This window comes from uncultured Ferrimonas sp. (assembly GCF_947489035.1).
GTDB lineage: Bacteria > Pseudomonadota > Gammaproteobacteria > Enterobacterales > Shewanellaceae > Ferrimonas.
The window spans coordinates 57672-114732 of record NZ_CANLCI010000001.1 but is presented as its reverse complement, the minus strand read 5'-3'; the positions used below and the strand labels follow the sequence as shown (position 1 = coordinate 114732).

54 protein-coding genes (1 of these 54 running past the window's edge) are annotated in these 57061 nt (G+C 53.9%); 34 read left to right on the top strand and 20 right to left on the bottom strand.

What is annotated here, in order from left to right; translation table 11 throughout:
• The 3 genes in view from Q0796_RS00500 to bioD are tightly spaced (each overlapping or abutting the next) and all read left to right on the top strand, a layout consistent with a single transcriptional unit that may run on beyond the window.
• On the top strand, positions 1-174 hold the final stretch of the coding sequence (locus Q0796_RS00500) for an 8-amino-7-oxononanoate synthase (protein ID WP_298439139.1). 975 nt of this gene lie to the left of the window's left edge; the window shows 174 of its 1149 coding nt (coding positions 976-1149); the start codon falls outside the window, past its left edge; its stop codon occupies positions 172-174.
• The gene (locus Q0796_RS00495; RefSeq protein WP_298439137.1) at positions 171-881 is read left to right on the top strand and encodes a methyltransferase domain-containing protein; all 711 of its coding nucleotides are present in this window, start codon (positions 171-173) and stop codon (positions 879-881) included. The genes Q0796_RS00500 and Q0796_RS00495 overlap by 4 nt, the downstream gene beginning before the upstream one ends.
• Complete coding sequence (gene bioD / locus Q0796_RS00490) at positions 878-1558, top strand: dethiobiotin synthase (protein WP_298439135.1); 681 nt, start codon at positions 878-880, stop codon at positions 1556-1558. Before Q0796_RS00495 ends, bioD begins: the two co-directional genes overlap by 4 nt.
• A 95-nt stretch (positions 1559-1653) precedes the next feature.
• On the opposite strand, the gene pepE is transcribed toward bioD, so the two are convergent.
• A complete protein-coding gene (pepE, locus tag Q0796_RS00485; protein ID WP_298439133.1) occupies positions 1654-2367 on the bottom strand; it encodes a dipeptidase PepE in 714 nt (237 codons plus the stop codon).
• Between the two features lie 150 nt (positions 2368-2517).
• Between pepE and htpX the strand changes: the two genes are divergently transcribed.
• The 4 genes from htpX (at position 2518) to queE (ending at position 5147) form a co-directional block, all read left to right on the top strand.
• Positions 2518-3390 (top strand): protease HtpX, encoded by an 873-nt coding sequence (htpX, locus tag Q0796_RS00480; RefSeq protein WP_298439131.1) that lies wholly within the window; start codon positions 2518-2520, stop codon positions 3388-3390.
• A gap of 171 nt (positions 3391-3561) precedes the next feature.
• A complete protein-coding gene (locus Q0796_RS00475; RefSeq protein WP_298439129.1) occupies positions 3562-3897 on the top strand; it encodes a cytochrome c3 family protein in 336 nt (111 codons plus the stop codon).
• 163 nt (positions 3898-4060) lie between these two features.
• On the top strand, positions 4061-4375 hold the full coding sequence (locus tag Q0796_RS00470; protein WP_298439127.1) for a cytochrome c3 family protein: 315 nt from the start codon (positions 4061-4063) through the stop codon (positions 4373-4375).
• A gap of 106 nt (positions 4376-4481) precedes the next feature.
• Positions 4482-5147: a 7-carboxy-7-deazaguanine synthase QueE gene (queE, locus tag Q0796_RS00465; RefSeq protein WP_298439125.1), complete on the top strand. Its 666-nt coding sequence runs from the start codon at positions 4482-4484 to the stop codon at positions 5145-5147.
• Between the two features lie 74 nt (positions 5148-5221).
• Here queE and queD read toward each other — a convergent pair whose 3' ends face one another.
• A complete protein-coding gene (gene queD / locus Q0796_RS00460; RefSeq protein WP_298439123.1) occupies positions 5222-5587 on the bottom strand; it encodes a 6-carboxytetrahydropterin synthase QueD in 366 nt (121 codons plus the stop codon).
• Between the two features lie 181 nt (positions 5588-5768).
• Between queD and Q0796_RS00455 the strand changes: the two genes are divergently transcribed.
• The 5 genes from Q0796_RS00455 (at position 5769) to Q0796_RS00435 (ending at position 9854) form a co-directional block, all read left to right on the top strand.
• Positions 5769-5981 (top strand): hypothetical protein, encoded by a 213-nt coding sequence (locus Q0796_RS00455; RefSeq protein ID WP_298439121.1) that lies wholly within the window; start codon positions 5769-5771, stop codon positions 5979-5981.
• Positions 5982-5990: 9 nt separating this feature from the next.
• A complete protein-coding gene (locus Q0796_RS00450; RefSeq protein WP_298439120.1) occupies positions 5991-6893 on the top strand; it encodes a bifunctional methionine sulfoxide reductase B/A protein in 903 nt (300 codons plus the stop codon).
• A gap of 34 nt (positions 6894-6927) precedes the next feature.
• Positions 6928-7467, top strand: a complete 540-nt coding sequence (locus Q0796_RS00445) for a heme NO-binding domain-containing protein (RefSeq protein WP_298439118.1) — start codon at positions 6928-6930, stop codon at positions 7465-7467.
• Between the two features lies 1 nt (position 7468).
• Positions 7469-9181 (top strand): response regulator, encoded by a 1713-nt coding sequence (locus Q0796_RS00440; RefSeq protein ID WP_298439116.1) that lies wholly within the window; start codon positions 7469-7471, stop codon positions 9179-9181.
• 175 nt (positions 9182-9356) lie between these two features.
• Complete coding sequence (locus Q0796_RS00435; protein WP_298439114.1) at positions 9357-9854, top strand: low molecular weight protein-tyrosine-phosphatase; 498 nt, start codon at positions 9357-9359, stop codon at positions 9852-9854.
• A 69-nt stretch (positions 9855-9923) separates the two neighbouring features.
• On the opposite strand, the gene rne is transcribed toward Q0796_RS00435, so the two are convergent.
• Positions 9924-13238: a ribonuclease E gene (gene rne, locus Q0796_RS00430; protein WP_298439112.1), complete on the bottom strand. Its 3315-nt coding sequence runs from the start codon at positions 13236-13238 to the stop codon at positions 9924-9926.
• 694 nt (positions 13239-13932) lie between these two features.
• On the opposite strand from rne, the gene rluC reads away from it, so the two are divergent.
• Together rluC and Q0796_RS00420 are read left to right on the top strand one after the other, a co-directional pair.
• Complete coding sequence (gene rluC, locus Q0796_RS00425) at positions 13933-14892, top strand: 23S rRNA pseudouridine(955/2504/2580) synthase RluC (protein ID WP_298439110.1); 960 nt, start codon at positions 13933-13935, stop codon at positions 14890-14892.
• A gap of 104 nt (positions 14893-14996) precedes the next feature.
• Positions 14997-15638, top strand: a complete 642-nt coding sequence (locus Q0796_RS00420) for an HAD-IA family hydrolase (RefSeq protein WP_298439108.1) — start codon at positions 14997-14999, stop codon at positions 15636-15638.
• On the opposite strand, the gene Q0796_RS00415 is transcribed toward Q0796_RS00420, so the two are convergent.
• The gene (locus tag Q0796_RS00415) at positions 15601-15984 is read right to left on the bottom strand and encodes a DUF962 domain-containing protein (protein ID WP_298439106.1); all 384 of its coding nucleotides are present in this window, start codon (positions 15982-15984) and stop codon (positions 15601-15603) included. The two genes, Q0796_RS00420 and Q0796_RS00415, sit on opposite strands and share 38 nt — an antisense overlap.
• 63 nt (positions 15985-16047) lie before the next feature.
• Positions 16048-16650, bottom strand: coding sequence for a nucleoside triphosphate pyrophosphatase (locus Q0796_RS00410; RefSeq protein ID WP_298439103.1), 603 nt, complete (start codon positions 16648-16650; stop codon positions 16048-16050).
• Positions 16651-16875: 225 nt separating this feature from the next.
• Here Q0796_RS00410 and yceD point away from each other — a divergent pair, with 225 nt between their 5' ends.
• The 11 genes from yceD to Q0796_RS00355 all read left to right on the top strand — a co-directional run bounded on the left by yceD (position 16876) and on the right by Q0796_RS00355 (position 26828).
• Positions 16876-17409, top strand: a complete 534-nt coding sequence (yceD, locus tag Q0796_RS00405; RefSeq protein ID WP_298439101.1) for a 23S rRNA accumulation protein YceD — start codon at positions 16876-16878, stop codon at positions 17407-17409.
• A gap of 17 nt (positions 17410-17426) precedes the next feature.
• Positions 17427-17597 (top strand): 50S ribosomal protein L32, encoded by a 171-nt coding sequence (gene rpmF / locus Q0796_RS00400; RefSeq protein WP_298439099.1) that lies wholly within the window; start codon positions 17427-17429, stop codon positions 17595-17597.
• 13 nt (positions 17598-17610) lie between these two features.
• Positions 17611-18636 carry a phosphate acyltransferase PlsX gene (gene plsX, locus Q0796_RS00395; RefSeq protein ID WP_298439097.1) on the top strand — a complete coding sequence of 342 codons (1026 nt, stop codon included), beginning with the start codon at positions 17611-17613 and terminating at the stop codon, positions 18634-18636.
• Positions 18637-18643: 7 nt separating this feature from the next.
• Positions 18644-19609 (top strand): beta-ketoacyl-ACP synthase III, encoded by a 966-nt coding sequence (locus Q0796_RS00390; RefSeq protein ID WP_298439095.1) that lies wholly within the window; start codon positions 18644-18646, stop codon positions 19607-19609.
• Positions 19610-19619: 10 nt separating this feature from the next.
• The gene (gene fabD / locus Q0796_RS00385; RefSeq protein ID WP_298439093.1) at positions 19620-20543 is read left to right on the top strand and encodes an ACP S-malonyltransferase; all 924 of its coding nucleotides are present in this window, start codon (positions 19620-19622) and stop codon (positions 20541-20543) included.
• Positions 20544-20559: 16 nt separating this feature from the next.
• Entirely contained in the window at positions 20560-21306 is a 747-nt protein-coding gene (gene fabG / locus Q0796_RS00380) for a 3-oxoacyl-ACP reductase FabG (protein ID WP_298439091.1), read from the top strand.
• Positions 21307-21502: 196 nt separating this feature from the next.
• The gene (gene acpP / locus Q0796_RS00375) at positions 21503-21736 is read left to right on the top strand and encodes an acyl carrier protein (RefSeq protein WP_298439089.1); all 234 of its coding nucleotides are present in this window, start codon (positions 21503-21505) and stop codon (positions 21734-21736) included.
• 68 nt (positions 21737-21804) lie between these two features.
• Positions 21805-23043, top strand: coding sequence for a beta-ketoacyl-ACP synthase II (fabF, locus tag Q0796_RS00370; RefSeq protein WP_298439087.1), 1239 nt, complete (start codon positions 21805-21807; stop codon positions 23041-23043).
• A 174-nt stretch (positions 23044-23217) separates the two neighbouring features.
• Positions 23218-25293: an LruC domain-containing protein gene (locus Q0796_RS00365; protein WP_298439085.1), complete on the top strand. Its 2076-nt coding sequence runs from the start codon at positions 23218-23220 to the stop codon at positions 25291-25293.
• A 26-nt stretch (positions 25294-25319) separates the two neighbouring features.
• On the top strand, positions 25320-25817 hold the full coding sequence (locus Q0796_RS00360) for a hypothetical protein (protein ID WP_298439083.1): 498 nt from the start codon (positions 25320-25322) through the stop codon (positions 25815-25817).
• Positions 25818-25964: 147 nt separating this feature from the next.
• Positions 25965-26828, top strand: coding sequence for an NAD(P)-dependent oxidoreductase (locus Q0796_RS00355; protein ID WP_298439081.1), 864 nt, complete (start codon positions 25965-25967; stop codon positions 26826-26828).
• A gap of 62 nt (positions 26829-26890) precedes the next feature.
• Here Q0796_RS00355 and Q0796_RS00350 read toward each other — a convergent pair whose 3' ends face one another.
• The 3 genes from Q0796_RS00350 to sbcB all read right to left on the bottom strand — a co-directional run bounded on the left by Q0796_RS00350 (position 26891) and on the right by sbcB (position 29748).
• Positions 26891-27163 (bottom strand): DksA/TraR family C4-type zinc finger protein, encoded by a 273-nt coding sequence (locus Q0796_RS00350; protein ID WP_298439079.1) that lies wholly within the window; start codon positions 27161-27163, stop codon positions 26891-26893.
• 202 nt (positions 27164-27365) lie between these two features.
• A complete protein-coding gene (gene cdd, locus Q0796_RS00345) occupies positions 27366-28256 on the bottom strand; it encodes a cytidine deaminase (protein WP_298439077.1) in 891 nt (296 codons plus the stop codon).
• A gap of 82 nt (positions 28257-28338) precedes the next feature.
• Complete coding sequence (gene sbcB / locus Q0796_RS00340) at positions 28339-29748, bottom strand: exodeoxyribonuclease I (RefSeq protein WP_298439075.1); 1410 nt, start codon at positions 29746-29748, stop codon at positions 28339-28341.
• A gap of 249 nt (positions 29749-29997) precedes the next feature.
• Between sbcB and Q0796_RS00335 the strand changes: the two genes are divergently transcribed.
• Together Q0796_RS00335 and Q0796_RS00330 are read left to right on the top strand one after the other, a co-directional pair.
• Positions 29998-31350 carry a lysine 2,3-aminomutase gene (locus Q0796_RS00335; protein ID WP_298439073.1) on the top strand — a complete coding sequence of 451 codons (1353 nt, stop codon included), beginning with the start codon at positions 29998-30000 and terminating at the stop codon, positions 31348-31350.
• Between the two features lie 209 nt (positions 31351-31559).
• Positions 31560-33071 carry a transglycosylase SLT domain-containing protein gene (locus Q0796_RS00330; protein WP_298439071.1) on the top strand — a complete coding sequence of 504 codons (1512 nt, stop codon included), beginning with the start codon at positions 31560-31562 and terminating at the stop codon, positions 33069-33071.
• Here the strand turns inward: Q0796_RS00330 and Q0796_RS00325 are convergent.
• From Q0796_RS00325 to Q0796_RS00310, 4 genes are read right to left on the bottom strand one after another with little or no spacing between them, the layout of a single operon-like run.
• Positions 32995-34992: a DUF3488 and transglutaminase-like domain-containing protein gene (locus Q0796_RS00325; protein WP_298439069.1), complete on the bottom strand. Its 1998-nt coding sequence runs from the start codon at positions 34990-34992 to the stop codon at positions 32995-32997. The two genes, Q0796_RS00330 and Q0796_RS00325, sit on opposite strands and share 77 nt — an antisense overlap.
• Positions 34989-35933 (bottom strand): DUF58 domain-containing protein, encoded by a 945-nt coding sequence (locus Q0796_RS00320; protein ID WP_298439067.1) that lies wholly within the window; start codon positions 35931-35933, stop codon positions 34989-34991. Before Q0796_RS00320 ends, Q0796_RS00325 begins: the two co-directional genes overlap by 4 nt.
• Positions 35930-36841 (bottom strand): AAA family ATPase, encoded by a 912-nt coding sequence (locus Q0796_RS00315; RefSeq protein WP_298439065.1) that lies wholly within the window; start codon positions 36839-36841, stop codon positions 35930-35932. Before Q0796_RS00315 ends, Q0796_RS00320 begins: the two co-directional genes overlap by 4 nt.
• A gap of 48 nt (positions 36842-36889) precedes the next feature.
• On the bottom strand, positions 36890-38809 hold the full coding sequence (locus tag Q0796_RS00310; RefSeq protein WP_298439063.1) for a transglycosylase SLT domain-containing protein: 1920 nt from the start codon (positions 38807-38809) through the stop codon (positions 36890-36892).
• 316 nt (positions 38810-39125) lie between these two features.
• Here Q0796_RS00310 and msrP point away from each other — a divergent pair, with 316 nt between their 5' ends.
• The 4 genes from msrP to Q0796_RS00290 all read left to right on the top strand — a co-directional run bounded on the left by msrP (position 39126) and on the right by Q0796_RS00290 (position 43107).
• Complete coding sequence (msrP, locus tag Q0796_RS00305; RefSeq protein WP_298439061.1) at positions 39126-40130, top strand: protein-methionine-sulfoxide reductase catalytic subunit MsrP; 1005 nt, start codon at positions 39126-39128, stop codon at positions 40128-40130.
• On the top strand, positions 40121-40744 hold the full coding sequence (gene msrQ, locus Q0796_RS00300) for a protein-methionine-sulfoxide reductase heme-binding subunit MsrQ (RefSeq protein WP_298439059.1): 624 nt from the start codon (positions 40121-40123) through the stop codon (positions 40742-40744). Before msrP ends, msrQ begins: the two co-directional genes overlap by 10 nt.
• Before the next feature lie 67 nt (positions 40745-40811).
• Positions 40812-42587 (top strand): DUF885 domain-containing protein, encoded by a 1776-nt coding sequence (locus tag Q0796_RS00295; RefSeq protein ID WP_298439056.1) that lies wholly within the window; start codon positions 40812-40814, stop codon positions 42585-42587.
• Positions 42588-42750: 163 nt separating this feature from the next.
• Complete coding sequence (locus Q0796_RS00290) at positions 42751-43107, top strand: YibL family ribosome-associated protein (RefSeq protein WP_298439054.1); 357 nt, start codon at positions 42751-42753, stop codon at positions 43105-43107.
• A gap of 66 nt (positions 43108-43173) precedes the next feature.
• Here the strand turns inward: Q0796_RS00290 and rpoS are convergent, their stop codons facing one another.
• The 5 genes from rpoS to Q0796_RS00265 all read right to left on the bottom strand — a co-directional run bounded on the left by rpoS (position 43174) and on the right by Q0796_RS00265 (position 52069).
• Positions 43174-44127 carry an RNA polymerase sigma factor RpoS gene (rpoS, locus tag Q0796_RS00285; RefSeq protein ID WP_298439052.1) on the bottom strand — a complete coding sequence of 318 codons (954 nt, stop codon included), beginning with the start codon at positions 44125-44127 and terminating at the stop codon, positions 43174-43176.
• A 645-nt stretch (positions 44128-44772) separates the two neighbouring features.
• On the bottom strand, positions 44773-45072 hold the full coding sequence (locus Q0796_RS00280) for a hypothetical protein (RefSeq protein ID WP_298439050.1): 300 nt from the start codon (positions 45070-45072) through the stop codon (positions 44773-44775).
• On the bottom strand, positions 45050-45793 hold the full coding sequence (locus Q0796_RS00275) for a division plane positioning ATPase MipZ (protein ID WP_298439048.1): 744 nt from the start codon (positions 45791-45793) through the stop codon (positions 45050-45052). Before Q0796_RS00275 ends, Q0796_RS00280 begins: the two co-directional genes overlap by 23 nt.
• A 277-nt stretch (positions 45794-46070) precedes the next feature.
• Positions 46071-47594, bottom strand: a complete 1524-nt coding sequence (locus Q0796_RS00270) for a response regulator (protein ID WP_298439046.1) — start codon at positions 47592-47594, stop codon at positions 46071-46073.
• Positions 47595-47611: 17 nt separating this feature from the next.
• A complete protein-coding gene (locus Q0796_RS00265; RefSeq protein ID WP_298439044.1) occupies positions 47612-52069 on the bottom strand; it encodes a transporter substrate-binding domain-containing protein in 4458 nt (1485 codons plus the stop codon).
• 351 nt (positions 52070-52420) lie between these two features.
• Between Q0796_RS00265 and Q0796_RS00260 the strand changes: the two genes are divergently transcribed.
• Positions 52421-53014: an HD domain-containing protein gene (locus Q0796_RS00260; RefSeq protein ID WP_298439042.1), complete on the top strand. Its 594-nt coding sequence runs from the start codon at positions 52421-52423 to the stop codon at positions 53012-53014.
• Here Q0796_RS00260 and Q0796_RS00255 read toward each other — a convergent pair.
• Positions 53011-53640 carry a DUF3365 domain-containing protein gene (locus tag Q0796_RS00255; RefSeq protein ID WP_298439040.1) on the bottom strand — a complete coding sequence of 210 codons (630 nt, stop codon included), beginning with the start codon at positions 53638-53640 and terminating at the stop codon, positions 53011-53013. The two genes, Q0796_RS00260 and Q0796_RS00255, sit on opposite strands and share 4 nt — an antisense overlap.
• Positions 53641-53788: 148 nt before the next feature.
• Between Q0796_RS00255 and Q0796_RS00250 the strand changes: the two genes are divergently transcribed.
• Entirely contained in the window at positions 53789-54103 is a 315-nt protein-coding gene (locus tag Q0796_RS00250) for a DUF134 domain-containing protein (RefSeq protein ID WP_298439038.1), read from the top strand.
• Positions 54078-54677, top strand: coding sequence for a NifB/NifX family molybdenum-iron cluster-binding protein (locus tag Q0796_RS00245; RefSeq protein WP_298439036.1), 600 nt, complete (start codon positions 54078-54080; stop codon positions 54675-54677). The genes Q0796_RS00250 and Q0796_RS00245 overlap by 26 nt, the downstream gene beginning before the upstream one ends.
• Positions 54678-54694: 17 nt before the next feature.
• Here Q0796_RS00245 and Q0796_RS00240 read toward each other — a convergent pair whose 3' ends face one another.
• Positions 54695-56335, bottom strand: coding sequence for an acyl-CoA dehydrogenase family protein (locus Q0796_RS00240; protein WP_298439034.1), 1641 nt, complete (start codon positions 56333-56335; stop codon positions 54695-54697).
• A 66-nt stretch (positions 56336-56401) separates the two neighbouring features.
• On the bottom strand, positions 56402-56908 hold the full coding sequence (locus tag Q0796_RS00235) for a GNAT family N-acetyltransferase (protein ID WP_298439032.1): 507 nt from the start codon (positions 56906-56908) through the stop codon (positions 56402-56404).
• Positions 56909-57061 lie beyond the last annotated feature (153 nt).

Sequence of the window (57061 nt, the reverse complement as noted above, 5' to 3'; positions counted from 1 at the left end):
CAGCTCTCGGCGCAGTTGCAGCAGCAAGGGATCTGGGTGCCGGCCATTCGCCCGCCGACGGTGCCCCAAGCGCGGTTGCGCTTGGTGCTGAATTGTTGCCATCAGTTTGCCGACATCGATCGGCTGCTGGCGGCGCTGGGGCAAGCCACGCCTGCCCAAGGAGACTCAGCATGACTGCGGCTTCCTGTTTTGCCGATGCCGCGGCCAGTTACGACAACCACGCGCAGGTACAGCGCTGGGCGGCGATGCATCTGCTGCAACGTGCTCAGCCGCAATCCAGCTGGTTAGACATTGGCTGTGGTACCGGTTTTGTTAGCGCTCGCTTACCGGCTCAGCAGGTGATCGGGGTGGATATCGCGATGGCGATGCTGCAACAAGGCCAAGGCGCGCGGCTGCAAGGGGACATGCAGGCGCTGCCGCTGCAAAGCCACAGCGTGGCGGCGGTGGCGGCGAACTTATCGCTGCAGTGGAGCAGCGATCTAAGCCAATCCCTGCGGGAAGCCGCCAGAGTGTGCCAACCCAATGGCCAGTTGCTGTTTAGCGTTCCGGCGGCGGGCACCTTTACCGAGTTGCTGCCGCTGGTAGCCCGTGGTCAGCTGGCCTGCAATCAGTTTTTGAGTGCGGCTGAACTGGCGGCGCAGGTGAGTGCGGCGGGGTGGCAACAGGTGCAAGTGCAGACGCTGAAAACCTGTTTGTATTTTGATGGCCCCAAATCCTTGCTGCAGCACTTTAAACACACCGGCGCCCAACACGCCCAGCGCAGTGCTGGGTTACGGGGGCGGCAGTGGTGGCAGCAGATCTGCACTGAGTTAGAACAGTACCGTAGCCCCCAAGGGCTGCCGCTGAGCTGGCACATTCATTTAGTGGAAGCGAAACGATGATCTATTTTGTTACTGGCACCGACACCGACGCCGGTAAAACCGTGGTAACCGCGGGGTTGCTGGCGGCCGCGGGCAGCGGCTCGCTGGGACTGAAACCGATTGCGGCTGGTTGCGAGGCAACGGCTGCGGGTTTACGCAACAGCGATGCCCTAAGCCTGCAAGCGGCCAGTGGCATTAAGCTGCCTTACGAGCAGGTTAACCCCATCGCTTATCAACCGGCCATTGCTCCGCACATTGCTGCCCAAGCGGAACCGGAGCCGTTGACGGTGGCACGTTTAACGCCATTGTTGCCAACGGCGGCCATGGCACAGGCGTCGTTGTGTTTGGTGGAAGGGGCGGGGGGCTGGCGCTTACCGCTGAATCATCAACAAACCATGCCACAGTGGGTGGCGCAGCAGCGTTGGCCGGTGATCTTGGTGGTGGGCATGAAACTCGGCTGTTTAAACCACGCGCTGCTGACCGCCGAAGCGATCCGGCATGATGGCTTGCAACTGGTGGGTTGGATTGCCAATCGAGTGGATGCGGACATGAGCTGCTACCAGCAAAACTTGGAGACTCTGCAAGCGATGTTAGCGGCCCCGATGTTGGCGGAAGTGCCGTTCTTAGCCGACGTTAATGAGGCGGCGCAGCACTTGACTGCGGCGGCTCAGAGGCTGCAGACGAAGTCGCTTAACTGAGCCTGTAGGGTACGCTAAGCCAACACGCACTGAAAACAACGCCGCCGAGCCGTTAAGCTCGGCGGCGTTGTTGTAACTGCCGGCGAAGAGCTTGATTAAGGCTGCAGCCAGCGGCTGAGATCGCTTCCGGCATCCAACTGTTGCTTCTGGGTTTCCCCTTTAAACAAAAAGGCGTCTTTGCGCCCCAACAGTTGCATGGTATCGCCTTCAACCAAGAGAGCGCTGCCCTCTTGGATCGCCAAGATCGGCGTAGCGGGATCCACCTTGGTGAACTCTTCCAGCCGTTGCTGGCGGGTTTCGCCATGGTGCCCCGGTGGGTGGAAGTCGATGTAGTGCGGGTTGAGCTGAAACGGCACCAACTCTAATGCGGTAAAGCTGGGCGGCTCGATAATGGGCATATCGTTGGTGGTGCGGATTGAAAGTCCAGCAACGTTAGAGCCTGCGCTCCAGCCAACGTAGTGCATCCCTTGGGCGGCACGGGCTTGGATCGCTTCAACCAATTTAAAGTGGTACAGCTGGTGTAACAGGTGGAAGGTATTGCCGCCCCCCACCAGCACCCCATCGTATTGATCCAGCACACTGGCCGGATCGGCAAACTGATGGGCAGAGTCGATGTGACAACCCAGCTGTGGCAGCGCTTCAATCACCATCTGATGGTATTGATCGTAACCAACGCTGACCCCTGCATAGGGGATAAACAGCCAGCGACTGTTTGGTTTTACAACTCGTCGCAACATCTCTACGGCATGAGCGAGATACCCGGTCCCGTCGGCGCGAGAGCTACTGAGCAACAAAAGGCTCCCTGACATGGTTCTTGTCCTTGTTTAATTATTTTTATGGTGTAACGACGCCAGAGTAGCAAAAACCAGTCGATAAATTCGACGTCCCCTTGAAAAAAATCGACCCAAACCCCATTTGTGCCTTAAGCAACATTGGTTGTGGTTTATAAAGGAGTAGAAATGAAACGCATTGCTTTGTTCTTGATGACTAACCTGGCAGTCATGTTGGTCTTAGGCGTAGTGCTGACCCTACTGACCTCGGTGTTGGGGATCCAACACAACAGTATTGGTTACCTGATGGTGTTGGCGGGTGTGTTTGGCTTTGGTGGTTCGCTGATCTCGTTGCAGATGTCGAAATGGATGGCTAAGCGTTCCATGGGACTGCAGGTGATTGAACAGCCGCAAGATGAACAAGAGCAATGGTTGATGCAGACCGTTGCGTCGCAAGCGGAGCGTGCGGGCATTAAAATGCCTGAAGTGGCCATTTACCACGGCCCAGAAATGAACGCCTTTGCCACTGGCCCCAGCCGTAATAATTCGTTAGTTGCGGTATCGACTGGCCTGCTGTACGGCATGAACCGGGATGAAGTCGAAGCGGTATTAGCCCACGAAGTGAGCCACGTTGCCAACGGCGACATGGTCACCATGGCGTTGCTGCAGGGGGTGGTGAACACCTTTGTTATCTTTGCGGCACGTTTGATCGCCGGTACGGTCTCGAATGTACTGGGCGGCGATGACGAGGAGGGCGGTGAAGCGTCCTACATGACCTACTTCGTGGTGTCGATGGTGCTTGAGATCGTCTTCGGCATGTTGGCCTCTACCATTGTGATGTACTACTCCCGCCAGCGTGAATTCCGCGCGGATGCCGGTGGTGCTGCGTTAGCTGGCCGTCAGAAGATGATCGCGGCGTTGGAACGTTTGCGTAATAATCACGAAAGCTCAATGCCTGCCAGCATGGCGGCCTTTGGCATCAGTGGTAAGTCAGCGATGTCGGAACTGTTTCTGAGCCACCCGCCGCTGGATAAGCGCATCGCGACATTGCAGCAAGGCTAATCTCGGGCGTCATTGCCGCAGCGGTTTTCCCTCGTTGCAAGAACAACAAAACGGCGATCTTCGGATCGCCGTTTTTGGGTTTATTGGGCGGCAATGCGCCGCATCAATGGCAGGATCCTGCGTTGCTGGCTACGGTTAGTGGTTGCAGAACATGACGATCAGGAGATGACGATGAAACTGTTATTGCCCACCCTAGCGGCAGCCACACTGCTGACTTTTGCGGTTATCGCAGCCGATGAAAGTGAAACCTTAGCCGACGTACACGCAGAGATGAATGATGGCTGTGAATCTTGCCACGCCGATGGTGGCGCCCCAACCGATGATTTTGTGTTGGAAAATCAGCAGTGTCAGGACTGCCACGGCGGCGCCGATGAGATTGATGGGGCGCATCACGCTATCCACGAAGAGATGTTGATGTGCAGTGACTGTCATGCGCCTCATGAGATGGCCTTTAGCGACAAACCCAGCTGTGAGACCTGTCACGATGATGGCCGTAAGCCAGAATGACGGTAAGAACTATCAGCGACTTGGTGCAAAATTGAGGGCTTGACCGCTCGGCTTCACAAAACGCGATCTGGATAACGGCGCCCGGACAGATCCTTGCTACAGTTTTGCCCTTTCATACCCAATTGGTGGTATGGCGGACATCAACTGAAATCAAGGACAAACCATGAACCGATCCCTGCTGGCGCTGATGATGGCGTTTGGGCTGAACGTTGCAGCTAACGCCACCTTGGCAGAGCAACACGTTGAGATGAATGATGGCTGTGAAACCTGCCATGCGGAAGGGGCTCCTTCTGCCGATGGCAGCTACGAAGTTGAGCAATGCAAAGCCTGCCACGGTGAGATGGCGGAAATGGAGGGGATCCACCCTAAGCATGATGGCTTGCTGGAGTGCAGTGATTGCCACCAGCCTCACGAACAAGACACTGCCGCCGAGGTAAGTTGCGACAGCTGTCATGACGACGGTCGCAAGGCGCAGTAATTGCAGCCTTAGGGCAGGAATAAAGCGTCAGCATATTGCTGGCGCTTTTTGTTTGTCGATGCGCTCGCCAATGCATACAATAGCCGCCCTTATTTAGGGAGTACCCATGCAGTATCCAGTTAACGAAATCTTTGAAACCATTCAAGGTGAAGGCCATTTCACCGGCGTTGCCGCCATCTTCTTACGCTTGCAGGGTTGCCCTGTTGGTTGCAGCTGGTGCGATACCAAACACACTTGGGAGCTGGCAGAGGCCGAACAAGTGGCGCCGGAGCAAGTGGTGGCCGTTGCACAAGATAAGCCACATTGGGCTTACTGGCCGCTCACCGCCTTGGTGGATCTGTTAACTGGGCCGCAATATCACGCCAAGCATGTGGTGATCACCGGTGGCGAGCCCTGTTTGTACAATTTAACCCCACTGACCCACCTGCTAGCCGAACGTGGGGTGCAGTGCCAAATTGAAACCAGCGGCTGTTACGACGTGCGTTGTGACGACACCACCTGGGTAACGGTATCGCCAAAAATTGGCATGAAAGGCGGCATGAGCATCGCCCAACAGGCACTGGATCGCGCTAACGAAGTGAAGCACCCAGTGGCCAAACAGAGCCACATTGATGACTTAGATGCGTTGTTGGCCCAAAGCAGCAACCGCCCGAGTGTGGCGCTGCAACCGATCAGCCAGCAGGCGCGCGCCACCCAATTGTGTATTGCCACCTGCATTGAACGCAATTGGCGCTTATCGGTGCAGATGCACAAGTATTTGAACATCGATTAAAGCTGCGAAACCTGTGCGCTGAAAAACAAAAAAGGGAGCTCAATTGAGCTCCCTTTTTGGATCGATAATACGGTTTAGGCTTGTGGCCGGTAACGACAACCAGCGGTGCACGTTTCCATGATGTCCACTTGGCACAACTGCGGCAGACTTGGCTTTACTTGATCGTAAATCCACTTAGCCAAGACTTCGCTGGTTGGGTTTTCCAGCCCCTCAATCTCATTCAAGTAATGGTGATCAAGGCGCTCGTAAGTTGGCTTAAATGCCGCTTTGAGCTCGGCAAAATCGAGGATCCAACCGGTGTGTGGATCCACCTCACCCGCCAGATACAGGCGCACCTTAAACGAATGGCCGTGCAATCGACCACACTGGTGTCCCGCTGGTACGTGGGGCAGCTTGTGGGCAGCCTCGAAGTAAAACTCTTTGTAAATTTCAGTGCTCATACCAGCTTACTCTTACTGTGAACCATCGACAGGGCGCAGAATTCTGCCACGGCCTATTTTAGTTCACAACCGTTTCTGTCAATTATGTTAATCACCACAACCGATTGTTATAAGCAATGGCTTAGATGATACGCTGCAGCTAGGAATCATGCCGTGCAGCAACGGCACACAAGGAGAAAGAATGAGAGCAGTGATAGTGGCGCTTGGCCTGTTGGCGTTAAGTGGTTGTGGTGAGCCAGAGCTCGTTTGGCAGCACCCCGATAAGGAAAATCACAACTTTTTGCAAGATCGGGAAATCTGTGCCGGTCGTATTGATAGCATGAATGCCGACTACAAGGCGCTGTTTGATCAGTGCATGGTGAATCTAGGTTGGCAGCAGCAACAGATAAACTAAGGAGCCAATATGGCCAAGGCGCCACTGACCGCAACCGAGCAACAAATTCTGGCGGAGAAAGCGACCGAGCACCCCTTTAGCGGCCGCTTTCTGTATATGAATAGCCCCGGCAGCTACCATTGCCGTCGCTGTGATGCGCCCTTGTATCAAGCCGACAGTAAGTTTGATGCAGGCTGTGGCTGGCCGTCGTTTGATGATGAAATTGACGGCGCCATTAGGCGTAATGTGGATGCCGATGGGCGCCGTACTGAAATTGTTTGCAGCCACTGCAACGGTCATCTTGGCCATGTGTTCGCGGGTGAGCAACTGACCCCCAAGAACCTGCGGCATTGCGTTAATGCCCAGGCGCTGCAATTCAGCCCTGCAAGCCAAGAGTCAACGGAACAAGTTGCCCTCTTTGGCGGCGGCTGCTTCTGGTGCCTAGAGGCGTTATTCCAGCGCATTAACGGAGTAACCGAAGTGGTCAGTGGCTATTGTGGTGGTGACGCCGAGCAGGCGAATTACGCCGCAGTGTGCCGTGGCAATAGTGGCCATATTGAGGTGATTCAATTGCGTTTCGATCCCCGCGTGATCGCCTATCAGCAATTGCTTGAGCTGTTTTACGATTGCCACGATCCCACCAGTGTTGATCAGCAAGGGGCCGATAAAGGCAGCCAATACCGCAGCGTTATCTTTACCCAAGACGCCCAGCAACAGCAGCAAGCCCAGCAGTACCAACAAGCGCTACAGCAGCATACGCCGCAGCCAATCGTAACCCAAATCATCGCCGCCAAACCGTTTTACGCGGCAGAATCGCAGCACCAAAACTACTTTAATGATCACGCTGAACAGCCTTACTGCCAATGGAATATTGCCCCTAAAATTGAGGCGTTAGCCAATAAGTACGCCGACAGGATCAAGCCAAGCGACTAAACTTTATTCATCCTAGCCATGAAATGGATGAACAATGAAAGGAATCGTTTTTACCGAGTTTGTTGACATGGTCGATAACCAATTCGGCATGGAAGTGACCGAAGCGATGTTAGATCGGGTGCAACTGGCCAGCGGTGGCGCCTACACCCAAGTAGGCGATTACCATCATGGTGAGATGATCAGCTTAGTGGCTGCCTTGGCTGATGAAGTGAATGTTCCGGTAGAACAGCTGCTTATCGCGTACGGTCGCACTTTGTTTGACCGCCTAGTTGCGGTGCACAAGGTGGAGCTTGATCGCTTTAGTGGCAGCTTTGATTTTTTGCAGCAGGTGGAAAACAACATCCACCGCCAAGTTCGCAAACTGTACGACAACGCGCAGCCCCCCACCTTTGAATTTGACTCGGTTAATGCCTCGACCATGGAGATGCGCTATCACAGCCACCGTGGCTTTGGGGCGGTGGCCGAGGGCTTGATTCTCCGTTGCGGCGAATGTTTTGGTGAAACGTTGTCGTTAACGCGCACCCCGTTAAACGAGCAGGGCACCGAAGTACGATTTGTGCTGGAACGGGGTTGAGATGACCATCAATTGGGAGCGTCGCGCCCAGCGGGAGCGATTGGCACGGATAGCCGCGGAACAGATGCTAGAGCAGCGCAGTGAGCAGCTTTACGAAGCCAATCAAGCGTTAACCCGGATCAACAGCAACCAAAGTAATATCCTTGAAGATCAAAGCCAGCAGCTTGACCGCCGTCGCCAATATGAAAGCCTATTGAACCAATCCTTTGGGCTGCTATTGGATGCTTCCTTAGTGGTGCCGAAGCGGGTGTTAGGGCAGCTGATCACGCTGTTGGAACAGGAGCAGCATCAGTTTAAGGTGTGGGTTGGTTGGCAAGGCCAGTGGCAAAGCGGTGACATCGAAGACTTTGTGCCGATGTGGCGTAATTACGCCTGGCAAGAACTGACCAAATCCGATCAAGAAGTGATTAAAGCCAATGGCCATATGGGCTTATGGTGCCAATCGGCGGATCATCAAATCGCGCTGTTATTGATCAGTGATGCGGTCAGTTTTGACGATTCAGACTCGTGGTTTGTGCGGTCATTAATGGCCAGCTTAGAAGCGTATGCGGTGAATGTGCGTGCTTACAGCAAGCTGCAAGCTGCACAACAACAAACGGCGCATATGGCTCAGGTTCGCTATCGCTTTTTAGCGTCGGTGACTCACGAGTTGCGTACGCCGCTTAATGGCATGTTAGCCAGTACGGATCTGCTGATGGAAAGCGAGCTCACCCCAGAACAACAAGAGTTACTGACCATTGTCAGTCTCTCTGGGCAGAGCCTATTAGCGCTGGTGAATGATGTCTTGGATTACGCCAAAATCGAAGACGGCGGCTTCGCCTTAAACCCCCAGCCCCACGATCTGCAGCAGCTGATTCAAGAAGCACTCGAAGTGGTGCGTTCTGCGGCGCAGGAGCAGGGCAACCAATTAAAGTTGGACTGGTTTAGCGAAAGCCCCTGTGTGGTTGCCGTGGATCCGTTGCGTTTAAAGCAAGTTTTACTGAACCTGCTCAGTAATGCGGTTAAATTTACCAAGATGGGGCAGGTGACATTAAAAGTTTCAGCCTTGGCAGCAAACGAGCACTGCGACATTCAATTTGCAGTGATTGACGATGGTTGCGGCATCGACGGAGCGACCATCTCGAAAATATTCCAACCCTTTGCTCAGGCCGCAGGGGCCGAACACCGAGGTACCGGTTTGGGGTTAGCGATCTGTAACCACCTGTGCCAAGTGATGGGCAGCAAGTTAGAGGTTGTTTCCGAGCCCGGGCACGGTAGTACTTTCAGTTTTCGACTGATGCTGCCCTTTGCCCAAATTGAACAACAGCAACCGCAAGAGCTGGCCTTAAGTTTGACGGAACAGCAATTGTTGGTGGTGGATGACACTCGGGCCAATCAATTGGTGGCGAAACTGATGCTGGAAAAGGTCGGGGCCAATATTGATTTAGCCAGCAACGGGAAAGAGGCATTAGAGCGGGTGCAGCAGAAACGTTACGATCTGATTTTGATGGATTGCCGAATGCCGTTGATGGACGGTTTTGAGTGCACCAAAACGTTGCGAGAGCAAGGGTGCCTCACGCCAATTATTGCGTTAACGGCCACCACGACGGAAGAGGATCTTGCGCGCTGCTTTGAGGTTGGCATGAACGATGTGCTGTATAAGCCGATTCAAAAAAATGTGATGGTGGCGAAGATCCAGCAATGGATCAACGATGAAGCGGAAATGGTGACTTGAGCCCAGCGCACGATTGAAAATGATGCGCCTTTGCCGTAGCACCCATAGCGCGTATCGTTATAACGGCAATCACTGCGGCCCAAGCAACGCCAGTATTGAATTTAGATGCCCGTTCAAAACGCCCTGAATAATTTTTGTTACTCTCATATGAAAGAGAGCAATAAAGCGAGTGCATATGGATATTCATCATCTGAATTATCGGCAGATCAATCGAATTTTATTTGTTTGTATGGGCAACATCTGCCGTTCTCCTACCGCCGAAGCGGTGTTTCGTGGTCGCGCTAAAAAGCTGGGATTATCGCTGCAATTTGATTCTGCTGGCACCATTGCGCACCACCAAGGGGAGCAGCCGGATCAACGTTCAGCCCAAGCGGGACGTAATCGTGGCTACGACTTTAGTGGGATCACCGCCCGCAAAGTGACCTTGGCAGACTTTGAACAGTTTGATCTGATCTTGGCCGCGGATAAGCAAAACTTTACCGATTTGCAGCAAATGGCGACTACGGATACCCAGCGACAGAAGTTGGCGATGATGTTGCAATGGGGGGATCTGCCTTACAGTGAAGTGCCGGATCCATATTATGGTGGCAGTAAAGGCTTCGAATTAGTGTTGGATCTTTTAGAGGAATCCGCCCAGCAGCTGCTAAGGAACATCGCCACTGCAAAGCGCTAACGCTTTTTACAGACAAAAAAACGGCCACCGAAAGGTGGCCGTTTTTGTTCCGAACAATAACCCTAAGGGTTATTCAGTCGGCTTGGTCATGCCGGAGTTCACCATGCTGGCGTAGCGATTGGCGGCAAAGTTGTTTTTCTTTGCTTCAAACTCTGGAACTTCCACTTCGATCTTCTTCAGCTCAGTATCGATGCTCTTCGGGGCTGCCATCTCTGCCGAGACTGCACCACCGAGTAAACCTGAAGTGCGAGGCTTAGGCGCTTCAACAGGCTTAGCGGCTTCAACAGGCTTGGCGGCTTCAACAGGCTTAGGCGCTTCAACAGGCTTGGCAGCTTCAACAGGCTTGGCAGCTTCAACAGGCTTGGCAGCTTCAACAGGCTTAGGCGCTTCAACAGGCTTAGGCGCTTCAACAGGCTTAGACGCTTCAACAGGCTTAGGCGCTTCAGCAGGCTGAGCAGCTTCAACAGGCTTAGGCGCTTCAACAGGCTTAGGCGCTTCAACAGGCTTAGGCGCTTCAACAGGCTTAGGCGCTTCAACAGGCTGAGCAGCTTCAACAGGCTTAGGCGCTTCAACAGGCTTGGCAGCTTCAACAGGCTTGGCAGCTTCAACAGGCTTGGCAGCTTCAACAGGCTTAGGCGCTTCAACAGGCTTGGCGGCTTCAACAGGCTGAGCAGTAGGCTCGAGATCCATCGGGATCTGCTGAGCTTGCTGCGCACTGTCTTCTGGGTAGCGCGCATTCACTGGATCAGTTTGCGGTGCGTCCTCACCGTCACGGTTCATGCGACGACGGCGTTGACCCGCTGCGCGTAAGTGACGTGGGCTGCGACGAGAGCGACGATGAGCTTGGCGCTCGTTGTCGGTCAGGCTGATTTCGCTTTGTGCTTCGCTGGTTACCGGTTTGGCGACAGCTTCAGGGGTTGCTTCTGCTGGTTGCACTGGTGCCGCTACCGGTGCTGGTGTGGCAACCGCTGCAGTTTCAACGTTAGCGACAGCAGCTGGAGCTTCATCGTGCTTAGCTACGCGAACCGAGCGCTCAAGTTGACGACGCGGGCGACGTTCACGCTTTGGCTGCTCAGCGCGTTCTTGACGATTTTCAACCGGTGCTTGCTGCTGTGGTTGCGCCTGAACGGTTTCAGTTGCTACCGCTTCAGCGTCGCTGTGATCGAGCTTTTGCTTATTGCGACGCTCGTTACGTTCGTTACGACGGGCCTCGTCGCGTTCAGCACGACGAGCGTCATCGCGTTCGTTACGACGGCTGTCATCGCGTTCGTTACGACGGCTGTCATCACGTTCGTTACGACGGCTGTCATCACGTTCGTTACGACGGTTGTCATCCTGCTGCTGAGCCGGTGCGCTCTCGTTGCGATCACGACGGCTGTTGCGATCTTGGCGGTCGTTACGCTCATTACGTTCTTGACGGTCGTTGCGGTCATTACGATCGCGGCGGCCACGACGGCGATCGTTATTGCCTTCCGTTTGCTGCTCGTTGTCATCGCGCTTGTCGCCACGGTTGCGGTTGCGACGATTACGATCGTTGCGCTCGCCACGCTCTTTGCGTTCGTTACGGCGACGGTTGTCGTTGCGACGAGGCTTAGGCTCTGGCTTGGCTTCCTCTTCAGCGGCACCAAACAGGCTCTTAATGGCGGCTGCTAAGCGGGCAAACAAACCCAGTTCCGCTTTCTTAGGCTGTGGCTTCGGCTTGCGCTCTTGGCGTGGACCGCGCTTAGGCTTGTCTTGTTTAGCTGGACGCGCTTCTGCTTTTGCGGCCACAGGGGCAGCAGTGGCTGCCGCCGCAGGCACTGGGGACAGGCTGCTTACCGCTGGCTTATCCAGTTGCGCACGTTCGTGCTTACGCGGCTCGTAAAGCTTGGCGTCTGGACGCTCAACCAAGGAGTAGCTGGCTTCAGCAATGGTGTCGTCTTTGCGATGACGAACCACTTTGTAGGCTGGGGTTTCCATGTGCGGATGCGGGATCACGTACACTTCAACTTTATGGCGTTGCTCAACAATGCGGATCGCTTTGCGCTTCTCGTTCAATAAGTAAGCGGCAACGTCAGTAGGTACCTGAGCTTCAATCTGCGAGGTGTTCTCTTTGATCGCTTCCTCTTCCATCAGGCGAAGAATCGATAAGGCTAACGATTCAGTACCACGGATAGAGCCTTGACCACTACAACGTGGACACAGGTGTGCGGCAGATTCACCCAGAGATGGACGCAAACGTTGACGGGACATTTCCAGCAAACCAAAGCGGGAAATGCGGCCAAGTTGCACTCGGGCACGATCTTGACGAACGGCATCGCGCAGGCGGTTTTCTACGTCACGTTGGTGACGTACTGGGCCCATGTCGATGAAGTCGATAACCACCAAGCCACCCAAATCACGCAGGCGCAGCTGACGAGCGATCTCATCGGCGGCTTCTAAGTTGGTTTGCAGTGCGGTTTCTTCAATGTCGCTGCCTTTCGTTGCGCGAGCGGAGTTGATGTCTACCGAGGTTAACGCTTCGGTTGGATCGATAACGATGGAACCGCCGGAAGGCAGGCGCACTTCACGTTGGAACGCCGATTCAATCTGGCTTTCAATCTGGTAGTGGGTAAACAGTGGCACTTCGCTTTGGTACAGCTTCAGCTTGGATACCGCATCAGGTCGAACTAAGGCGATGTGATCACGTGCTTTTTCGAAGATTTTCTGATGGTCAATCAGGATCTCGCCAATGTCGCTACGCAAGTAATCACGGATGGCGCGAACAATGACGTTGGACTCTTGGTGGATCAACAGTGGCGCAGGCTTAGAATCCGCAGCGGTTTTGATTGAGTTCCAGTGGTGCAGTAACACGTTTAAGTCGTCAGCCAGCTCTTCAGCGGCCTTACCAACCCCAGCGGTACGAACAATTAAGCCCATGCCCTGTGGTACGTCTAACTTAGACAGTGCTTCTTTTAGGTCGCTGCGCTCATCGCCTTCAATGCGACGGGAAATCCCACCGGCACGAGGGTTGTTTGGCATCAATACTAAGTAAGAACCGGCCAGGCTGATGAAGGTGGTTAAGGCTGCGCCTTTGGTGCCACGTTCTTCTTTATCGACCTGAACGATAACTTCCTGCCCCTCTTTGATCGCTTCTTTAACCGAAGGACGACCTTTTTGGGAAGGGTTAACAAAGTACTCGCGGGCAATCTCTTTTAACGGCAAAAAGCCGTGACGCTCAGCGCCGTAATCGACAAAGGCGGCTTCAAGGGAAGGTTCTACGCGGGTGATTTTACCTTTGTAAATGTTCGCTTTTTTCTGCTCGTGACCTGGGCTTTCGATGTCCAGATCATATAAGCGTTGGCCATCGACCAGCGCTACGCGCAACTCTTCTGACTGAGTCGCGTTGATCAGCATTCTTTTCATTGGGTGACTGAATCCATTTTTTTGTCACCGTATACAGATGTCGCCCGGACAAGATCCGGCACCCCAACAAGCGGCAGCCTCGCGGCTGGAATGGGGGAGTAGAGGTTGATAACGAAGCCAGTACAAATGGGCTTGTTACTCACAAGAGCAGGCTGCCGTGGGTATACCACAGATGATCTTAGCGCCTGATTGTCCTCAAATGCGTACGCTTGGTACTGGCGGCAGCCTTAAGGCTACCAGCCAAAAATATTCTCTTATGCCGGCAGTTTCCGGCAGCACCTGTATCGGTAACGATTTTAATTAAATAATAAAAGGCGGGCAGATGACGTTTCGTCAATGACGTGTGTTGTCTTAACCGGGCCACAATAATGTCTAGCTGTGGGCTTATCGGCCTGACGAGGTGCGAGACGCGTTTAAAATAAACAGCGCTGGCTCATCCATGTCCCTGCAATGACTAAAATAACGGCAACTAAGGCGCGTTACTGCCATTGGTGCCGAAAGCATAGCAAGTTCATCAATAGGCGGCAATCAACATATCCACATCCCAGCGGGGCTGCTGCCACTATTTGTAGGGGATCCGCTCTGTTTTCGCTGTCATGGTGTCAGGCTGAAGAGGATGCTGCTGTCTGGTCATTTAGATCTGCACTAAGCGGGCAATTTACTGTGGTTGCCAATAGTAGGTACAATGCCCGCCATGAATGTATCTGAACAAACTCCGGCACCCAAAGTTCAATGGGTGACCATTACCGATGACCACGCCGGTCAACGCATTGACAACTTCCTGATTACCTTTTTAAAAGGGGTTCCTAAAAGCTTAATTTATCGGCTGCTTCGGAAAGGCGAAGTTCGGGTAAACAAGAAGCGGATTAAGCCCGAATACAAGCTGCAAGATGGCGATGAATTGCGGATTGCCCCCATTCGGGTGAGCGAACCGAAAGAGGACGCGCTGCCAAACGCTAAGTTGGATAAGGTAAAGAGCTTAGAAAAGCACATTATCTATGAAGACAAGGTGATGCTGGTGCTGAATAAGCCTTCGGGGATCGCAGTGCATGGTGGCAGTGGCCTGCAATTTGGGGTGATTGAAGCGCTGCGTGCGCTGCGCCCAGAAGAGCGCAATTTAGAGCTGGTGCATCGGATTGATCGCGCCACCTCTGGTTTGTTGATGATCGCCAAGAAGCGTTCAGCGCTGCGCCATTTGCAGGATCAACTGCGCCATAAAACCATGCGTAAGCAGTATTTGGCTTTGGTTAAAGGTGGCTGGCCGGCAAAACGCCGTGCCATTCAAGCGCCATTGTTGAAGCGTGAGTTAAATACCGGCGAACGTGCGGTGTCGGTTTCGGCCGAAGGAAAGCCATCAGAAACGCGTTTTCGCATCGTTGAGTCACTGGCTGGTGCCACGTTGATGGAGTGCAGCCCAGTAACGGGGCGCACGCATCAAATTCGTGTGCACACCCAATACGCGGGTCACCCGATTGCTTGTGATGACCGCTATGGCGACGATTATTTCGATAAAAAGATGAAAGCAGCGGGTCTTGATCGCTTGTTCTTACATGCGTTTCGGTTGAAGTTTACCCACCCTGTGGATGAGGTAACCATGGAGCTGGAAGCGCCAATGGAAGCCAAGTTGGAAAAGCTGTTGGCGAAGTTACGCTAGTCGAAAGAGGTGGCCGACTGCGACATGAAACGGCAGTGGCTTGGATTAGATTGCTGTGCAATGAGCGTGCAGCCGCAATGCAGTAGAAAGGAAGCGTAAGTTCAATGGATATAAAGCACATTGTGTTCGATTGGGACGGCACCATTCAGGATACCGTTAGCAGTATTGTTCAAGCTTGGCAGGATGCCAGTGTCGAATTAGCCTTGGCGGTGCCCAGCGCCGCTGAGGTTCGCTCGATGATCGGATTGTCACTGCAAGTGGGGATCACCCAGCGTGAGCCCAGTCTATCTGCAGCTGGGGTAGAGGCGTTTATTGCCACTTACCGCAAACACTATTTTGCCCTTGAAGCGCAGCCTTCACCGCTGTATCGAGAGATCCCAACGTTATTAACAGAGTTGGCGCAGCAGGACATCGTACTTACGGTGGCAACGGGAAAGGGCCGTAATGGCCTAGACAGAGCCCTAAACAGCAGTGGCATAAGTCATTACTTTGCGGGCAGTCGCACCGCGTGTGAAACGGCTTCTAAGCCGGATCCCTTAATGGTGACGCAACTGTGCCAGCAAGTTGGGATCACATCAGCACACACCATGGTGGTGGGGGATGCTTACTTTGATATGGCCATGGCCGCCAATGCGGGTGCCTATGGGATCGGGGTGAGCTACGGCGCTGGTACGGTGGCGGAGCTGCAACGAGCCAGGCCGCTTAAGATCATCGATGCGCCGTTGGCGCTACTGGATCTGTTGTAGCAGTCTCATCATGGCCATGGCGTTCAATCGCGATGGCCATTTTTTTATCCAGTTGGCCGGTAAGCCAATCCTTTAGCATCACCCAATCACTAATAAAGCTGTAAAACGGATACTTAAACGTGGCGGGTTTATTGCGCTCAAATTTAAAGTGGCCAACCCAAGCGCAGCCATACCCCATCAGCAGTACCGTCCATAGCCACTGCCATTGGCCGCTAACGCTAAGCAGCAACAAGATGGCTAATACCCCAAAGGAGCCAACGTAGTGTAAGCGGCGGCAAGTCAGATCTTGATGCTCGCTTAGGTAATAAAGGTAGAACTCGGCGTAACTGGAAAATGAACTGGACATGATCACTCCTTGCTATGGCTGCAGAGGCAATATCTGCCCAGTGTTACGCCGCGAGTGTTGTGATTAACGGCGGGCGGCTTGCTGGGTAAGCACATCAATGCCTTGATTGGCTAACATCTCACCCAAGGTGATCAATGGCAAGCCGATGAGGGTATTGGGATCTCGCCCCTCTAAACGATCGAACAACATGATGCCTAAGCCTTCACTTTTAAAGCTGCCCGCGCAGTTAAACGGTTGCTCTGCATTCACGTAGCCTTCGATCTGCTCGCGGCTTAACGCTTTAAAATACACCTTAAATAGCTCAACGGTGGTTTGGGCGTTATCGCTGGCGCCGTTCACCAAACTTAAACCCGTATAAAAGGTAACCACTTTGCCTGCTGCACTTTGTAATTGCGCCACGGCGTTATCGAAATTGCCAGGTTTACCTAAGATGGCTCCGTCGACCACGGCCACTTGATCCGAACCAATCACCAGTGCGTTGGGATGACGAGCAGCAACGGCACGAGCTTTCGCTTCCGCTAATCGAGCGACTAACTGTTCGGCTGTTTCATTTGCTAAGGGGGTCTCATCGACGTGGGGTTTATCGCACTCAAATGGCAGCCCGAGCTTGGCTAAAATTTCACGGCGAAATGGCGAGGTGGAACCTAAGATCAGTTGCTTTTGCATCAGGTAATTTCATTGGTGGTTGATTATGGCTGCAAAGGTTAACAAAGGGCGTTGACAGCACCAAGCCAAACACGTAAAACCCTTCGGCTGTGAATACTTTTTGCTGTGGTTGCCATGGTGGGTTTAAGCTTCGACAGCGTCGAAGATTTTTCCTCCAACAGATAGTGGTGAGCGAGCTAAAATTGTTTTGACTCGTGAAACCTCTATCTATAATATGCGCGGCCTATGCAAAAAGTACGAATTCCAGTTACGTTAAACCCAGCCCGATGCTCTCAACGGCACTTACGCTATGAAGGGATCCTTCCTAGCAAAGTGTTAAAGCGTGTCAATGGGATTAGCGCTGGCGACTGCAAGGATCTAGACGTTTCCGTGGAATGCGGTGTCGATGTTCAGGGGATAGTCTACCTCTCGGGGAAGGCTGTGACGGAGCTCACTCTGATATGTCAACGCTGTATGGAACCGGTGAAAATCCCTGTTGCGGTTGAATTCGCATTCAGCCCTGTGACTGATGATTCACAGATAGATGAGCTCCCGGATGCTTATGAGCCAGTCGAACTCGACGAAAACGGCGAAGTACAGCTCCACCAAATAATCGAAGATGAAGTGCTGTTAGCTTTCCCGATTGTGCCAGGGCACGATAACGACAGCTGCAACATGGCATCTCGTGATATGTCGGTGGGTAAAATAGCTGCACCGAAGCCTGCTGATGAGCGTCCGAAGAACCCGTTCGCGGTGTTAGATACTCTTAAGCGTAATTAAACTAGGAGATTGGGGCCATGGCCGTACAGAAAAGTAAAGTAACCCGTTCCCGTCGCGGTATGCGTCGTTCACACGATGCTCTGACCAACGTACAACTGTCCGTTGATGCTACCTCCGGCGAGAAGCACCTGCGTCACCACGTGACTGCAGACGGTTTTTACCGTGGCAAGAAGGTAATCAACCTGTAAGGTTGCTACCGTCTTGACCAGTCTAACCCTAGCGTTAGATGCAATGGGGGGCGATTTCGGCCCCCATGTAACAGTGCCTGCAGCTTTGCAGGCACTGTCGCATTATCCCCACCTAAATCTTATTCTGGTGGGCGATCGCATCGCTATCGGCGAACAGCTGCGTAGCCACAACGCGATTGAATCCCCTCGACTGCAAGTGCTTCATGCCGAGCAAGTCGTCCCTATGTCTGAACGGCCCGCGCAAGCACTGCGTACCCGCCGTAAAAGCTCAATGCGCCTCGCTTTAGATTTGGTCAAAGATGGCCAAGCCGACGCCTGCGTCAGTGCCGGAAATACCGGTGCACTGATGGCCATGGCAAAAGTGGTGTTGCGAATGCTGCCCGGTATTGATCGCCCCGCCTTAGTTGCACGGATGCCTACCGTGGCTGGTGAGCCAGTTTACCTGCTTGATCTTGGTGCTAACGTAGTTTGTGATTCCGATACGCTGTTTCAATTTGCCGTGATGGGATCGGTATTGGCGCAAGAAGTTGGTGGCCGGGATCGCCCCCAGATTGCGCTACTGAATGTTGGCTCCGAGCAGATTAAAGGCAACGATCAGGTGCAGCAGGCCGCGCAATTACTGCTGCAATGCCCCCAATTGAACTACGCTGGCTTCATTGAAGGTGATGCCATCTTCAAAGGTGATGTTGATGTTATCGTTTGCGATGGATTTGTCGGAAACGTGACCTTGAAGACTACCGAAGGCGTGGCAAGACTGTTACTACAACAAGTTCACGATGCAATAAAGGGAAACCCTTTAGCCAAATTATTGGGTTGGTTGCTTAAAAAACGACTCAAGCGTTTGAATCAACATATGAACCCCGACCAGTACAATGGTGCCAGTCTGTTAGGATTGCGCGGTATTGTGGTGAAGAGCCACGGCAACGTTGATAAAACAGCCTTTTTCCATGCGATTGAACAAGCAGTGGCAGAGGTGGAACAACAAGTGCCGCGGCAGATCAAAGACCGACTAGAGTCGGTATTGCTGGAAAAGTCCTAATTCTTCTATGTATACAAAAATTCTTGGTACCGGCAGCTTTGTGCCGGCCCAGGTGCGCACCAATGCTGATCTTGAGCAAATGGTCGACACCACAGATCAGTGGATCCTAGAACGCACTGGTATTCGCGAGCGCCGTATCGTGGGGGAGAACGAAAACGTCTCTACCATGAGTTACGAAGCGTCCCTTAAAGCGATTGAAGCCGCGGGCATTGATGCCAGCGAAATCGATTTAATTATTGTCGGCACCTGCAGTGCGCCTAACTCTTTCCCATCGGCGGCTTGTGAAGTGCAAGCGATGTTGGGCATCGTTGGTGGGCCTGCGTTTGATGTTTCTGCGGCATGCAGTGGCTTTATTTACGCCATGTCGATTGCCGATCAGTTCATTAAATCGGGTGCCGCTAAAAAAGCCTTGATCGTTGGCGCAGACATTCTTTCGGAAGTGTGTGATCCCGAAGATCGCTCCACCATCATCTTATTTGGTGATGGTGCCGGTGCGGTCGTCTTAGGTGCCAGCGAAGAGCCGGGCATTTTGTCGACTCATATCCACTCCGACGGCCGTCATGGCCCGTTGCTGTGCGCCGGTCGCCCTAGTCGCACTAAAGTGCCAACGGTGTCTGGTGCTGAAGATTACATGTTTATGAAAGGCAACGACGTGTTTAAGCACGCGGTAACCCGCCTTGCAGAAGTGTGTCAGCAAGCGCTGGAGCACAACAACATGGATAAAACCGAGTTGGATTGGCTGGTGCCTCATAATGCCAACTACCGAATTTTGAAGTCTACCGCGAAAAAGCTTGGCATGAGCATGGATCAAGTGGTGCTCACCCTTGAAGAGCACGGCAACACCTCTGCCGCGTCAGTGCCAATTGCACTGGACATCGCCGTACGCGATGGCCGTATCCAGCGTGGACACAACCTGATGTTAGAAGCCTTCGGTGCCGGATTCGTCTGGGGCGCCGCGGTGGTTAAGTACTAAGGATTTAATCATGAGCAAGAACGCATTCCTATTTCCGGGCCAAGGCAGCCAAGCCGTTGGCATGTTGGCTGATGTGGCTGCAGAGCACGCTGAGATCCAGCAAACGTTTGCAGAAGCCTCTGCGGTATTGGGGTTTGATCTGTGGGCGATGGTGCAAGATGGCCCCGCTGAAGATCTGAACCAAACCCATAACACTCAGCCAGCGCTGTTAACCGCCTCGGTGGCGCTGTATCGCGCTTATTTAGCTAACGGTGGCCAAGCGCCAGCGTTGATGGCGGGCCACAGCTTGGGCGAATACTCTGCCTTAGTGTGTGCGGGTGCTATTGAATTTAAAGACGCCGTTAAGTTGGTGGCCCTGCGTGGCCAGTTGATGCAGCAAGCGGTGCCTGCCGGTGTGGGTGCCATGTACGCCATCATTGGTTTGGATGACGACAGCATCGCCAAGTGCTGTGCCGAAGCCGCAGGCGATCAAGTGGTATCGCCAGTGAACTTTAACAGCCCAGGTCAGGTCGTAATCGCAGGCCACAAAGATGCAGTAGAGCGCGCTGGTGCTGCCTGTAAAGAAGCGGGCGCTAAACGCGCGTTGCCGTTACCGGTTTCAGTGCCTTCCCATTGTGCGCTGATGCAACCTGCGGCGGATAAACTGGCTTTGGCACTGGAGGAGATCACCGTATCTGCTCCGTCGATCCCAGTGATCAACAACGTTGATGTGGCTATGGCAGATAACAGTGCAGCAATTAAAGACGCCTTAGTGCGCCAGCTGCATTGCCCGGTACGTTGGACCGAAACCGTGAATGCGTTGGCGGCAGAGGATGTCACTAACTTGTTTGAAGTGGGTCCTGGCAAGGTGCTAACTGGTTTAGCAAAACGAATTAATAAAACACTGACTGCGACCACGCTGAATACTGCAGCGGATCTGTCCGCAGTTAGCTAATTTAGGGAGAAGCCCAATGAGTGTCACTCTGGATCTGTCCGGAAAAGTGGCCTTGGTAACCGGCGCCAGCCGTGGGATCGGTAAAGCGATCGCACAAAACCTGGTGGCCGCTGGTGCCAAAGTTATCGGTACCGCTACCAGCGAACGCGGCGCGGCTGCAATTGCTGAGTACCTGGGAGAGCACGGCACCGGTATGGTGTTGAATGTTACTGAAGCGGCATCTATCGAGGCGTTATTCAGCGAGATTAAAGCCCAATACGGCGATGTTGATGTGTTGGTTAACAACGCTGGCATTACGCGCGATAACTTGATGCTACGGATGAAAGACGATGAGTGGAACGATATTATCGATACCAACTTAACGTCGGTATTTCGCACTTCAAAAGCCGTGCTGCGTACCATGATGAAAAAACGTCACGGACGTATCATTAATATCGGCAGTGTTGTTGGTACCATGGGGAACGCTGGTCAAGCCAACTACGCGGCGGCCAAAGCCGGTTTGCTTGGTTTTACTAAGTCGTTGGCGAAAGAGGTTGCGAGCCGTGGCATTACCGTAAACGCGGTAGCCCCTGGTTTTATCCAGACCGACATGACCGAAGAGCTGACCGACGATCAAAAAGCGGGGATCATGAATCAAGTCCCTGCGGGTCGTTTGGGTCAGACCCAAGAGATCGCCGATGCGGTTTTGTTCTTGGCTTCTGATCGCGCTGGTTACATTACCGGCGAAACCATCCACATTAACGGTGGTATGGTAATGGCGTAAGCCGTTACCGTAGCCATTATTGCAAAGGCCACTGGCCAACTTGTAGGCAAAGGCGTTGAATGCGCGTCGAACTACGGCGATTTTGTTACTAATTTCGTGGTTTGACCACCAAGCTAAATGCTTGCATTGTATGTGGAATCGAATAAACTAGACCGCAATTCAACGCATCTGCGTACCTGAACAGGAAAGTATAGACATGAGCAACATTGAAGAACGCGTAAAGAAAATCATCGTTGAGCAACTGGGTGTTAAAGAAGACGAAGTTAAAGCGGAAGCTTCTTTCGTAGATGACCTGGGCGCAGATTCCCTGGACACCGTTGAGCTGGTAATGGCTCTGGAAGAAGAGTTTGACACCGAGATCCCAGACGAAGAAGCAGAGAAAATCACCACTGTTCAGTCTGCTATCGACTACGTTCAAGCTAACCAATAAGCTGAACTTTCAGATTCCTAAAACAGGCGACTTTAGAGTCGCCTGTTTTTTTATTTGCGGAGGTTACCGTGACTAAGCGTCGTATCGTAGTTACTGGCATGGGGGCAATCACCCCAGTAGGTAACGACACTCAAACTGCATGGAATAACGTGTTGGCTGGTCAAAGTGGCGTGGGTCCTATCCCACACTTTGATGCCAGCGAGTTCGCAGTGAAGTTTTCTGCCTCAGTGAAGGACTTCAACGTTGAAGACTACCTGACCAAGAAAGACGCCCGCAAAATGGATTTGTTTATCCAGTACGGCATGGCTGCGTCGATTCAGGCGTTGCAAGATTCTGGACTGGAGATCAACGAAAGCAATGCTCATCGCATCGGTGCCGCCATCGGCGCTGGCATGGGCGGCTTGCAGTTGATTGAAGCCAACAAAGCAACCTTGGACAAATCCGGCCCACGCCGTATTTCGCCGTTCTTTGTGCCTTCTACCATCATCAACATGATCGCCGGTCACCTGTCGATCATGTACGGCTTTACTGGCCCGAACATCTCTATCGTTACCGCTTGTACTACTGGTGTGCACAACATCGGTCAGGCCGCGCGTATGATCGCTTATGGCGATGCCGATGTGATGATCGCCGGTGGCGCTGAAATGGCCACGACCGAGCTGGGTGTGGGCGGTTTTGCTGCAGCGAAAGCGTTGTCCACCCGCAATGACGATCCGCAAAAAGCGTCTCGTCCTTGGGATCAAGACCGCGATGGTTTTGTGATTGGTGATGGCGCAGGTGTGATCGTACTAGAAGAGTACGAACACGCTAAAGCCCGTGGTGCCACTATCTACGCTGAATTGGCGGGTTTTGGCATGAGCGGCGACGCCCACCACATGACTTCGCCACCGGCTGATGGTCGCGGTGGCGCAGCAGCCATGCAGAACGCCATTAACGACGCGGGCATTGCCCCTGATGCCATCGGCTACATCAACGCCCATGGCACCTCTACGCCTGCGGGCGACATTGCTGAAGTGAATGGCGTGAAGAAGGTGTTTGGTGAGCACGCTTACAAGCTGATCATGGGCTCGACTAAGTCGATGACCGGTCACTTGTTGGGGGCGGCTGGCTCGGTTGAGTCCATTTTCACCATTAAGGCGTTGCACGAGCAAATGGTGCCGCCAACCATTAACTTGGAAAACCCAAGCGAAGGTTGTGATCTGGACTTCAACCGCGACGGCGCCCGCAAGGTCGAACTGGATTACGCATTGTGTAACTCGTTCGGTTTCGGTGGCACCAACGGCTCGTTGCTGTTCAGGCGCGTTTAATCGATTCGATTATATCGCTGTTGGTTATTGCGAAAGGCTCCCTTCTGGGAGCCTTTTTTGTTTTTGCATATTGCAATTATTCCCCGCAAACAACATGAGTGATTGATTTTAAAAGTAAATTTTATTGGCACGATTCTTCCTAAAGGTAACGTAAATCCTGTTCGGAGAACGCCCATGAAATCGTCTCTATTGTTATTGGCATTGTTAGGTGGTGCCAATGTTGTTGCAGCCCCTTTCACCAATTGCCCCTCTGAAGCCTATCTGTATCAAGGTAAAACCGTGGTTTACGGTGTTGACTTGGTTACTGGCGCCTATCAAGTCCTGAGCTCAGACATTGGGATCGCCAACAACGTCAATGCGGTGGGTTTTAACGAAGCCGATCGTTACCTCTATGGTTTTTCCAAAGAGTATTTTGACGTTGTGCGGATGGGCAGCGACTACCAAGCAGAGCGACTCAACATCAGTGGCATGCCCAACAAGGTGCATTTCTATGTGGGTGACGTTAAAGACAATCGGTACTGGACCTATCACAAGAGTCACGGCCTTTATTCGATCAACTTAGACAGCAGTGCGGCGGACTTTGCCGTGGCCAATAAAGTGGTGGGCGCCGACACCAGCATGGTACTGACCGATTTTGCCTTCCACCCCAGCAACGGTAACTTGTATGCGGTGGATAACAGCAGCGGCGACTTGTACCAAATAGACACTAACAACGGCAGCAAAACCGTGCTGGGCAACACGGGCGTTACCGGCACTTTCGGCGCAGGCTTCTTTGAAAAGAGCGGTTACTACTACATCAGCCGTAATAGCGACGGCAACATTTACCGCATTGATCTGCGTAACCCAGATCAACTTGATCCCGTGGCTGAGTTCTTCGCGGATGGCCCCTCATCCAGCTCTAACGACGGTGCCCGCTGTGCCAGTGCGCCAGTTGTTGCTGAAAACGTCGACTTTGGCGATGCGCCAGGCAGTTACGGTACGCGGATGGAAGAAAATGGCGCCCGCCACAGTTTGGCGCCGCAAGGGCCGATGCTAGGTGCCTTGGTTGATGCGGAAAGTGATGGTGCGGTGGCGCCGTGGCGCGATGATAACCGTGGCGAAGATGATGAAGATGGCATCGCCTTTATTAATGGCTTGAGTGTGGGCCAAACCGCACTGATTGAGGTGCAGATCACTCGGCAAGATGGGTATCTGCAAGCGTTCTTTGATTGGAACAACGATGGCGACTTTGATGACGCTGGTGAACAAGTATTTAGCAATCAATGGTTAACCCAAGGCTGTCATCAGCTTGCTTTCAGCGTACCGACAGACGCACAGGGTGGGGCAGTACAGAGCCGCTTTAGGATCTCAACCGTTACTGACTTGCGCGCCAGAGGCGGCGCCCCAGATGGTGAAGTGGAAGATCATATTGAAGCGTTGCTGCGTCCTGGGGTTACCCAAACCCAATACCCCAACGGCGGCGGATACGCCACCATCGCCTTCGAGGATCGCTGGCCGCGCATGCCCGACTACGACATGAATGATGTGGTGGTTGATATGTCGTTCACCACCACCATGAGCAGCGGTAAAGTCACCAAGCTGCAGGTGAATGGCCAACTTCGCGCGGCGGGGGCGTCTTACCACAATGGTCTAGCGCTGCATCTGCCGGGGATCAGTGCCAGCAACATCGGTGGCAGCTCTTCGTTAGTGAAATCCGGTCAAACCATTGCCTTGGCGGGGCTAGAAGCAGGGCAGAGCGATGCGGTGTTTGTATTCAGCGAGGACTTAAAAGAGGAGTTCAGTAAAACCTGCCTTTACTACCGCACCATCAAGGCCTGTGACGACGGCATCCAGATGGCGTTTGAATTAACCATCGATTTTGTTGAAGGAATTGATCCCGGCAACATGCCCGCGGCGCCATTTGATCCCTTCATTTTCGCTACGCCGGGCAAAGAGCGAGGCGGTTTCGACCATATTCCCGGGCGTGATCTTGAGATCCACATGGCGGACTATCCGCCAACGCCGCTGGCCAGTGATCGCTACTTTGGCATGGAACAAGACAGCAGTAACCCTGCGAGCGGCCGCTACTACCGCAACAGCAACAACCTGCCGTGGGCGTTGGAGTTTAACCACCGTTGGGATTATCCCGCAGAGCAAGAAGATCTGCTGCAAGCCTACCCGCAGCTAGAGCAATACCTGTTGTATGACGGTGGCCAGTACCAAGATTGGCACCAACGCCCGAACGCGCAAACGCAGCACCTGTTTGAATAACCGCAACCATTGATGAGGACAGCCCCATGAAACCATTCATTCTTCCAGTAATCCTCCTTGGTTTGTGCAGCTGTGGCGGCGGAGGTGGCGGCGCTGATAGCAGCGCTGCAGCACCTGCAACAGCCGCGCCAGTGACCACCACGGCACCAACCCCACCACCAAGCACAACGCCACCGGTGGCCACGCCGGCCGCGCCGATCACCACCAGTGATCTGGTGGCAGCCCTCGAGATGGATTTCAGCAGTGCCGCCGAAGTCGCCGTTAGTGTTGACATTGGCAACAGTGGCTCCGCATTTGTTGCGCTCTACAGCGACTATCGCGAACAAGGGGGTAGCTATCTGCCTAACTACCAGCAACGATTAAGTGGCGGCATGACCAATAACGGCAAATTTTCAGCCCAAGTGGCGGTAGCGGCAGGGCAAGAACACTTGCTTATTGAGGTGTGGCGTCATGACGGCGGCAGTATCGCGCAGCAACGCTTGGTTTCGTTAGCGGCCACCGAAATCCACTGGACTGTGGATTGATCAATCATCTTACTGAGAACCCACGGCGCCCAGCATGGCGCCGTTTTTATTGGCTTACGGTCATCCAGCGTTCGCATCAGCCGGATTGCTAAGGGCCCGTGCTTTGCCCCACAATGGCGCTAATTTTCAATCGCAAGGATCACAGCAATGGCACAGGTAGCCTTTATCGGATTGGGCGTGATGGGGTATCCCATGGCGGGGCATCTTCACAATGCAGGCCATCAAGTGCGGGTATACAACCGCACCAACAGCAAAGCGCAGCAGTGGGTTGCACAATATGGTGGCAGCAGCGCCGCTACCCCAGCAGAAGCGGCGGACGGCGCAGAAATGGTGTTTGTGTGTGTGGGTAACGATGACGATCTGCGCTCGGTGTTGCAGGGTGAGCAAGGCGCCTTTGCCACCATGAAACCCGGTTCGATCTTAGTGGATCACACCACGGCTTCAGCCGATGTTGCTCGCGAGATGGCGCAGATCGCAGCCAATGCCAGCATCGGCTTTATCGATGCACCAGTATCCGGCGGTCAAGCGGGAGCCGAAAACGGGGTGCTTACGGTGATGTGCGGTGGCGATGAGCGCCAGTTTGCTCAAACTCAGCCAGTGATGGACGCCTTTGCGCGCAGTGTGGTGTTGATGGGCCCGTCAGGCAGCGGTCAGCTGACTAAGATGGTGAACCAGATCTGCATTGCCGGAGTGGTGCAAGGCTTAGCGGAAGGCGTGCATTTTGCCCAAAAGGCCGGGCTTGATGGCGACAAAGTGTTTGATGTGATCAGCAAAGGGGCAGCGCAGTCGTGGCAGATGGAAAATCGCAGCGCCACCATGCTTAAGGGTGAGTTTGATTTTGGCTTCGCGGTGGATTGGATGCGTAAAGATCTGGACATCGCGTTAACCGAAGCCCGCCGCAATGGTGCGCAGCTGCCGTTAACGGCGCTGGTGGATCAGTTTTACGCCGAGGTGCAAACGTTGGGCGGCAATCGCTGGGATACCTCGTCGCTGAAGTCGCGCTTGAACTGAGCCGCTGCCGAGATGGGCTTGCTCGGTGATTGCGGTTGCCAAAGCGGTGGCTGCCGGTGTTGTTAGCGCAGCTGACTGTCTTTGCTGCCACGGCGATTAAAGCTGTGCTGTAACCGCTGCTGGGCATCGTGCTGCTGTTGGCACTCGACACAGCGTTGCACCCCGGGCAAGGCTTGTTGTCGTGCCAGTGGGATGGGGTGATCGCATTCAATGCACGTCTTGGCGCTGCAGCGGTTGTGTTTGGGCAGTTGCCGATTGGCAATGGCGATAGCGTCGGCTATGGATGCGTCGATCTGCTGTTGCACCGCGCCATCGCGGCTAAATCCTCCGGCCATGATCGTCTCCTCGGTAAAGTGAAGAGTCGATGATACGACGTGACAAACAAGATGATAATTTAGCCAATCAGTAAATCACTGTTGCTGTATGGCAACAATTGCAGCGGTGATTATGGGCAACAAAAAAGCCACCGAATCGGTGGCTTTTGGTTAGCGGCTTTGTTTCAAACGAAACCAAGCGTGGCGCCGTTGGCGCTGGGCATTATGCTTGGTGGCCAAACACGACCTCCAGTTCAATATTACACACGGCGGCCAAAGCCGATTTGCTGGCACGCACTTGGCTGATGTCGCTGGCTTCAACTTCCAACAGCATGGCACGGCGGATCTCGGCAAACTCCACTTTTTGCAGTGCCAAGGCGTTTAGGGCCATCTGCATTGGTGGCAAGCTTGGGTTGAACGCGGCATTTTCAGCGTAGCGACCACAGAAACGGCGGCCATCAGCGGTTTCCAATACAACCGCCGATGGGCTGTTAGAGTACGGCGCGTAACTGGCGCTGGCGTGTTGCAAAGCTAACTGCGCCAGCTCATCGCTGTTGTCTAGCTCCAGTTGATGGGCTGGGGCGCTCATCAAACCAAATTCGATGCCTAAGTTTTTAGGGCCGAAAGCGTATGGCAGGTAATGGGATAACCCTTTGCTGCCTTCGCTTGGTAAGGTGATCTGCAGTTCTTTAAGCGTGGTTAGCTCATTCATAAACTGACGGCAGTGACCACAAGGAGAGGCATTTACCACAATGTCGCTGATGCTCGACTCACCGGATAGCCACGCGTGGCTGATGGCGGATTGTTCGCCATGCACACTGTGGAATAGGGTTTGTTCAGGCAGTTCCATGTTGGCGCCGAAGTACAGTGCGCCAGACGCCCCGACGGCGATGGCACCAACGTGGAAGTTGGATACTGGCGCAAACGCGAAGTCTGCGGCCAATGGCAACAGGGCCAATAACAAGTCGTGGCCGACCAAACCACTGTCTTGCTCTAGCTGCTGGCGTTCTGCAGCACTGAAGTGGCCCGCAAAAGGTTGGCTTAATCGTTGGCTTAACGATTGCGCTAACGGCTGAGGCATGGCTGCTAGTATTGCTTGGTAATTGTCTTTCATCTGGTATTTCCGAATCGAAACCTATCGCTAGTGTAGGTTTTTGTGAATCGCAAAAGTGTGCGGCCGGTCACGACTGGATCCTCTACAAGCTCTGCAGATAATGCCCTAGCGCAGTTAATAACCGCATTTTGGTGTCATCTTCGCCATGCTTGGCGAACAACTGTTCTAATTGATATAGATATTCTGGGTTATCCAGCTGTTGTTTGCAGTGCTGATGCCACTTATGTTGCTCCGCCTCCGACAAGGTGTAAGGAAAGTTACGACCTCGGTAGAGGAAAAACAGCGGCTCTAAGCGCGGATCATCAAACTGCGGGTTGATGGCAGCGAGGTTTTCCGCCGCAGTGGTGCGGATCAGTTCCATCTGCGCTCGATCGGCATCGCTGAAGAAACCACCATACAATTGTTGATCCACGGGCTTGTGGCTTTGGTCTGGGCCGGAATCGTCATACAACTGATGCAGCTTTTCACGGATCAATTGATGATGCTGGCGCAGCAGCTTGAAGTGCTCGCGACACTGGGCTTTGTCGATATCAAGCCGCTCGGCGTTGGCGTCTTCTAGGCTGCTGGCCGGGGCCACAAACGGGCTTTTGTTCAGGTGCAGCAACTTAACCGGTACGCGCAGCTCGCCTTCGCCCCGCTCGCTGGCCTTTTGGTAGAGCTTGGCTTTTAAGGTGGCCACATCCCACTCAATCAGTGGCGTGGGATCCAAGCGCATATCCACGCAAATCGCCGCGTTTTTGTTGCTTGGGTGCCATGCCATCGGCAACACCAACGAGGCACAGCCGTTACGGGCAGGAAAACGTGAGCTGATGTGCAGCAGTGGCTTCAGCTTGAGAATGTCTATCTGTGGAGACACCGCTTGCTTTTTGCGCAGCTTAAAATAGTGCTGGTACAGCCGTGGCTGTTTTTCTTTGATCAACTTGGCCATGGCGATGGTGGCTTTGACGTCAGACACCGCATCGTGGGCGTTCTCGTGGGCTAAACCATTGGCCACGGTGAGGTGTTCTAACTTAAAACTCGGCACGCCGGGTTCGCGCTCGGGCCATTCAATGCCTTCTGGGCGTAGGGCATAGCAAGCGCGCACCAAATCAATAATATCCCAGCGGCTGTTGCCGTTTTGCCATTCGCGGCCATAAGGGTCAAAGAAGTTGCGGTACAGACTGTAGCGGGTGACTTCATCGTCAAAGCGAATGGAGTTGTAGCCAACGGTGCAGGTGCCGGGCTGGGCCATCTGTTGGTGCACTTTATCGATGAATTCCGCTTCAACCATGCCTAAGCGGTTGGCCTTTTGCGGGGTTATGCCGGTAACAAAGATCGCTTCTGGACTGGGCAGATAATCAAGGGGCAGTTGGCAGTAATATTCAACCGGTTCGCCGATGGGGTTTAAGTCCAAATCGGTACGAATTGCCGCAAACTGGGCTGGCTTATCGCTGGAAGGGTTGGCACCCCACGTTTCGTAGTCGTGCCACAACAGGGTTTGATCAGGCCGCATAGAGTCTCAGAAAAAGCGCAATGAAAAGCGCCAGTCTATCATTGTTTGTTTTAGTTGGCGGCGGCGAAGGCACTGCGAAACAGGAATAATCGATTGAATGATGCTCATTCGGGGCGCGGCAGGCGTCAATTTGGGTGTCATTTGGTGTTGGCGATACAAATTTGCGATGAAACTGGTAACATTTGCGACCATTTTGCGAGAACTCGTGGTTCTTAGCTCAGCGTACACAGCGAAATAAAGGTAGTCCCGATGAACATTCCTCAGGATCTGGCTCAGTTGCAGATTTTTCCCAAACGCCGTTTTCAGGTTTATCAACAGCGGCAGTTGCATAAAATAGAACTGGTTAAACGCCTGCCTCAGGAACTGCAATTCGACATGAAAGTGGTGGCCAGTGTGCTGCCGTTCCGAGTGAACGAGTATGTGGCCAACGATCTGATCAACTGGGATAACATCCCGCAAGATCCGATCTTTCAGCTGTCGTTCCCACAACGCGGCATGTTGGCGCCAGAAGCGTTTGAGCGCATGGCCGAGCTGCTGAAGACCGAGCCAACGGCAGAACAGGTGTTCCAGCTAGGTGGCGAACTGCGTGGCGAGATGAACCCGCACCCAGCAGGGCAGATGAGCCTGAACGTACCGGAATTGGACGGCGAAAAACTGCCAGGGATGCAGCATAAGTACGCTGAAACCGTGTTGTTCTTCCCGGCTCAGGGGCAGTACTGCCACAGTTACTGTACTTTCTGTTTCCGTTGGGCGCAGTTTGTTGGTAAGTCGATGCGTTTTAACTCTAACGACGCCGATACCTTACACCGCTACTTAGCGGCGCACCCTGAAGCCTCGGATCTGCTGATGACCGGCGGGGATCCAATGGTCATGCGGACGAAGAAGATCGCCGAGTACGTCGAGCCGCTGATCGACTCCGAAGCCCACGAGCACATCAAAACCGTTCGTTTTGGCACCAAGGCACTGACCTTCTGGCCATACCGCTTTGTGACCGACGACGACGCCGATGAATTGCTGGATCTGTTCCGCCGTTTAGTGCAATCCGGCAAGCACGTGTCGATCATGGCGCACTTGAACCATTGGCAAGAGATGGAAACCCCCATCTTTGAAGAAGCGGTACGCCGTATTCGTGCCACCGGCGCCAACATTCGTTGTCAGGCACCGTTGCTGGCCAACATCAACGATAACGCCGATGACTGGGTGAAGATGTGGCAGAAGCAGGTGCAACTTGGCTTGATCCCGTACTACATGTTTGTGGAACGCGATACGGGCCCGAAGCGCTACTTTGAAGTGCCGCTGTATAAGGCTTACGAGATCTACCGCGATGCCATTCAGCGGGTATCCGGCTTGGCTCGCACCGCTCGTGGCCCAAGCATGAGCGCTGGCCCAGGTAAAGTTGAAGTGCAGGGGATCACCGAAATCAACGGTGAGAAGGTGTTTGTGCTGCGCTTTATTCAAGCGCGTAATTCAGATTGGGTGCAGCGCCCGTTCTTTGCCCAGTACGACGAAAGCGCACACTGGCTGGACGATCTCAAACCGGCCTTTGGCGAGGAGAAATTCTTCTGGCAAGAGGAATACGAAGCCGTCAGTAGCGAAGCGTAAGTTTTCGTTGCACCAACAACGCCCTGCATTCGCGGGGCGTTTTGCTGTTGGCGCCACCCACAACGTAGAGGCCAGTCGGGTGTAGGCTGCTATCGTTCGGTTGGCGATTAGGATCATGCCAATTGCGACTAAACTGAAGTGATTCTGAGCAGCCAAAGTGGCAGGTATCTTACTGGATGCTGTATCTATCCAGCGCACCGCAAAGGGCAATGAGCTGCCGCTGGCTGCAGTGGCTGTGTGGCTTGTTGTTGATTGGTTGCAGCGTGGGGGCTTTTGCCAGCACTTCTGCGGTGGCTGGTTCACTGCTGGATGCCCCCTTAGACGATGTGTGGCCGGTGATGGCCCAACCTTCTGGCGGCGATCTGGATGAGATGGTGGCGCGCGGTGAAATTCGCGTACTGACCACCTTTACGCTGGGGTGGTATTACATCGATCGCGGCCAGCCCAACGGCATCACCTACCACCTTACCCAGCTGTTTGAACAATACGCCCGCCGTACCTTAGGCCAAGCCGCCACACGGTTAAAAGTGACAGTGATCCCCGTGCGCCGAGATCAACTGTTGGAGCACCTACGCAATGGCCACGGCGATCTGATCTTTGCCAACCTGACCATTACCCCATCGCGATTGACCCAAATTGATTTTTCCGATCCCGTTAGCCGCGGGGTAAAAGAGCTGTGGATCAGCGGGCCCAAACAAACGGCGCCCAACAGCTGGACCCATTTGAGCGGCAAACAAGTGGTGGTGCGGCGCGAGTCCAGTTACTACGACAGCCTAGTGAGCTTGAATCAACGCTTGGTGCAACGGGGCTATGCGCCAGCGACGATTCAACTCGCGGATCCGCGCTTAGAGGATGAGGATCTGATGCAGATGGTGGCGCAAGGTTATTACCCCGCCACCGTGGTTGATGCACATAAAACCTGGCCGTGGCGTAAATCGTTGCCGCAGATGAACGCCCACGATGACATCGTGTTACGCAGCGATGGCGAAATCGCTTACGGTTTACGCCAACACAGCCCACAGCTAATGGCGCTGCTTAATGGCTTTGTCAGCGAGTCGGCGCAGGGCAGTAAGGCGCTTAATCTCTTAGTGAATCGATTTTTGAAGACCGATCGTTGGGTGAAACCGGCGTTAGAGCAAAGCGCGTTCAGTAAGGCGGAGCAACTGATCCCGCTGTTTCAAAAATACGCCAGTCAGTACCAGTTTGATTGGGTGTTGTTGATGTCGTTTGCCTATCAAGAATCGCGCTTTGACGTGAATGCCCGCAGCAGTGTGGGGGCTGTGGGGATCATGCAGGTGATGCCCGCCACCGCCCGAGATAAGAAAATCAACATTCGCCACATTGAGCGGTTGGAAAACAACATCCACGCCGGAACCAAGTACTTAGCGTTGTTGCGGCAGCAGTACTTTGCTGACGACAGCCTGTCTGATTTTAACCGCACCATTTTCTCGATGGCGGCTTATAACGCTGGCCCCAACCGCATCAATCGATTACGGCGCAAGGCGATTCAACGTGGGTTAGACGGCAACGCATGGTTTAACAACGTGGAAGACATCGTGGCCGCCGAAGTGGGCGCAGAGCCGATCAACTACGTGGCCAACATCTACCGTTTTTACATTATTTATAAGCGGGTATTGGCGGAATCTAGCGAGCGGGAGACGATTCGGCAGCGGTTGCAGCCGGGAGTTCCGGAGCCGACAGCAGCCGACTCTTCGCCATAAAGTGGCGATGGTGTTGTTGCAGCTGCGCCAATTGCGCGTGCGTGTGGTGGGGATCGTACTGCAACTGGATAAAGGCATGGCACAGCGGTTGGTAAAGTTGATGCAGCTGCGCCGAGTGCCTTTCAAGTCGCTGCAGGTGTGCCAGCGGTGCCTCATGTGGCTGGCGTTGCAGTTGCCAGCGTTGCAGCCGCTGTTGGGCGCTTTGGTACAGGCGCACCGCTTTGCTGGGACGCGGTTGCCGTTGTAATAAGCCCGATTGCGTTAAGCCAACCAACAGTAAGGTAATGGCTAAAATGGTCGCCACTTTCCACCACTGAAAGCCCCCCAGCCAACGCTGCCATAACTGCAATTGCCGGTCGTTATCAAAGCCGATGATGTAACGACTCCAGTGGTAATCCAGCTGCGCCATCATCCCCCGCAGTTGCCACAGCAGTTTGTTATTGCGCCACGTAAACAGGCCGCCACCGGCCAAAAATTCCGCTTGGTCGCCAAAGGCGGCTTCGGCGCCTTGCTCAACCCGTTCTGGGGCAACCGCTGCGGTTGGATCCAGTCGCACCCAACCCTGATCCGCTTGCCAGTATTCAACCCACGCATGGGCGTTGTATTGATACACCGACACAAAGCGGTTACTGGCGTTTAATTCGCCCCCTTGATAACCGGTCACCACTCGGGCTGGAATGCCTGAAGCTCGGGCTAAAAAGACCGTGGCCGAGGCATAGTGGCCGCAAAATCCCGCTTGGTTGGTAAAGAGAAAATCATCGATCTGATCGCGCCCCAGCGGTGGCGGTTTCAGGGTGTAACGAAACGGCTGTTGGCGAAAATGGCGTAACAACGCTTGCAGCCGCTCGCCGCTATTGGGGTGCTGCGCCGCCAGCTGCGTTGCCCATTGCCGCGCTTGGTCATTACCGCTGGCGGGCAGTTGCAGGTTTTTTCTGCGTGCTGCTGCGGTGAGCTGTGGCAGCGCGGGCAGCTGCCCCTGCTGCAAGGTTAAACGAGTGCGGCTGGCCAAGGGGGTTACCCAACCGAGGCGTTGTTCGGGCTGGGGCTGCACTTTATTGCTGTTACTGACACTGCCAGCCAGCACCGCTAACCAGCGCTGATTATTGGCTTCAACGTGCAGTTCATAGTGGCGGTAGGGGGGCAGCGGTGTGGCCGCAAACCGAGGCTGAAACGAGGTGTCGGCTTGGCTGCGCCAGCGCTGGCCATCGTAATGATCCAGCACCAATGCCCGCCAATACAGCTGCGCCGGCGGCGGCACCGGCTCATCAAAACTGGCTCGCATCACCAGCTCATCGGATCGGGTTAATTGGGCGATGTCACCCAACGCCATCGAATCCGCCAGGCCGGTGCGGGCGATGCTGCTGTTTTGGATCTGCCACATCGGCGGTAATCGTGGGATCAGTGCAAACAGCACCAACGCCAACGGCAGGCTGGCCACAACGACTTTAAGCGATAACAGCAGCGTTTGTTTAGGCGGTTGCAGCCGATAGTTGCTGATCATACTGGCACTGTTGAGCGCCACCATTAACAGCAGTTGCAGCCCCATTTCCGGGCCAAAGCGGTCGAGCAGGTGCAGACCAATCAGGAAGTAACCCGTCAGCACCACCACCATCAGATCTTTGCCATCGCGGGCTTCAATGCTTTTTAGCGAGTAGCCCAGCAGCAACAGATTGATAAGGGTGATCATGGTGCCGGTGCTGAGCACTTGGCTTAACAGCGCGATGGCGGCACCGATCCCAAGCACATTCAGTAACCAGCGCGGCGGTCGTGACCAGCGAGCGTAGAAGATCCCCAACCGCCACAACAGACATAAGCCAACAATGGCAAGGGTCCAGTGGCTGGCTTGGCCAACCAGCGGCAAGATGATCGCGATCTGCGCCAACAGCATCCAACCTTGGGTGGTTCGGTTGATGCCGATCATGGTGTTACCCGATATAACGCCAGCGCGTCTAAGCAGCGTTGCAGGTGGCTGGTGCCAAGGCTGGCATCAAACTGCAGCTCCCCCAGTTGCAGGGCGTAGGGGTGTTGTTGTTGCTCTAGTTGCAACAGTTTGTCGGTCAGGTGGGATAACCCCTGTTCGAGTTCGATTTGGGGGGCCAGCGTTAACAGCCGCGGGGTGGCAACGGGCTCGATAAATTGTTTTATCTGCCAAGTGCCCGATTGAGCCACTTGTTTCCACGCCACTCGGCTTTGGCTGTCGCCGGGTTGCCAGCGTTCGAGGCCATGAAAGTCGTCTAAACCCGAACGGTATTTCTCCGGGTTGTCTTGATCGTCATCGCCGCTGTTGTCAAAGCCGGTTGGGCCGGGGATGGCTTGCGGCCAGATGGTGGCCGACAACGCTAAATCCTGCACCGACCAAGCGCGACATAAACCCAAAGGGTAACGGCTTTCTATCCAGATCCGGCCGGGGTTCAGTAAGCCGCGGCGCTGTGCTAATTGCTGCATGTCACACAAGCTGGGCTGATCCGGTGCCACATCCACCACCTGTTGTTCGCCCTTGGCAAACCGCAGCCGCAGGTGATGACGAGGGCGATTGGCGCTCAGGCTAACGCTAAAAATGGCGTACTGCTGTTGATGGCAGCCTTGGCTGGCGCCGGCACTGAGTTGCAGCCCGGTGAGATTACGAAACGCCATTAATAAGCTGGTATGGAACACACTTAACAGCAAAAAGGTCAGCGCTAAGATCAGGTTGTTTTGGTAGTTGGTGCCCAGCACGAACAGCACTAAGCACATCAGCAGATAGGCAATGCCAGCGCCGCTGGGCAAGATAAAGATGCTGCGGTGGCTTAGGGTTTGTTCGCGGCTGGCGGGCAGGCGATTTTGCAGCCATCGACGCCAGCGCTGTTGCCAAAATTCGCTCATTGGATGGGGTTTACCGCCGCTAAAATCTGCTGGGCGTAGACGGTGCCATCGCTGCGAAATCCGGCTCTGAGTCGGTGTTCACTCACGGCGCTGAACACCGCTTGAATGTCGTCGGGGACCACGTAACTGCGGCCGGAGATCAAGGCCCACGCTTTGGCGGCGGCCAGTAAGGCGCGGCTGGCTCGGGGAGAGAGTGGCGCCGATTGGCTGTCGCTACGACGTGAGTAGTGCACCAGCGCCAGCAGATAATCCAGCACGGCATCGGTCGCCCCAACGCGGCGGCATTGCTGTTGCAGATCGAGCAGCCCGTCAAGGGTTAACTTGGGGCTGAGCTGGTGCAGTTGATCGGCTAAGTGGTTGCCTTGCAGCAGCTGTTTTTCCGCGGCCAAACCGGGGTAGCCCAAGCTCAGGCGCATCATAAAGCGATCCAGCTGCGATTCCGGCAACGGGAAGGTGCCGGATTGTTCTTGCGGGTTTTGGGTGGCAATCACAAAAAAGGGTTGGGGCAACGGGTGGGTGGTACCGTCGATGCTGACTTGTTGCTCGGCCATGGCTTCAAGTAACGCACTTTGGGTTTTGGGGCTGGCGCGGTTGATCTCATCGGCCAGTAAAATTTGATGGAAAACCGGCCCAGGGTGAAACTCAAACTGTTGTTGCTTGGGCTCGAAGATGTTCACCCCAACCAGATCCGCGGGCAGCATATCGGCGGTAAATTGCACCCGCTGATGGCTTAACCCTAAGGTTTTCGCCAGAGCGGTAGAAAGGGTGGTTTTGCCCATGCCCGGCAGATCTTCTAGCAACAGATGCCCGCCCGCCAAGAGGCACGCGAGCGCGAGTTTCAGCTCGTGGGGTTTGTCCAGCAGCACCTGCTCTAACTGGCGCAATACCGGTGCGATTTGCCCATCCATGTTCAATCCCTTGTGGTCATTTGTACTGGTTATCCGTAACCAAACGGCTTAGTAGCGCCGATTTCGTTCGCTGTCGGTCATCAGCGGTATGGTGCGTTGATCTAAGGTGGCGTAGATCAGCTGATAGCTCAAGATCGCCTCGACATATTCTCGGGTTTCTTTATACGGAATGGTCGCCACAAACTGCGCGGCAGTCAGGTTGCCTTGGGAGCGTTTCAGCCACTGTTTGACGCGATGAGGGCCGGCATTATAGGCGGCACTGGCCAGCAGCCGGTTTTGACCATATTGGTGATACAGCTGCCGATAATAGGCCGAGCCCAGCTGAATGTTGCGCTTGGGTTGGTAGAGATCCTTCACCTTGCGATAGGGCACGCCAATCTTTTTGGCGGTGGCTTTGGCCGTGGTGGGCAGCAACTGCATCAAACCGTGGGCGTTGGCAGACGATTTGGCGGCGGGGTAGAGCGCACTTTCTCGTCGAGCAACCGCTTGCAGTAAAGCCATGTCTAAATGGCGCAGTTCGGCAAACTTCAGAAAGTGCTCGCCGTAGGCGGTGGGAAAGCGCCAATCCAGTGCGTTCCACATTTTGGTTTGAATGGTGCCCGCTACGGTCAGAAAGTGCCACTGTTTGTCGTGGGTGATCGCCAGCAGCGCGGCTTGCTCTGGTTGCGATAATCGTTTCAGCAACCAGCGCTGCTCTTGTTTGGCGTCGTGATGTTTATTCAATGCCATCAACTCTTGGATGCGAGCGAACGCAGGGTGCTGCCGCACGGCATCGTTATCGCTGCGTTTAAAGGCTGGCAGTTGTCGCTGCATGGCGTAGTTTTGTCCCAGCTGCTGGGCTGCCATAAAGCCGTAGTAGTTGCGCCGTTGTGCCAGCGGTCGCCAGATCGCCGTTGCGGTTTGTACGCCGTGATGGTGCAGGGCAACATAGCCGCGCCAGAACAGCCATTCGCTGTTGTTTTTGGCTTTCTCTGATAGCTGGTTTAACCAATAGTCGGTGCTGTCCCAATCGCTGCTAAAGATGGTTTGCCGGAGCCGCTGTTGTTTCAGTTTGTCGGTGCCATATTGCGCTAACACCGCCGTATGGGATGGGGTCCAGTAGTTGTCTAGCAAGCTGCGATACAGCTGGGTGCGGGCGCTGCTGCGGCGATTGTCGTCGCTTAAATGAGGCTGCCATTTTTGCCATTGTCGCCAAGCGCTTTGAGGTTTGCTGCGAGCTAATTTTTTCAGGGAACGCAGCACAATTTGCTGACCTGCTTCGGTGTTGGCTAACGCGGGGCGCAGCCGCAACTCTTGCGGGTGTTTGTACAGCCGGGTAAGCAGATCCCCCTGCTGACGATAGGATTGGTTGAGCAAGCTATTTAGGTAACGCAGCAAGCTGTATTGGCGCGCATCGTAGGCCAGCAACATGCGCTGCCAGATCAACGATTGGCTGCGTTGCCCTGCTTGCTGCCATTGGCTAAACAGCGGATCGCAGGCTTTGTCGCGGCTTTTGCCGTGCAGCCACAGCTGATTGGCCCCGGCGTAGGCTTCGCCGGTTTGTTTTTGGCTTAACCGTGCGCGGTAGTAATAACACTGCAGTCGCTCTGATTTTGGCGGCTCGGGGCTGACGGTGAGAAAATCCTGCCAGCGACGGCGTTTGCCGCGATCGCTTAAATAGCTGAGCTTAAATTGGTGGTACAGCGGGGTACTGGCTAGCTCTTGCAGCACTTCAATCGCTTGTTGGGCGCTGAGTTTGCTTAATTGGCTGCGGCGAAAGTGGTAATCCAAATAGGGGCTGAGTGGGTACTCATCCAGCTTACGCCGATATTTAAAGTAAGAATTATGGTTGCCCATTCGCAGTGCTTCCCGCGCTTGGGCGTACCACGCACGTTGCTGCTCAATAGAGGCGGCACTTACGCTTGGCGGCGTAAGTAATAAAGTTAGAGTGCATAACAGCCCTAACCAATGGCGTAACGTCCTTGCCACGGTTGAGACACTCCTTGTGTCAGTAGGTGAGAATGGTTGCTTGTCAGCGTGCATCAGCTTATCAGACCGCCGCAGTTCGCATTTGGTTGCATGGCGTTAACGCCATCGCTAGCCTAAGGGTAGTCAGTTGCGGTGATGATGGCTGCGGTGCCATGGTTGCGGCACAGTGACAGCCTCGCGCTAGTATCGCAATAATTAACGCAGGAGTGGTCAGGCCATTCCCACCTGCAATAAAACACGGCAAGCCCCTTTCTAATGGAATATCAATGGCGATGCCTGCGGTCGCCACCTCAGTTTGTAAGGTAAGGAACCGCCCATGAAAAAATCCCCCCAGTGGCAGCTTCAACGGAGTGAGGTCACTCCGGAATCGGTGTTTCAGCAACGACGCAATATCATCAAAGCCTTGGGCCTGTCCGCCATTGGCGCCAGCGTGCCAATGGGAGTGCAAGCGGGGCTCTCGGATTGGTTTGGCAAATCCGCTCCAGCCACCGCCCCGCGCCAGCCACTGAGCTTTAGCCAAACCTTGCGTTATGGCATTACCGATCCGCTTACGCCTGAAGACAAAATACTAACCCATAACAACTTTTATGAGTTTGGTACCGCGAAAACGGATCCCAGTGAAAACGCCCAAGGGCTGATCACCGATCCGTGGCAACTCAGTATCGAAGGGGAAGTTGAAAACCCTAAGGTGTGGAGTGTGGCCAATATTTTGGACAGCTTTCCGTTAGAAGAGCGCATTTATCGCTTACGCTGCGTTGAGGCGTGGTCGATGGTGGTGCCGTGGTTGGGGATCCCTTTGGCGCGGCTGATTGAGCAAGCCAAACCCAACAGTAAAGCCAAGTACGTGGCGTTTGAGACCCTGTACGATCCAGAACAGATGCCGGGGCAGCGCAGTCGTTTTACTGGCGGTGGCATTAATTACCCTTACGTTGAAGGGCTGCGTCTTGATGAGGCGATGAACGATCTTACCCTGATCAGTTTGGGCTTGTATGGCAAAACACTGGCGCCCCAAAATGGGGCACCAATTCGCTTGGTGGTGCCATGGAAGTACGGTTTTAAGAGCATCAAATCGATCGTTAAAATTCGCTTGGTAGAGAAGATGCCGCCAACCACTTGGACTCAATTGGCGGATCATGAATATGGCTTCTTTGCCAACGTCAATCCGGCGGTAAGCCACCCTCGTTGGTCGCAAGCCACAGAGCGGCGGATCGGCAGCGGCGGTTTGCTGTCGGCCAAACGGATCCCGACCGAACCCTTTAATGGGTACGGCGATCAAGTGGCCTCGCTTTATCAAGGGATGGATCTGCGCCAGTGGTATTAACACTCAAACACAAAGTGTGGTTAACCAAGGGGCTGTTGCATCTGGGCTGCGCCTTGCCGTTGCTGTGGCTGTATCTGCAGATTGAGCTGGGCAACCTTGGTGGCGATCCGGTGCAGTACATTATTCACTTTTTGGGCATGGGCATTTTGCATACCCTTGCCATCACTCTACTGATCTCGCCCTTAGCGAAACGGTATAGGCAAGGCTGGTTGGTGCGGGTACGGCGGCTGATTGGGCTTTGGAGCTTTGTGTATGCGCTGTTGCACGTCGCGGCCTTCCTCGCCTTTGACCTGCTGTTTGATTGGCCGTTATTGCTGAGTGAAACCATTAAGCGTCCCTACATTTTAGTGGGCATGGTGGCGCTGCTGATCTTACTGGCACTGGCCATTACCTCGCCGATGGTGATGCAACGCAAGTTAGGCCGTAGCTGGCAGAAGCTGCATCGCGGGGTGTATGCGGTGGCGCTGCTTGGGCCAATCCATTTTTGGTGGTCGGTGAAATCCGGCAACCTTGAACCTGCGCTGTATTTCAGCGCCTTTGTGCTGCTGTTGTGGTGGCGGAAACCACGGCAACTGTTACAACGGGTTACATTCTCCCGCAGCAAACGCGCCTAGTTGGCTCAACAAGTTGTTAGATAACCGATACAATCCGGTCACTTAATGAAATTCCACGGAGCAAGGAATGAAACCTACCGGAGTGGTTCTGGCGTTGTCTTTGGCGCTATTGGGGGGCTGCCAATCGCAGCCAGCACAACAAGCGGCCGCAGTGGTTTGCGATCAGGCTTGTCAGGCGCAGCAGTTTAATCAGCTTAGCCAGCAGTTTATTGATGAGTTGTGGCAGATAGCCCCAGAGTGGGCGGTGTATCAAGGCAAGTATGAATTTGCGCCAATGCTGTCGTTGCCCAACGAGGCCGAGCGCCAAGCAACCCTTGCGTTTGTCGCTAAGTGGCGCGCGCAGTTGCAAGCGGTACCCAAGGCGCAGCTGCCAGCCGCCACCCAAACCGATCAAACGCTGTTACTGAATCTGGTTGATTCCTTTGAGTGGGAGATCCGCCGTTTTAAAAGCTGGCAGTGGAACCCTTCGCAGTACAACGTTGGCGGGGTCTTTGGTCGAGTGTTGTCAGAGCAATGGGGCAGCGAAGAGCAAGTGCTGCAAGCGGTATTACAGCGGATGCAAAACGTACCGCAATACTATGCGATTGCCCGAACCAACTTAACCAACCCAACCAAAGAGCACACCGAGCTTGGGATCTTGCAAAACCAAGGTTCGTTGCAGCTGTTCAGCCCAGAACTGTTGGCCCGTGCCAAAGCTTCCGATCTCAGCTTTGATGATAAAGCGAACTTCGAACAGCGCTTCTTGGCCTCGCGTCAAGCCATCAGCAGCTACATTGCCCACCTAGAGCAACGCTTACAGCAGATGGAAACCACACCAGGGCGGTCGTTCCGTATCGGCGAAACGCTGTACGAAGAGAAGTTTGCCTTAGACATTCAGGCGGGCATGAGCGCCAAGCAGTTGTATCAACGCGCGGTGCAAGACAAAGATAAAGCCCAGCAGCAGATGGTAAAAATTACCGAACAGCTGTGGAGCAAGTACTTCAGCAAGCCGATGCCAACCGATAAGTTGCTGGCGGTACGGCAATTGATCGATAAGCTGTCGGCCGCGCACGTTGAGCGCGAGAACTTTGTTAGCGAAGTTCGCCAGCAGATCCCAGAGCTGGTGCAGTTTGTGAATCAACACGATCTGCTTACCTTGGATCCAACCAAACCTTTGGTGGTGCGAGAAACTCCGGCCTACATGCGCGGCTTTGCTGGGGCCAGTATCTCTGCGCCAGGGCCGTACGATAATGGCGGCAACACCTATTACAACGTTACCCCGCTGGATAACATGGGCGCGGAAGAAGCGGAAAGCTACCTGCGAGAATACAACCACTGGGTGTTGCAGATCTTGAACATTCACGAAGCCATTCCGGGGCATTATGCGCAGCTGGTGTACTCCAATAATGAGTCATCGTCGCTGGTTAAAAGCCTGTTTGGTAACGGTGCCATGGTCGAAGGCTGGGCCGTGTACGCCGAACGGATGATGCTCGAGCAGGGTTACGGTGATTTTGAACCCGAATTGTGGCTGATGTACTGGAAATGGAACCTGCGGGTGATTTGTAACACCATTTTGGATTACGGCATTCAGGTGCGCGGCATGACGGAAGAGCAAGGCATGGATCTGCTGGTTAATCAGGCGTTCCAGCAGCAAACCGAAGCATCGCAAAAATGGCGCCGAGCCACTTTAAGCCAAGTGCAGCTGACCTCGTACTATTCTGGTTTCCGTGAAATTTACGATTTACGCGAAGCGTTAAAACAGCAGCAGGGCGAAGATTTCCAGTTGAAGCAGTTTCACCAGCAGTTCCTCAGCTATGGCAGTGCGCCGGTGAAAGAGGTGCGCAGCTTGATGATGAGCAACTAAGGCGGAACCGTCAGCGTGCTTTACTCGCGGTGCTTAGGCACCGCTTTTTTGTGGGGCAAACAACGATTTTGCGCCATCGAACACATCAAGGAGTGATACACTAGGGCCAGTCCAAATGATTATTTTTCGTCGCCCTTGTGGCGATTGACGCTGTAGGTCCTGCATGAACTTGAAACAAGAACTCCATCAACTGAACAACCGTTTGAGCACCGTAAAGCGTAAGCTGCAAGCGGCGCATGAACGCAACGACCAGCTGATCATCGATCAGTTTAACGAGGAAGTTGCAGCGTTGACCAAACGGATCAACAGCGTAAAAACCACCAGCACGCGCCAGTTAAGCAAAAAAGGTGCTGAAATTAAAAACCTGCCTTTTAGCCGTGAACTGACCAAAGCAGAGCAGGCTGATATGGGCGCGCTGAAGAAAAAGGTGCGTGGTTTAGTGGTGGTACACCCGATGACGGCGGTTGGCCGTGAGATGGGCGTTAGCGTGGTAACCGGCTACGCTGCCAAGAAATTCTGATTGTTGAAATACAACAATCAAAAAGCCCCAGCATGCTGGGGCTTTTTTGTGTCTGCGCGTTTGTAGCTAACACAGGTTAAACAGGCTTTCGGGAGATAAGCCTTCACTGGTCAGTTTTTGGCGCAACTTGCCAAGTGCGGCGGTTTGGATTTGGCGTACTCGTTCCCGAGTCAGGCCAATTTCGTTGCCAACCTTTTCTAAGGTCATTGGTTCGTAACCCAACAGGCCAAAGCGGCGAGCAATGATCTCTTTCTCTTTGTCGGTTAGTGATAACAGCAGCTCGCTGACCGATTGATTCATGTCGTCCTGTTCAACCTTGCTGCTGACTTCGGTTTCGTCGGCCACCAAATCAACAATCGATTTGTCGGCATCGCCGGCCAATGGCGAGTCTAACGAAGCGGTTTTCTCTTTCAGCTTTAAGATCTTGCTAACCTGTTCAACCGGCTTACCTACTTTGTCGGCAATCTCTTCAATGGTTGGCTCGTGGTCAACGTCTTGCGCCAGCTGGCGGGCGGTACGAATGTAGAGGTTAAGCTCTTTCACCACGTGGATCGGCAACCGAATCGTGCGGGTGCTGTTCATGATTGCGCGTTCGATGTTTTGGCGGATCCACCAAGTGGCGTAGGTCGAGAAGCGGAAGCCGCGTTCTGGATCGAACTTCTCTACGGCGTGCATAAGCCCTAGATTGCCCTCTTCGATGATATCCAGTAAGGCCAAGCCGCGGTTGTTATAGCGGCGCGCTATTTTAACCACCAAGCGCAGGTTACTTTCGATCATGCGGTTACGGGATTTTGCGCAGCCTTTGTGTACGCGGCGGGCAAAGTAGACTTCTTCTTCAGCAGTAAGCAGTGGCGAGAACCCAATTTCGCTCAGATACATCTGAGTGGCATCAATGTTCTTAACCAAGTCCTGCTTAACTTGCTCGTCGATAGCGGATGAATCCAGAGCGGGTTCAGCGGTAGTAGACGTTGCAGCGGCGTTGCTGCGTTCCATGTCATAAACGGTGTTATCGAAGCTCATCGTGTTCTCCCATTCTCGCTGGTAAGAATGCGATACGTGCGGTTGTTTAACGGCAGCAACCGTACCCTCACATGATTTGAAGGATTATTCACAATATGTGAATACCTTCTTGCGCGAAACGTGTTGTTTATGGGTCGAATACAATGCCCGACTAATCAACGTTTTCGCTATATCATCGTGACTTACAGCGTCCTTCCCTTAAAGACAGGTCAGATGATGCTCCTATAACTCCACCCTACGAGTCTGCCATTCGATCGTCAACAGTCAATTTTGTGGATTTAACAATGTTGGCCAAGATAAACGAGCGTTTTAAACCACCATTTTTGGGTGTTTATACTTGGGTGATACTAGATGTAGTGGTTTGCATGAAAAGTGAATATTTTATCAAATCGCAAATGTAACAGGTCTGACAACATAGTGGCTTCTGTGGCTAAAGCAGAACTGGCAGTCTGAGGCTGTTTTTAGGCATTAAGACGGTTAATGGCTGGGTTAACGCTGGAAGGGGTTAATCGTTTTAATAAAGTTGGTTTTGTTTTATCGGCTTTCTGAGCGGGCTTGCGATTGTGGGTATGCGGCTTGATTTGGCGTTAAAGGCAAAAAAATCGGGACCACCTCCCCAAGTGGCCCCGTGGCTTCCCCTAAGCCTTAACGGATCGGATGCTGTTGGATCAGCCGGCGCTGTTGCGCTGGCGAGAGTCCACCAAAGTGGTGGATTAAGGTGCGAATTAACTTGGAGCGGCTGAGCTGTTGTTGCTGCGCCTGCGCTATTAATTGGCGGCGGATCTCGGCGGTTAAGGTAAAGCCTGCCCGCACCATCGGTTTCTGTGGTTTGCAGCGTACCAACGTCAGCTGGGGTAACTGCTGGCCTGCGGCATAAAGGGTGGCACCGTCGATGAAACTGTCGACGCTGCTTGCGCGCGGTTTAGCGTTCGCTGACGGACGCATAAGATCGGCTAGTGCCATACTGCTCGTGCTCCAGTTGCTTGGCGCTGTGGGCGTAGCTTATCTCGATCGCCCGTTGATTCTCTTGATGAAGGAGTTCGTTGAAGATCTGCCGCAGTTCGTTCGCGGCTTTGCCTTTGGGCTCTAATTCTAACACTGAGCAGCCAGCTTCTTCGGAGTCATCGTAGATATTTCGCTGGTAAGTTAGTCCTTTTAGCACCCGATACCCCCAAGATTGGCACACATCTCGCGCTTCTAATATTCGCTTCACTTGATTGGGTAAAGAGGGGCACTGCGTTAGCACAAACGCGGATTCTAAGTTGGGGTTGAACATCTGGCTGTTGCTGATCAAATCATCCACATGCTCTAGGGTTTGGAGATCTCGGCGTTTGGGGCGCAATGGCAGCAGCGCAAAGTTGGCTACCGATAAAGCCGCGCGCAGGGCAACGCTGTCTTGGCCACCGCAATCAATGATGATGCACTCGTAATGGTTATTAAGGCTGAGCAGATCGTCGCGGATTTTGCCGTACATCTGCACGCAATTGATCTTGGTGAGAGCGCTATTTTCATTGCGAGATTGGATCCACTTAGAGGTGGTGCGCTGAGGATCGCAGTCCACCACCATAAGCCCAAGGCGGCATTCCACTTGCAGATACACCGCTAAGTTTTGCGCTAGGCAGCTTTTGCCACTGCCGCCTTTTTCGCCGCCAATTAATACAATCATCGTACCTCCATGTACTGCTGCACCCGCCTGAATCGTTGCTTGCAGTATATGAAGGAACCACCAGATTGGTGGTTATAGGGCTAGAACATATGGTTATAAAAATATCCTAAGTTGTTCTAATAAAAGAATAAAGTCAAAGTTATGACGGTGCCGTTCTCTTGGCGAGGACACTGGATTTTGACGTTGCTGGGGCAAGGCGCTGATCCGCTGAGGGTTTCAATCAGGCGTTGGGGCAACAGGGGGGCGATGGCGGCGGTTGCCGCCATCTGAGCAAGCATTAACCGTTGCTGTCTTGGCGGGTTTTTGTGGCTTGGGTTAAGCCAATAAACAGCTCAACCTCGGCTTTGATTTGTTTCTGCTCTGGGCTGGTGGCGCGGCTGCCATTGTTAAAGCGATGCTGCAGCTCGTTGGCCAGATCCGGCTGGAAACGGTTGATGCGCCACTGTTGCAACAGTTGGATGTCGCTGGCCTGCGCGAATTGCTCAACCGGGATGCTGTCGGCGTTAGGGCGCCACTGCTGATACTGTTGCAGCAATTGCTCTTTTAATTGGGCCAACAACGGCGATTTGCTGTCGTGCACGCTGAGGCTTAAACGCTCTAAGGTGTCGCCAATGGCGTGATCCATACCTAGCAGCTGTTGGGTGTGCAGATTGATGAACAGCAGCTCAAACTTGTCGTTACTAAAGATGTCTTGGTTGCTGCTGTGTAGGCACTGGATCGCTTGGCTGTAGTTGTGCTGCTTGGCATAAAACCAGGCGGCAAAAGACATAAAGGCGGCATCGCTGCGCTGCGCCTTGCGACCGCGAGTGATCTCGGCCCACAACGTTTCCAGTGACATGCTGGCGCATTCCGGTAATTGGGCCGCCGACCACGCTAAAAACGCCAATTTATGAGGCCGTTCCCATACGGAGTTGCTGGCTTTAAGGGTGATCTCTTTGATCTTTTGCAACTGGTTGGTATTGGCGCACAAGCCTAAGCCTAATAACACTTGGGCGTAAAGTCGGGTGAGGATCTGCGGTGATAACTGTTGCAGCCCTTGCAGGGTTTTGCTGGCGCTGTCGTATTGATTGCGTGCCAGTTCTAAGCGGCAGCGCAGATCCAGTGCGGGGATAGAGTTGGCGTTCTTCGTGAGCAGGGCCGTTAGGATCCGCTCGGCCGGATCCAACTGTTGCTGGCTCAGCAGCAGTTGGGCATAAAGCAGGTGCGCTTTAACGTGGGCGTTAACGGCGGTGAATTTTTCTAGGATCTTGATGGCGATCAGCGGTTGGCCGCTGTCGCTGATGTGCTGGCACAGGCGGGTAATGGCCAAGTTGTAGCTTTTTTTACTGCTGGCTTGCTGCAGCGATTTTAGCGCCATGGGCGCGCCACCTTGCTGGTATTGCTGCTGTACATGAGCGGCAAAACGGCGGTCGTTCATGGATTGGCGCACGCTTTGGCTAATGATATCGCCACGCAGCGGTTTAACGATAAAGCCGCTGGGATCAAATTCAGAGAAACTGCGTACCACGGCGGCGGAGCTTTCAGCGGTTACCACAAAGATGATGGGATCGTGGCGCAATAATCCGGCGTGGCCCAGACGTTCCAACAACTGCAAGCCGGTGCTGCCTTCGCCTAAGTTGTAATCCACAATAAACAGATCAAACAGTTCACTTTGGAAGGCGCTGTGCGCCTGATTGGCATTGGCGACCAATTTTATGTTGTCGCGGCCAAAGCCTATCTGTTCTAGCAAGAGACGAGTGGATTGGCGAATGATCGGGCTGTCATCCATTACCAAAATCGTCATTTTATCCAATGTCTTCATGGGGTGTCCTACGGCAATTAGGCCGATTGCAGCTGATGATTTAGCTGCGTCATAAGCTGTTGCAACTGTTGATGAGGTTGGGCGTACTGGTGTTGCTGTTGGCTCTGTTGTTCCAACTGTTGCAGTGGCGGTACTAAGGCATCACAACCGAGCATCTTGGCCGCGCCTTTCATGCGGTGGCCAACCTCTTTCACGCCGCTGTGCTGGTTCGCGTCTATCGCTTGTTGCAGCAATAGCATGTCGTCGTTTTGGCACTGCAGGAACTCCTTAATCACCGCAGCTAAGGTGGTGTCGTCACCAAAGATCCGTCGAGCTTGTTCCATATCGAACACCATCGCATCGGTTGCCTCCGGCGCGAGATCTGCGCTCGGTTCGGCAAACTCAATGGCGTCTAACAGTTCTTCCTCGTCATCCACGAACAGATCAAAGTTCATCTCTTCAATGGCGTTGAGGCTGTCGGGATCGATGCCCAGCAGATGATCTTCTTGGATTTCGCTGATCACCGACGACTGAATGTTTGGCAGCCACGAGTCCATGGTTTGTTGCAACAACACCATGCTGACCGGTTTGCACAGGTACGCGTCCATGCCCGCTTCAATGCACTTGATGTCCTCGCCTTGGATGGCGTTGGCGGTCAGTGCCACGATCGGCAGGTGGTGGTTGTCTTGGGTGTGCTCTTTTAAGCGAATGGCTTTGGTGAGCGCGTAGCCGTCCATGTTTGGCATGTGGCAGTCGGTCAATAACAAGCCGTAGGATTGTTGCTGCAAGGCGGCGAGGGCTTCAACGCCATCTTCCACCACATCGGCGTGATACCCCAACTGCTGCAGCTGGGTCATGATCACCTGACGGTTAATTGGGTGATCTTCCGCGACCAGAATCAAGCGACCATCGTCGATGGCGCCTTGTCGGTCTTGCTGTGGCGTCGGTTGCAACTCCAGCTTCAGCGACTTGGTTTGCACCCGTACGGCTGGTTCGCTGATGGCGTGCAGCAGCTGTTCCGGCTGCAGCGGGTTGGCCGAGATCAACCAGTAGCCATCCAGTGGTTCCGGCGACAACATGCCGATGTGTTCAATCACCACACAGCGTAACTGTGGCAGCTGTTGTTGCAGCCAACCGTTATTCAGCTCTAACTGTTCATATTGCTTACGGCTGATCACCACTTGATTGCGATCATGCTCGCGGCACTGGTGCACCAGCTGTTGGCGATTATCGATTTGGCTCCACTGCACTTGGGCGTGCCAATTAAGCAGGTACTGGCGCATTTCAGCCTGCTGTGGCGGTTCGCCCACCATCAGCACTCGACAGCTGCTGAGGTTGTGGCTTTGGGTTGGGGTGTCCAACGCCAGCGGCACCGTAATCTGGAACGAAGTGCCTTCTTTGGGGATGCTGTTAACGGTAATTTCACCGCCCATCTGCTCGACCAGCTGCTTACTGATGGTTAATCCTAAGCCGGTGCCACCAAATTTACGGCTGGTGCTTTCATCGGCTTGAGCAAACGGTTTGAACAGCGTTGCCATCGATTCGGCATTGATGCCCATGCCGGTGTCGGTCACGGTAAAGCACAGGGTTTGCTGCTGTGGGGTTTGCGACATCAAGTCGACTTCAAGGCTGATGCGCCCATTTTCGGTGAACTTAATCGCATTGTTGATCAAGTTATTAAGCACCTGACCAAGGCGAAGTTCGTCGCACACCAGCTTGTGAGCGATTTGCGGGGCAAACCAATAGTGGAACTTTAACCCCTTGATGTGGGCATGGCTGGCTTGCACCTGAGTGATCCGCGCCAGCATCGATTGCATCTCGGTTGGCTCTGGATTCAGGGTCAGCTTGCTGGCTTCGATTTTAGAGAAATCTAAAATGTCGTTAACGATGTGCAGCAAGTTGTTGGCCGACCGAGTCAGGCTGGTTTGGATTTTCGCCACTTCATCCTGCATCGGATATTGGTTGGCGATCTCCAGCAAACTGATGATGCCGCTGATCGGAGTGCGGATCTCGTGGCTCATGTTGGCCAAGAAGCGAGACTTGGCTTTGGTGGCGGCAACCGCATTTTGGCGTGCTTGTTCCAGCTCTTGCTGCTGCTGTTTGATCTCGGTGATGTCGGTCATCACCGAGTTCCACACAAAGTGCTGCTGTTGCCGTACCACGCGGCTTTGCACCTGCACCCATTTCGATTTGCCATTCACCATCAAGCACACTTGGTTGGAAAACAGCCCAGATTCGGTGGCGTTACGCATCGCATTCACGACATCGGCGCGCATGTCTTCGCGCACCACGTGCATGAAGGCGCGGGAATCGTTCAGCAGGTGTTCCACGCTTAGGCCGACCAGCTCTTTAATGCCGGCGCTGACAAAGGTGAAACGGATGTCGTTAGGATCGTCGTGGCGCTGCACATGCTGGATCACCGCGCCATTCACGTTATCAGCCAGATGCTGCACCCGCTGTTCTGCTTCTTTGGCGCGTTGTTCGGCCAGGCGCAGATCGGTCACGTCGTTGACGATGGTCACCACGCCATCAATCTCATCGCCGCGGCCTTGGAATGGGCTTTTCCAATACATTAAATGATGCGGCTGATCGTTAAAGCGAACCTGCTTTTCCTGCGCGGCAACTGAGCCACCGGAAAAAATGTGTTTGTCGTCTTCAGTGAACAACAGCAGCTGTTGCCGAGCGATCTGTTGATTTTGATCCAGCGGTTCGGCCTGTTCGTCTTGTTCACAAAACTGACTGGCTGCTCGGTTTGAGGTGATCACCTCGCCGTGGCTGTCGCGCACCAAAACCGGGAAAGGGATGGCGTCGATCAGCGCCCGTTCAAATTTGATCCGCTGTTGCAGCTCGGATTCCACCTGCTTACGGCGCTTGACCTCTTTACGCAGCATGATGCTCCAAAATAGAAAGCCACCAATAATAAACAGCGCCAGCACGGCGATGGAACCCACCCAAATTTGCACTTGGCGGCGGTTAAAGCCGTTATCGAAGCTGGTGTTCAACCAGCGTTTTTCAATGGCGCTGTAGCGACTTGGAGGGATGGCCGCCAAGCCTTTGTTGAGGATACTCAGCAGCACCGAATCGGTTTTCTTCAGGGCGAATGAAACCGGCACAAAGGCGTCGTCGTTAATTTTGCTGATCACTTTCAGTTCGCCCACGTACAGCTGTTGTAACTGTTCAGAGGCCAAAATCAGTGAGGTGACCGCCACGTCGATGTCGCCTTGATTTACGGCGCTCAGCAGCTCGGTGATGTTGTTGTAGGAGCGCAGCGAACAGTTAACGCAGTATTCCCGCGCCATTTCTGTGCCGTAGGTATCGCGGATCACCCCAATCAGATCGTCTCGGTTTAAGGCATTAAAGGAGAGATCGTATTGGTGTTCGTCGCTGCGGCCAATAAGCCCCCAAGGCTCTTTCATAAAGGGCTGGGTGAACAGCATGGTGCGGTAACGCAGTGGCGATGGCGACAGGGTCGACATCACTCGGAATTGGTCATCAAGAAACGCTTTGAAGTTTTCACTGTGCAGCGGGTGGCTGATGGTGGTGAACTGCAAACCGGTAATTTTGGAAACTTCGGCCAGTACGTCGGCGGCAATGCCACGGTGGCGCCCCTGCTCATCAATAAACTCGATGGGTTGCCAATCGGAAGCCACCCCAATTGGCACCATGATATTGCGGGCAATCCAGGTTTTTTCTAGATCGGTGAGGTTTAAGCCATTCAACGGCTGCAACACCTGTTGCTGAAAACTGTTTAGCCAGCGTTTCACAATTACGTCGCGGCTGTTGTCTTGATGGCTCACTAAAATGGCGCGGTTCAGCTGCTCAAGCAGTTCGGGGCGGCTCTTCGCTACCCCTAGGTGCATGGTGTCTGGCGGCAGATCCGTCATCACCGACAGTTCCACATCGTTCTGGAATGGGCTGTTTAAGTAATGTTCGTACAGCATAATGCCATCGCCAATTTGGGCGTCGGTAAGCCCTAAGGCGATGGAATTGATCGCCTCTTTGTTGCTTGGCACTGGGAAAATCTGCGCTTCGGGCAGATAGCTGCGAATAAAGCTGGAATCGGCAAAGCCTTCAATGGCCGAGATCGCTTTGCCATTGAGCACTTTGTAGTTGTCGTAACGCTGCTTGCCAATCACCGCTCGGTGCACCGCGATGATGGGATCGCTGAAGCTCATGTAAGACTGACGTTCGATGGTGGCCGTTACCCCAACCATCACGTCTAGCTTGCCTTTTTTAAACTCTGTGAGCACATCGCTGAAAGTGGGGTAGGGCTTAAAGACCACGTTGTAACCGGCATTCTTCGCATACAGCTGCATTAACGAGGGCAGCAGGCCGTAGATGTGGCCGCGTTCATCCGAAATGGCGTAGGGCTCGATATGCTTCTGCGGAAAGCCGATCAGCAGCGTCGGCTTGTTAGGATCAATACTGGGAATGTGATCCGATTCTTGCGCCAGTGCTGGTTGCAGCAGCAACAGCGTCAGGCAGCTGAAACACACGGCCAAAAGTCCGCGTAAATTAATCGCAATATGCAAGGGGTTTACTCGTGGCAGCAACAAGGTGGCAGGTTCTCAGTGTTGGCAATAAAAATAGCTGCGAGTATGGTCGCATGCTGTCTAGCTGAGAACCTTGATCCCAACCCCAAATGGCGGCAAAGTGCGGCAGAAAGTGTGAGTTGACTCGGGGTTTTGGCGACAAATGGTCGAGGCTTATTCACCGTTTGGTCAACCGCTTAGTGCCCTCTGAGCGGATCTCTTACACGGGTTTTTACGGCCAAATACACGGGGTAACATCCGCGTAAAAACTGGCGATTGCCGACTACAAAAACATAATAAAAGTAAGGGAAAAAGATGACAAACCTGACCCAACAAATGCAATTTCTGCAAGAGCTAGAAAAGCTGAAAGCGGTGTATCGGCAGACCACGGTAAAGGCTGATAACGATCGCCCTGAAAACAGCGCCGAACACAGTTGGCACATTGCGTTGGTTGCGCAGACGTTGCGTCCTTACGCCGGTGCACAGGTCAGTATCGAGCGAGTGATCCAAATGCTGTTGATCCACGACATCGTGGAAGTGGATGCCGGCGACACCTTTGCCTTTGCAACGGATGTCGATATGGCGGCGCAGTCGGCGCAAGAGCTGTTGGCCGCTCAGCGGATCTTTGGCTTGCTACCGGCGGCGCAGGGGCAACCGTTACTGGCTCTGTGGCAAGAGTTTGAACAGGCGCAAAGCGCCGATGCCTGCTTTGCCAAGGCGATGGATCGGATCTTACCGCTGCTGCAAAACATGGCCAATAATGGCGGCAGTTGGGCGCGCCACCGTGTCAGCAAAACGCAGGTGCTGCAGCGCAATCGCCATCTTCAGCGCAGTGCGCCGGCCTTGTGGCAATACGTGGGTGAACAGGTTGAGTTGGCGGTCAGTAACGGCTGGCTGGTTAACGACTAATCCTCTGCCAGCAGCGGCTTCGACAAGCTGAATGCCCCCCGCAGTTGGCCAAGTTGATAGCCGGTGGCGAGATCATTGGGGTAGTGCTGCGCCACTGCGGTTCGAACTGGGGCGGCGATGTGGTTGCCGTGACAGGGTAAACACATCGGTGCGACCGACTGCGCTTGCAGATAGCGAAAGTGTTGCTGCTGCAGCGTTGATGCGGTCACGCTTGTTGCCTGCTCACCGGCCAATAACCGTTGTTCAAATTGCTGCAACTGTTGTTGTTCCCAGTCGTCCGGCGTCGCCAGCGGATTGCGGGGTTTATGGCTGATCCGCCGCACTAACCAGCCACTGTCGCGGGACAGTTGTGCGGCGATCTGTGGTGCCGACTGGGCACAAACCGAAATGGCCTGAGTTGGGCTGCCAGCCTGCAATGCTTGCTTTAGTTTCGGCTTTAGCTGGCCAGCAAACTGTTTGATTAGCTGTTGCGCCTGCTGTTCAAGTTGCTGTTGCCCTGTTGCCGACAGTGTGGCGACTGTCTTGGTCTCCGGCGCTGTTTCCTGCGCTGTTTTTGAAGCCGCAGTTGCCGCAACCGGGGTGGCCACAAGCAGCGCCGCGGCTGTTAGCGAAGCAGTAAGATCCATCTAAACCTCTTAATTGACATGCCAGTCACTAGCGTAACCAATAACAAACTTAATTAGAATAATCTAATTAAGTGGGTTGTGATCTGCATAACTGGCATATGCCAATAACTTCGCTATGGTTAATGGCATATGCCAGATAGGAGGCCGAATGTCCCGCCCTAAAATTCCTCGAACTGTGTGTGGCCGTCCCGCCAATAGCTGTTTTAAGCCCAACGGGATCCCGATGCCAAACCTTGAGCAGATCCCCCTTAGCCCTGACGAATTTGAAGCATTGCGGTTGGTGGATTTGCACGGGCTACAGCAACGGCAAGCCGCTGAACAAATGGGAGTGTCCCGACAGACCTTGGCCAACATCATCAAATCCGCCCGCAGCAAAGTGGTGGATTGTTTGGCTAACGGCAAAGCATTAATGATGGAAACCAGTGAGGGGAAAATAGATGAACATCGCGATCCCGATGAATGACGGCCAGGTGGCCAACCATTTTAAGAAAGCCAAGAGTTTTGGTGTGTTCGATGGCGCAGGCAACACCTTGGCCTCTTTCGATAACCCCGCCGCGCAAAGGGGCTGCAGCGGCAAAGGCGTGCTGTGGCAACGGCTGCAGCAGTTTGAAGTGAACCAGATCTATGCCCGTAATGTGGGGCAGCGCATGCTGGGGCAGCTGCTGCAGCAGGGTTACCAAGTGAACAAGATTGGTCGTGGTCGCGTGGCGCTGGCTCAGTTGTTCCGTGGTGGGGCGAACCTGATCGCCTTGACTGACGCCAGCCAAGGGCGACCATCGCTCAACCATGCCACGAAAGCGCACGCGTGCGCTGGTGACTGTGGCGGCGATTGCGGCGGCACTGAGAGCGGCAGTCGCGACAGTGGTTGCAGTGATCATGCTGAGCTGGGGGCTAAGCTGACACAAGAATCACGCAGTTCAACGGCGCTGAAGTTAACCCCAGCAAAGAACTGCTGCAACAGCCGCAAGCCGCGGCTGCTGAGCCAACCTCTGGCAAAGCTTAACGCATGCCCGTTAAGCCCGATTGGGCCAAGCTAAAAGGAGCTGAGTTCGGCTTAATCGAGTATCGGGGTGGCGCGGGCAATGATCCGCGCCATCTCTATCTGTTGCGGCAGGGCACCAAACATCAGTGCCGACGGCTGCTGCAGCCGAGCCAGACAAAACTGCTGTGCCAGCCAGGGCTCGCTGTATTGCAATAAAGTAGCGGCCTGCCACAGCAGCGCCATCGATTCCATCTGCTGCCGCAATTGGCCTTCATCCCAGTGGCGTTCCAAGCTGGCGTGATAGCGGCACAGGGCGGCATCAAAATGGGGATCGCGCCCTTGAGCTTGAGTTACTTCGTGGGTAAACGCGCTAAGGCTGGCGGGATTGTTGCGACAGGCGCGCAACAGATCCAAGCACTGCACATTGCCAGAGCCTTCCCAGATGGCGTTGATGGGCGCATCGCGATACAGCCGTGCCAGCACGTTGTCTTCCACCACACCCACCCCGCCAACGCACTCTAACGCTTCGTAACTTAGCTGTGGGGTGCGTTTGCAGATCCAATATTTGCCAATGGCGCTGCCCAAACGAAACAGCTCGGTTTCGTGGTTATCCAGCGCAGCGGCTAAGCGCAGACTAATGGCTAAGGCCGCTTCCGCTTCCAGCGCCAGATCGGCCAATACGTTTTGCATCAGTGGCTGTTGCTGCAACGGCTGGCCAAAGGCGCTGCGACCCGCGGTGTGGTGCATGGCTTCGCGCACCGCTTGGTTCATCTGGCCGGCACTGCCCATCATGCAATCAAAGCGGGTTAATGCCACCATCTCTAAGATGGTGCTCACCCCACGGCCAGGCTCGCCAATCAACCAGCCTAAGGCGGCAAAGAGTTCGATCTCGGCCGAGGCGTTAGAGACGTTGCCCATCTTGTTTTTCAAGCGCTGAATAATGATTGGGTTTTTACTGCCGTCGGGGCGCCAGCGTGGCACCAAAAAGCAGCTCAGTTGCTCGCCGATGTAGGCCAACACTAAAAAGGCATCGCACATCGGCGCCGAGCAAAACCATTTGTGGCCGGTTAATTCGTAGCTGGCAAGGCCGTCGATGTCACCAAGGCCGGCGGCGCTGGTGCTGTTGGCGCGCACATCAGAGCCGCCCTGTTTTTCGGTCATCGCCATGCCAATGGTCAGCCCCTGTTTTTGGTAAAAGGGCAGATTGCGGGGATCGTAGACGTTGGCGGTGATTTTTGGCAGCCACAGCTTCGCCAGTGCCGGGTTGTGCTTAATGGCGGGCACCGAGGCAAAGGTCATGGTCAGTGGGCAACCGCTGCCGGGATCCGCTTGGGTGTGCAGGTATTCCATTGCCGCTCGCACCACATGGGCGCCACAACGGGGATCCCGCCACGGCAGGCTGTGGTGGCCGGCGTCAATGGCGCTTTGCATCAGCAGGTGATAATCCGGGTGGTAATTGATTTGATCAATGCGGTGGCCAAAACGATCGTGACTTTGAAATTCGGGCTTATTGGCATTGGCATTGAAGCCCGCTTGCTGCAATAAACCGCCCACCAGCTTGCCGTAATGGCCTAATTGATGCTGGCCCCAGCTGCCACCAAAGGCGGCAACGTAGTGCTGCAAGATGGGATCGCTGTGATAAGCATTAAAATCCGATAACGCCGTTGGCTGGTTGGTCACTTGGTGCGTGCGGTGCTTATTGCTGTAGGCCAAAGCTGATCCTCCTTGTGAATTTATTCACTAAATCAGCGTTTTCAGTCAGAAGCAATGACCAAACGATTAAATTATCGACGGGTGGTAGCGCGCCATCAGTAAAATATCGAGGTAGTTCTGATCGATCTTTCGGCCAAAACGCTTACGCCCTTCAATTTCAAACCCCAGCTTTTGGTACATGGCAATGGCCGCGTGGTTGTTGGCGAACACCTCTAATTCAAGCCGCGTTAAACCGCGGGAAAACGCATGTTCAATCGCTCTTTGTAGCAGCCGTTGGCCGATCCCTTGGCCGCGATAACCTTGAATGATCCCCATGCCCATGTAACCGATGTGCGCTTGGGAAGGGGGCGTGTGTGGCACAATGTCGCACCAGCCAATTAAGCGGTTATCCACATAAGCAACGAATTGGGCGTGTTGCTGTTCAATGTTGAGCCGCACAAAGTCGCTGATGTTCTTCAGCGGTGGTGGCTCAAGGGTTTGCATGAATTTTCGCTCTGAAATCACGGCGCTTAAGGCGGCGTGAAGCGGTTCAATGTCATCGATTTGAATCGCTGAAACGGTAACGTGGTTCATGACACAGATCCGGTTGATTGCGGTAATTGCAGTGTGTCACAACGGTTAATGTAGGTAGGGGGGTGAGATCAAATAATGTTGCGCTAACGGCAAGTTGGTAACGCCGATGGCAGCTGCGGTGTGCGGCAACAACAACTTATTAAGGGGGGAATT

Coding starts and splice junctions, on each gene's coding strand:
- Q0796_RS00415 (WP_298439106.1), bottom strand. CDS start 15,984: ATGTCCAGTTCATTTTCCAGTTACGCCGAGTTCTACCTTTATTACCTA.
- rpoS (WP_298439052.1), bottom strand. CDS start 44,127: ATGAGCTTCGATAACACCGTTTATGACATGGAACGCAGCAACGCCGCT.
- Q0796_RS00335 (WP_298439073.1), top strand. CDS start 29,998: ATGAACATTCCTCAGGATCTGGCTCAGTTGCAGATTTTTCCCAAACGC.
- rluC (WP_298439110.1), top strand. CDS start 13,933: ATGAATGTATCTGAACAAACTCCGGCACCCAAAGTTCAATGGGTGACC.
- sbcB (WP_298439075.1), bottom strand. CDS start 29,748: ATGCGGCCTGATCAAACCCTGTTGTGGCACGACTACGAAACGTGGGGT.
- Q0796_RS00450 (WP_298439120.1), top strand. CDS start 5,991: ATGGCCAAGGCGCCACTGACCGCAACCGAGCAACAAATTCTGGCGGAG.
- Q0796_RS00365 (WP_298439085.1), top strand. CDS start 23,218: ATGAAATCGTCTCTATTGTTATTGGCATTGTTAGGTGGTGCCAATGTT.
- Q0796_RS00320 (WP_298439067.1), bottom strand. CDS start 35,933: ATGAGCGAATTTTGGCAACAGCGCTGGCGTCGATGGCTGCAAAATCGC.
- bioD (WP_298439135.1), top strand. CDS start 878: ATGATCTATTTTGTTACTGGCACCGACACCGACGCCGGTAAAACCGTG.
- Q0796_RS00410 (WP_298439103.1), bottom strand. CDS start 16,650: ATGCAAAAGCAACTGATCTTAGGTTCCACCTCGCCATTTCGCCGTGAA.
- cdd (WP_298439077.1), bottom strand. CDS start 28,256: ATGAAAGACAATTACCAAGCAATACTAGCAGCCATGCCTCAGCCGTTA.
- Q0796_RS00455 (WP_298439121.1), top strand. CDS start 5,769: ATGAGAGCAGTGATAGTGGCGCTTGGCCTGTTGGCGTTAAGTGGTTGT.
- Q0796_RS00270 (WP_298439046.1), bottom strand. CDS start 47,594: ATGAAGACATTGGATAAAATGACGATTTTGGTAATGGATGACAGCCCG.
- queE (WP_298439125.1), top strand. CDS start 4,482: ATGCAGTATCCAGTTAACGAAATCTTTGAAACCATTCAAGGTGAAGGC.
- Q0796_RS00315 (WP_298439065.1), bottom strand. CDS start 36,841: ATGGATGGGCAAATCGCACCGGTATTGCGCCAGTTAGAGCAGGTGCTG.
- Q0796_RS00260 (WP_298439042.1), top strand. CDS start 52,421: ATGACAAACCTGACCCAACAAATGCAATTTCTGCAAGAGCTAGAAAAG.
- Q0796_RS00280 (WP_298439050.1), bottom strand. CDS start 45,072: ATGCGTCCGTCAGCGAACGCTAAACCGCGCGCAAGCAGCGTCGACAGT.
- Q0796_RS00250 (WP_298439038.1), top strand. CDS start 53,789: ATGTCCCGCCCTAAAATTCCTCGAACTGTGTGTGGCCGTCCCGCCAAT.
- Q0796_RS00350 (WP_298439079.1), bottom strand. CDS start 27,163: ATGGCCGGAGGATTTAGCCGCGATGGCGCGGTGCAACAGCAGATCGAC.
- htpX (WP_298439131.1), top strand. CDS start 2,518: ATGAAACGCATTGCTTTGTTCTTGATGACTAACCTGGCAGTCATGTTG.
- fabG (WP_298439091.1), top strand. CDS start 20,560: ATGAGTGTCACTCTGGATCTGTCCGGAAAAGTGGCCTTGGTAACCGGC.
- msrP (WP_298439061.1), top strand. CDS start 39,126: ATGAAAAAATCCCCCCAGTGGCAGCTTCAACGGAGTGAGGTCACTCCG.
- Q0796_RS00235 (WP_298439032.1), bottom strand. CDS start 56,908: ATGAACCACGTTACCGTTTCAGCGATTCAAATCGATGACATTGAACCG.
- Q0796_RS00290 (WP_298439054.1), top strand. CDS start 42,751: ATGAACTTGAAACAAGAACTCCATCAACTGAACAACCGTTTGAGCACC.
- Q0796_RS00330 (WP_298439071.1), top strand. CDS start 31,560: ATGAGCTGCCGCTGGCTGCAGTGGCTGTGTGGCTTGTTGTTGATTGGT.
- Q0796_RS00255 (WP_298439040.1), bottom strand. CDS start 53,640: ATGGATCTTACTGCTTCGCTAACAGCCGCGGCGCTGCTTGTGGCCACC.
- Q0796_RS00435 (WP_298439114.1), top strand. CDS start 9,357: ATGGATATTCATCATCTGAATTATCGGCAGATCAATCGAATTTTATTT.
- Q0796_RS00470 (WP_298439127.1), top strand. CDS start 4,061: ATGAACCGATCCCTGCTGGCGCTGATGATGGCGTTTGGGCTGAACGTT.
- Q0796_RS00495 (WP_298439137.1), top strand. CDS start 171: ATGACTGCGGCTTCCTGTTTTGCCGATGCCGCGGCCAGTTACGACAAC.
- queD (WP_298439123.1), bottom strand. CDS start 5,587: ATGAGCACTGAAATTTACAAAGAGTTTTACTTCGAGGCTGCCCACAAG.
- Q0796_RS00475 (WP_298439129.1), top strand. CDS start 3,562: ATGAAACTGTTATTGCCCACCCTAGCGGCAGCCACACTGCTGACTTTT.
- Q0796_RS00275 (WP_298439048.1), bottom strand. CDS start 45,793: ATGATTGTATTAATTGGCGGCGAAAAAGGCGGCAGTGGCAAAAGCTGC.
- pepE (WP_298439133.1), bottom strand. CDS start 2,367: ATGTCAGGGAGCCTTTTGTTGCTCAGTAGCTCTCGCGCCGACGGGACC.
- Q0796_RS00355 (WP_298439081.1), top strand. CDS start 25,965: ATGGCACAGGTAGCCTTTATCGGATTGGGCGTGATGGGGTATCCCATG.
- Q0796_RS00360 (WP_298439083.1), top strand. CDS start 25,320: ATGAAACCATTCATTCTTCCAGTAATCCTCCTTGGTTTGTGCAGCTGT.
- yceD (WP_298439101.1), top strand. CDS start 16,876: ATGCAAAAAGTACGAATTCCAGTTACGTTAAACCCAGCCCGATGCTCT.
- Q0796_RS00440 (WP_298439116.1), top strand. CDS start 7,469: ATGACCATCAATTGGGAGCGTCGCGCCCAGCGGGAGCGATTGGCACGG.
- Q0796_RS00420 (WP_298439108.1), top strand. CDS start 14,997: ATGGATATAAAGCACATTGTGTTCGATTGGGACGGCACCATTCAGGAT.
- fabD (WP_298439093.1), top strand. CDS start 19,620: ATGAGCAAGAACGCATTCCTATTTCCGGGCCAAGGCAGCCAAGCCGTT.
- rne (WP_298439112.1), bottom strand. CDS start 13,238: ATGAAAAGAATGCTGATCAACGCGACTCAGTCAGAAGAGTTGCGCGTA.
- Q0796_RS00295 (WP_298439056.1), top strand. CDS start 40,812: ATGAAACCTACCGGAGTGGTTCTGGCGTTGTCTTTGGCGCTATTGGGG.
- rpmF (WP_298439099.1), top strand. CDS start 17,427: ATGGCCGTACAGAAAAGTAAAGTAACCCGTTCCCGTCGCGGTATGCGT.
- Q0796_RS00445 (WP_298439118.1), top strand. CDS start 6,928: ATGAAAGGAATCGTTTTTACCGAGTTTGTTGACATGGTCGATAACCAA.
- Q0796_RS00245 (WP_298439036.1), top strand. CDS start 54,078: ATGAACATCGCGATCCCGATGAATGACGGCCAGGTGGCCAACCATTTT.
- Q0796_RS00390 (WP_298439095.1), top strand. CDS start 18,644: ATGTATACAAAAATTCTTGGTACCGGCAGCTTTGTGCCGGCCCAGGTG.
- Q0796_RS00325 (WP_298439069.1), bottom strand. CDS start 34,992: ATGATCGGCATCAACCGAACCACCCAAGGTTGGATGCTGTTGGCGCAG.
- acpP (WP_298439089.1), top strand. CDS start 21,503: ATGAGCAACATTGAAGAACGCGTAAAGAAAATCATCGTTGAGCAACTG.